Origin of the sequence: Caldibacillus sp. 210928-DFI.2.18 (genome assembly GCF_020554505.1) — a bacterium.
Taxonomy (GTDB): Bacteria; Bacillota; Bacilli; order Bacillales; family Caldibacillaceae; genus Caldifermentibacillus; species Caldifermentibacillus hisashii.
Genome location: NZ_JAJCHL010000018.1, coordinates 1 through 47126, shown reverse-complemented (window position 1 = coordinate 47126; position 47126 = coordinate 1). Strand labels below are relative to the sequence as shown.

Annotated in this window: 51 protein-coding genes, 2 pseudogenes and 1 riboswitch; of the genes and pseudogenes, 9 read left to right on the top strand and 44 right to left on the bottom strand. The window is 36.9% G+C overall.

Annotated elements, in window-relative coordinates; all coding sequences use genetic code 11:
• Positions 1-100: 100 nt before the first annotated feature.
• The 5 genes from gcvH to LIZ98_RS06080 all read right to left on the bottom strand — a co-directional run bounded on the left by gcvH (position 101) and on the right by LIZ98_RS06080 (position 6931).
• Positions 101-487, bottom strand: a complete 387-nt coding sequence (gcvH, locus tag LIZ98_RS06100; RefSeq protein WP_227139191.1) for a glycine cleavage system protein GcvH — start codon at positions 485-487, stop codon at positions 101-103.
• Positions 488-695: 208 nt separating this feature from the next.
• The gene (locus tag LIZ98_RS06095; RefSeq protein WP_227139190.1) at positions 696-1058 is read right to left on the bottom strand and encodes an arsenate reductase family protein; all 363 of its coding nucleotides are present in this window, start codon (positions 1056-1058) and stop codon (positions 696-698) included.
• Positions 1059-1336: 278 nt separating this feature from the next.
• Positions 1337-3121: an acyl-CoA dehydrogenase family protein gene (locus LIZ98_RS06090; protein ID WP_227139189.1), complete on the bottom strand. Its 1785-nt coding sequence runs from the start codon at positions 3119-3121 to the stop codon at positions 1337-1339.
• A gap of 83 nt (positions 3122-3204) precedes the next feature.
• Positions 3205-4380, bottom strand: coding sequence for an acetyl-CoA C-acetyltransferase (locus tag LIZ98_RS06085; RefSeq protein ID WP_034772189.1), 1176 nt, complete (start codon positions 4378-4380; stop codon positions 3205-3207).
• Positions 4381-4501: 121 nt separating this feature from the next.
• On the bottom strand, positions 4502-6931 hold the full coding sequence (locus LIZ98_RS06080) for a 3-hydroxyacyl-CoA dehydrogenase/enoyl-CoA hydratase family protein (protein WP_227139188.1): 2430 nt from the start codon (positions 6929-6931) through the stop codon (positions 4502-4504).
• Between the two features lie 307 nt (positions 6932-7238).
• Here LIZ98_RS06080 and LIZ98_RS06075 point away from each other — a divergent pair, with 307 nt between their 5' ends.
• Both LIZ98_RS06075 and LIZ98_RS06070 read left to right on the top strand, forming a co-directional pair.
• A complete protein-coding gene (locus LIZ98_RS06075; protein WP_227139187.1) occupies positions 7239-8354 on the top strand; it encodes an AI-2E family transporter in 1116 nt (371 codons plus the stop codon).
• 170 nt (positions 8355-8524) lie between these two features.
• On the top strand, positions 8525-8779 hold the full coding sequence (locus LIZ98_RS06070) for a DUF1450 domain-containing protein (protein WP_034772197.1): 255 nt from the start codon (positions 8525-8527) through the stop codon (positions 8777-8779).
• Positions 8780-8842: 63 nt separating this feature from the next.
• Here the strand turns inward: LIZ98_RS06070 and LIZ98_RS06065 are convergent, their stop codons facing one another.
• A complete protein-coding gene (locus tag LIZ98_RS06065) occupies positions 8843-9295 on the bottom strand; it encodes a YwnF family protein (RefSeq protein WP_227139186.1) in 453 nt (150 codons plus the stop codon).
• 263 nt (positions 9296-9558) lie between these two features.
• Positions 9559-9666 (bottom strand): annotated as a pseudogene (locus LIZ98_RS18275) (ABC transporter permease); the annotation flags it as partial.
• A 94-nt stretch (positions 9667-9760) separates the two neighbouring features.
• On the opposite strand from LIZ98_RS18275, the gene LIZ98_RS06055 reads away from it, so the two are divergent.
• Both LIZ98_RS06055 and LIZ98_RS18270 read left to right on the top strand, forming a co-directional pair.
• Positions 9761-9925, top strand: a complete 165-nt coding sequence (locus LIZ98_RS06055) for a hypothetical protein (protein ID WP_156103241.1) — start codon at positions 9761-9763, stop codon at positions 9923-9925.
• Positions 9926-9962: 37 nt separating this feature from the next.
• Positions 9963-10166: pseudogene (locus tag LIZ98_RS18270) on the top strand (IS1634 family transposase); the annotation flags it as partial.
• A gap of 270 nt (positions 10167-10436) precedes the next feature.
• On the opposite strand, the gene LIZ98_RS06050 reads toward LIZ98_RS18270, so the two are convergent.
• Genes LIZ98_RS06050 through LIZ98_RS06040 form a run of 3 tightly spaced genes read right to left on the bottom strand, consistent with a single transcriptional unit; the run spans position 10437 to position 13583 of the window.
• Positions 10437-11432: an ABC transporter permease gene (locus LIZ98_RS06050; RefSeq protein WP_227139192.1), complete on the bottom strand. Its 996-nt coding sequence runs from the start codon at positions 11430-11432 to the stop codon at positions 10437-10439.
• A gap of 13 nt (positions 11433-11445) precedes the next feature.
• A complete protein-coding gene (locus LIZ98_RS06045) occupies positions 11446-12411 on the bottom strand; it encodes an ABC transporter ATP-binding protein (protein WP_041846858.1) in 966 nt (321 codons plus the stop codon).
• Positions 12412-12413: 2 nt separating this feature from the next.
• Positions 12414-13583, bottom strand: a complete 1170-nt coding sequence (locus LIZ98_RS06040; protein WP_375293570.1) for a COG1470 family protein — start codon at positions 13581-13583, stop codon at positions 12414-12416.
• Between the two features lie 217 nt (positions 13584-13800).
• Here LIZ98_RS06040 and LIZ98_RS06035 point away from each other — a divergent pair, with 217 nt between their 5' ends.
• The gene (locus LIZ98_RS06035; RefSeq protein WP_034772201.1) at positions 13801-14382 is read left to right on the top strand and encodes an RNA polymerase sigma factor; all 582 of its coding nucleotides are present in this window, start codon (positions 13801-13803) and stop codon (positions 14380-14382) included.
• On the top strand, positions 14379-15098 hold the full coding sequence (locus LIZ98_RS06030) for an anti-sigma factor (RefSeq protein ID WP_227202989.1): 720 nt from the start codon (positions 14379-14381) through the stop codon (positions 15096-15098). The genes LIZ98_RS06035 and LIZ98_RS06030 overlap by 4 nt, the downstream gene beginning before the upstream one ends.
• Before the next feature lie 155 nt (positions 15099-15253).
• On the opposite strand, the gene LIZ98_RS06025 is transcribed toward LIZ98_RS06030, so the two are convergent.
• From LIZ98_RS06025 to LIZ98_RS05955, 15 genes are all read right to left on the bottom strand, one after another.
• Entirely contained in the window at positions 15254-15997 is a 744-nt protein-coding gene (locus tag LIZ98_RS06025) for an amino acid ABC transporter ATP-binding protein (protein WP_041846854.1), read from the bottom strand.
• 14 nt (positions 15998-16011) lie between these two features.
• The gene (locus LIZ98_RS06020; protein WP_227091634.1) at positions 16012-16671 is read right to left on the bottom strand and encodes an amino acid ABC transporter permease; all 660 of its coding nucleotides are present in this window, start codon (positions 16669-16671) and stop codon (positions 16012-16014) included.
• A 153-nt stretch (positions 16672-16824) separates the two neighbouring features.
• Positions 16825-17610 carry an amino acid ABC transporter substrate-binding protein gene (locus tag LIZ98_RS06015; protein ID WP_043988467.1) on the bottom strand — a complete coding sequence of 262 codons (786 nt, stop codon included), beginning with the start codon at positions 17608-17610 and terminating at the stop codon, positions 16825-16827.
• A 280-nt stretch (positions 17611-17890) separates the two neighbouring features.
• Positions 17891-18127 (bottom strand): ferredoxin family protein, encoded by a 237-nt coding sequence (locus tag LIZ98_RS06010; RefSeq protein WP_034772207.1) that lies wholly within the window; start codon positions 18125-18127, stop codon positions 17891-17893.
• 187 nt (positions 18128-18314) lie between these two features.
• Complete coding sequence (locus tag LIZ98_RS06005) at positions 18315-19028, bottom strand: hypothetical protein (RefSeq protein ID WP_041846852.1); 714 nt, start codon at positions 19026-19028, stop codon at positions 18315-18317.
• Between the two features lie 12 nt (positions 19029-19040).
• Positions 19041-19520: an ECF transporter S component gene (locus LIZ98_RS06000; RefSeq protein ID WP_034772209.1), complete on the bottom strand. Its 480-nt coding sequence runs from the start codon at positions 19518-19520 to the stop codon at positions 19041-19043.
• Entirely contained in the window at positions 19517-20104 is a 588-nt protein-coding gene (locus LIZ98_RS05995; protein ID WP_227139184.1) for a cob(I)yrinic acid a,c-diamide adenosyltransferase, read from the bottom strand. Before LIZ98_RS05995 ends, LIZ98_RS06000 begins: the two co-directional genes overlap by 4 nt.
• 16 nt (positions 20105-20120) lie before the next feature.
• Positions 20121-20546, bottom strand: coding sequence for a bifunctional adenosylcobinamide kinase/adenosylcobinamide-phosphate guanylyltransferase (locus tag LIZ98_RS05990; RefSeq protein WP_034772211.1), 426 nt, complete (start codon positions 20544-20546; stop codon positions 20121-20123).
• Between the two features lie 105 nt (positions 20547-20651).
• Positions 20652-21443 carry an adenosylcobinamide-GDP ribazoletransferase gene (gene cobS / locus LIZ98_RS05985; protein WP_227139183.1) on the bottom strand — a complete coding sequence of 264 codons (792 nt, stop codon included), beginning with the start codon at positions 21441-21443 and terminating at the stop codon, positions 20652-20654.
• A 66-nt stretch (positions 21444-21509) separates the two neighbouring features.
• The gene (locus tag LIZ98_RS05980) at positions 21510-22094 is read right to left on the bottom strand and encodes a bifunctional adenosylcobinamide kinase/adenosylcobinamide-phosphate guanylyltransferase (protein WP_041848342.1); all 585 of its coding nucleotides are present in this window, start codon (positions 22092-22094) and stop codon (positions 21510-21512) included.
• Positions 22064-23149 (bottom strand): threonine-phosphate decarboxylase CobD, encoded by a 1086-nt coding sequence (cobD, locus tag LIZ98_RS05975; RefSeq protein ID WP_227139182.1) that lies wholly within the window; start codon positions 23147-23149, stop codon positions 22064-22066. Before cobD ends, LIZ98_RS05980 begins: the two co-directional genes overlap by 31 nt.
• Positions 23106-24089: an adenosylcobinamide-phosphate synthase CbiB gene (gene cbiB / locus LIZ98_RS05970; RefSeq protein ID WP_034772219.1), complete on the bottom strand. Its 984-nt coding sequence runs from the start codon at positions 24087-24089 to the stop codon at positions 23106-23108. The genes cobD and cbiB overlap by 44 nt, the downstream gene beginning before the upstream one ends.
• On the bottom strand, positions 24086-25564 hold the full coding sequence (locus LIZ98_RS05965) for an adenosylcobinamide amidohydrolase (protein ID WP_227139181.1): 1479 nt from the start codon (positions 25562-25564) through the stop codon (positions 24086-24088). The genes cbiB and LIZ98_RS05965 overlap by 4 nt, the downstream gene beginning before the upstream one ends.
• Positions 25561-26619, bottom strand: a complete 1059-nt coding sequence (locus LIZ98_RS05960) for a FecCD family ABC transporter permease (RefSeq protein WP_034772223.1) — start codon at positions 26617-26619, stop codon at positions 25561-25563. Before LIZ98_RS05960 ends, LIZ98_RS05965 begins: the two co-directional genes overlap by 4 nt.
• Entirely contained in the window at positions 26585-27550 is a 966-nt protein-coding gene (locus tag LIZ98_RS05955; RefSeq protein WP_227139180.1) for an ABC transporter substrate-binding protein, read from the bottom strand. The genes LIZ98_RS05960 and LIZ98_RS05955 overlap by 35 nt, the downstream gene beginning before the upstream one ends.
• A gap of 155 nt (positions 27551-27705) precedes the next feature.
• Positions 27706-27890, bottom strand: a riboswitch (cobalamin riboswitch).
• 231 nt (positions 27891-28121) lie between these two features.
• Here LIZ98_RS05955 and LIZ98_RS05950 point away from each other — a divergent pair.
• Together LIZ98_RS05950 and LIZ98_RS05945 are read left to right on the top strand one after the other, a co-directional pair.
• Entirely contained in the window at positions 28122-28403 is a 282-nt protein-coding gene (locus LIZ98_RS05950) for a GNAT family N-acetyltransferase (protein ID WP_255602052.1), read from the top strand.
• A 105-nt stretch (positions 28404-28508) separates the two neighbouring features.
• Positions 28509-29459: a DMT family transporter gene (locus LIZ98_RS05945; RefSeq protein ID WP_227139178.1), complete on the top strand. Its 951-nt coding sequence runs from the start codon at positions 28509-28511 to the stop codon at positions 29457-29459.
• A 522-nt stretch (positions 29460-29981) separates the two neighbouring features.
• Here LIZ98_RS05945 and LIZ98_RS05940 read toward each other — a convergent pair.
• From LIZ98_RS05940 to LIZ98_RS05930, 4 genes are all read right to left on the bottom strand, one after another.
• Positions 29982-30545 carry a hypothetical protein gene (locus tag LIZ98_RS05940; RefSeq protein ID WP_041846845.1) on the bottom strand — a complete coding sequence of 188 codons (564 nt, stop codon included), beginning with the start codon at positions 30543-30545 and terminating at the stop codon, positions 29982-29984.
• A gap of 1117 nt (positions 30546-31662) precedes the next feature.
• Entirely contained in the window at positions 31663-31791 is a 129-nt protein-coding gene (locus LIZ98_RS17940; protein WP_255602051.1) for a hypothetical protein, read from the bottom strand.
• Positions 31792-31795: 4 nt separating this feature from the next.
• Positions 31796-33058 (bottom strand): helix-turn-helix domain-containing protein, encoded by a 1263-nt coding sequence (locus LIZ98_RS05935; protein WP_041846843.1) that lies wholly within the window; start codon positions 33056-33058, stop codon positions 31796-31798.
• 747 nt (positions 33059-33805) lie between these two features.
• On the bottom strand, positions 33806-34153 hold the full coding sequence (locus LIZ98_RS05930; protein WP_041846842.1) for a hypothetical protein: 348 nt from the start codon (positions 34151-34153) through the stop codon (positions 33806-33808).
• A gap of 231 nt (positions 34154-34384) precedes the next feature.
• On the opposite strand from LIZ98_RS05930, the gene LIZ98_RS05925 reads away from it, so the two are divergent.
• The gene (locus tag LIZ98_RS05925; RefSeq protein WP_227139177.1) at positions 34385-34987 is read left to right on the top strand and encodes an MFS transporter; all 603 of its coding nucleotides are present in this window, start codon (positions 34385-34387) and stop codon (positions 34985-34987) included.
• Here LIZ98_RS05925 and LIZ98_RS05920 read toward each other — a convergent pair.
• The 15 genes from LIZ98_RS05920 to LIZ98_RS05850 form a co-directional block, all read right to left on the bottom strand.
• Positions 34925-35734: a helix-turn-helix domain-containing protein gene (locus tag LIZ98_RS05920; RefSeq protein ID WP_227139176.1), complete on the bottom strand. Its 810-nt coding sequence runs from the start codon at positions 35732-35734 to the stop codon at positions 34925-34927. The genes LIZ98_RS05925 and LIZ98_RS05920 overlap by 63 nt on opposite strands.
• A gap of 273 nt (positions 35735-36007) precedes the next feature.
• The gene (locus tag LIZ98_RS05915; protein WP_041846841.1) at positions 36008-36700 is read right to left on the bottom strand and encodes an AIM24 family protein; all 693 of its coding nucleotides are present in this window, start codon (positions 36698-36700) and stop codon (positions 36008-36010) included.
• Positions 36701-37181: 481 nt separating this feature from the next.
• Entirely contained in the window at positions 37182-37886 is a 705-nt protein-coding gene (locus tag LIZ98_RS05910) for a YciC family protein (protein WP_227139175.1), read from the bottom strand.
• A 27-nt stretch (positions 37887-37913) separates the two neighbouring features.
• Positions 37914-38492: a hypothetical protein gene (locus tag LIZ98_RS05905; RefSeq protein WP_227202985.1), complete on the bottom strand. Its 579-nt coding sequence runs from the start codon at positions 38490-38492 to the stop codon at positions 37914-37916.
• Positions 38489-38761 carry a hypothetical protein gene (locus LIZ98_RS05900; protein ID WP_041848720.1) on the bottom strand — a complete coding sequence of 91 codons (273 nt, stop codon included), beginning with the start codon at positions 38759-38761 and terminating at the stop codon, positions 38489-38491. Before LIZ98_RS05900 ends, LIZ98_RS05905 begins: the two co-directional genes overlap by 4 nt.
• A 172-nt stretch (positions 38762-38933) precedes the next feature.
• Entirely contained in the window at positions 38934-39782 is an 849-nt protein-coding gene (locus LIZ98_RS05895) for a hypothetical protein (protein ID WP_227139173.1), read from the bottom strand.
• A gap of 158 nt (positions 39783-39940) precedes the next feature.
• The gene (locus tag LIZ98_RS05890) at positions 39941-40795 is read right to left on the bottom strand and encodes a hypothetical protein (protein ID WP_227139172.1); all 855 of its coding nucleotides are present in this window, start codon (positions 40793-40795) and stop codon (positions 39941-39943) included.
• 104 nt (positions 40796-40899) lie between these two features.
• Positions 40900-42165 carry a hypothetical protein gene (locus LIZ98_RS05885; RefSeq protein ID WP_227139171.1) on the bottom strand — a complete coding sequence of 422 codons (1266 nt, stop codon included), beginning with the start codon at positions 42163-42165 and terminating at the stop codon, positions 40900-40902.
• Positions 42166-42397: 232 nt separating this feature from the next.
• The gene (locus LIZ98_RS05880; RefSeq protein WP_227202983.1) at positions 42398-42994 is read right to left on the bottom strand and encodes a hypothetical protein; all 597 of its coding nucleotides are present in this window, start codon (positions 42992-42994) and stop codon (positions 42398-42400) included.
• Between the two features lie 264 nt (positions 42995-43258).
• Positions 43259-44284, bottom strand: a complete 1026-nt coding sequence (locus LIZ98_RS05875) for a vWA domain-containing protein (RefSeq protein ID WP_227139169.1) — start codon at positions 44282-44284, stop codon at positions 43259-43261.
• Entirely contained in the window at positions 44239-44640 is a 402-nt protein-coding gene (locus LIZ98_RS05870) for a hypothetical protein (protein WP_227139168.1), read from the bottom strand. The genes LIZ98_RS05875 and LIZ98_RS05870 overlap by 46 nt, the downstream gene beginning before the upstream one ends.
• 61 nt (positions 44641-44701) lie before the next feature.
• The gene (locus LIZ98_RS05865) at positions 44702-45373 is read right to left on the bottom strand and encodes a pilus assembly protein TadG-related protein (protein WP_227139167.1); all 672 of its coding nucleotides are present in this window, start codon (positions 45371-45373) and stop codon (positions 44702-44704) included.
• Positions 45370-45780, bottom strand: a complete 411-nt coding sequence (locus LIZ98_RS05860; protein WP_041846190.1) for a pilus assembly protein — start codon at positions 45778-45780, stop codon at positions 45370-45372. The genes LIZ98_RS05865 and LIZ98_RS05860 overlap by 4 nt, the downstream gene beginning before the upstream one ends.
• Complete coding sequence (locus tag LIZ98_RS05855) at positions 45780-46049, bottom strand: hypothetical protein (RefSeq protein ID WP_227139166.1); 270 nt, start codon at positions 46047-46049, stop codon at positions 45780-45782. The genes LIZ98_RS05860 and LIZ98_RS05855 overlap by 1 nt, the downstream gene beginning before the upstream one ends.
• 179 nt (positions 46050-46228) lie before the next feature.
• The gene (locus LIZ98_RS05850) at positions 46229-46894 is read right to left on the bottom strand and encodes a hypothetical protein (RefSeq protein WP_227139165.1); all 666 of its coding nucleotides are present in this window, start codon (positions 46892-46894) and stop codon (positions 46229-46231) included.
• Positions 46895-47126 lie beyond the last annotated feature (232 nt).

The window sequence follows — 47126 nt, the reverse complement described above, 5'->3', positions numbered from 1 at the left end:
GCTACGCCCTGCACATTCCTTGAGGATGGGAGACTTCTTTCGGAAATCCGTTAAAAAAAGGACATCTAAACTCAGATGCCCTCCAAAATATGTATCTCATTTATTTTGCTTCATTAATCATTTGATCGTATTCGTCGGCGCTCATTAATGTTTCTAATTCAGAAAGGTCTTTCGGTTCAATGACAACCATCCAAGCTTGTTCATATGGAGATTCGTTAACTAATTCCGGACTGTCGGTTAATTGTTCATTAACTTCAACAATTGTCCCGCTGATCGGTGCATACAATTCAGAAACTGTTTTTACCGATTCCACACTTCCAAATGGCTCATTCACCTGTAATTTTTTTCCAACTTCAGGAAGTTCCACGAAAACAATATCACCGAGTTCTGATTGAGCAAAATCACTGATACCGACCCGGACTTTATCCCCTTCTACTTTTACCCACTCATGCTCCTTGGAAAAACGAAAATCTTTTGGTGTTCCCATGCTAATCCCTCCAAAAATGATGTATAGAACAAATTTATCATACAAAAGCGATTGTTAAAAGTACAAGTAAACGACTATTTATTTACCCGTTCTTTTTGGAACTTGTTATCACTTATTGCGAATTAACTCGTACAATAAACGACTATTTATCTTAAGATTCTTATTAAAACTTGTTCACGCACACATCGCGAATTAACGCGAACAATAACTATTTATTTAACCATTCCTTTTCGAACTCTTCTTCTTTAAAACCGACAGTCACTTTCTCACCATTTGTTACAATCGGCCTTTTTAAAAGCATGCCATCAGAAGCTAAAAGATCAAGTAGCTCCCCTTCTTCTAAAGTGTTTATTTTATCTTTTAGGCCCAATTCACGATATTTTTGACCACTCGTATTAAAAAACCTTTTTAATTCCAACCCGCTTTTTTTATATAATTGCTCCATTTCATCACGATTGGGGGGATTTTCCACAATATGGACAGCATGATAGGAAACCCCGTGTGCATCTAACCAGTTTTTGGCTTTACGACATGTCCCGCAGTTCGGATACCAATAAAATGTTATCGACATTTTAACACCACCTTATCATTTACAATCCTTCTTTTTCTATTATAGCACGTAGCGTTAGTTTGAAAAGAATCAGCCTTTTACCGATTCGTAAATCTCCTGTTTAGGAAAAATAGTTTGTGTAATAGTAGCCGGAAAGAAAAAACAGTTCATGTGAGTGGATCCTTTCAAGTAAATCTTGCAAAAATAGTTACAAGACCTGACCTTTGAATCCGTCCCATCATGAACTGTTTTACATGTAAGAGAATGAATTTTGTTAATTATGATTGTTTAATATCACATTATACAATATATTTTTCTGCTTCAATTAATTTATCTGCAGCTTCCCGTTTTTTCGGAATCACATTAATTGGTGTGTAACGGGTTAATTTGCGTAATGAAGATAATAACATCCGCTGAGTATCACCGCCGGATACAGCAATTAATGTTTCTTTTGCATCCGATTCGATTCGGTTGAAGGCGGCTTGAGCAAAAATTTCTGTATAAAGCAGTTTTTGTTTGCTCTTTTCTAAACCGTCACGGGCAATCGCCTTTTCCGTGCGTAATACTGCAGATTCCATCGCATAGGTGAAGGAAACGATATCAGCAATATTTACAAGGATTTCTTGCTCCTCTTCCAGTTTTTCTCCAAATTTTTGAACTGCAAGACCGGCTGCCATTAATGCGATTTTCTTTGCGTTACGGACTAAATATTTTTGCAATGCTAATGGTTCATCACCCGGTTCTTCCGGCATCAGCATCATAAGTTCTTCTTGTAAGCTTTGTGCTTTTTCAAATAAAGGCAGTTCACCTTTCATTGCTTTTTTCACATAGGTGCCCGGGACGAGTAAACGGTTAATTTCATTGGTTCCTTCAAAAATACGATTGATTCGAGAATCACGGTAAGCCCGTTCGATTTCATATTCTTGCATGAATCCATAACCGCCATGGATTTGTACCCCTTCGTCAACAACATGGTCTAATACCTCTGTGGAGAAGAATTTATTTAAGGAGCACTCAATGGCATATTCCGCAATGGAAGCGGCAATTGCTTTTCCGTCTCTTGCTTCTTCTTCACTAAAACTGCCCATTCTTTCATCAAATAGGCCGACTGTGCGATAAACAGAACTTTCTGCGGCATAAATTTCAGAAGCTAATGTCGCTAATTTTTCTTTGGTTAAGTTGAAGCTGGCAATTGTACGGTTAAATTGTTTCCGTTCTTTGGCATACTTTACTGTTAGTTCAAATGCAGATTTGGAACCGCCGACTGCTCCAACACCTAATTTATAGCGGCCAATATTCAAAATATTAAAGGCAATCACGTGACCGCGACCAACTTCACCTAAAACATTTTCAACAGGGACCGGAACATCTTCTAAAATTAATGTACGAGTGGACGAACTCTTAATTCCCATCTTCTTTTCTTCTGCACCGGTAGATACGCCCGGGAATGTGCGTTCAACAATAAATGCAGTGAATTTTTCACCGTCGACTTTAGCATAAACGACAAATACATCAGCGAAGCCGGCATTGGTAATCCATTGTTTTTCACCGTTTAAAATATAGTGGGTACCTGCTTCATTTAATTTTGCCGTTGTTTTTGCACCTAATGCGTCCGATCCGGATCCGGGTTCTGTCAATGCATAAGCGGCAAGCAGTTCCCCGGATGCAAGTTTCGGTAAATATTTTTGTTTTTGTTCTTCATTACCGAATAGAACAATCGGCAATGATCCGATTCCGACATGGGCTCCGTGAGAAATCGAGAAACCACCGGCACGAGACATTTTTTCAGCAATTAGTGCAGAAGTAATTTTATCTAAACCAAGACCACCGTATTCTTCCGGTACGTCTGTCCCAAGTAAACCAAGTTCCCCGGCATGCTTTAACAGTTTCACAGAGTATTCGAACTCATGATTTTCCAATTTTTCTACGACAGGCATGACTTCATTTGCAACATAGTCTTCTGTTGTTTTTGCAATCATTAAATGTTCTTCTGTAAAATCTTCCGGTGTAAATACTTGATCCGGACCGATTTCTTCAATTATAAAACTACCACCTTTTACAATTTCATCAACAGATTTTGCCATGAAAAATTCCTCCCTAAAAGTTATATTTAGTTGAAAAGAATATGAAAGGAGCAACTCTCATATTCTTATTGTTTCCAATTTCCTTACAGCAGTTCAAACACACCTGCTGCACCCATTCCGCCTCCGATACACATTGTAACGACACCAAATTGAACATCTCTTCTTCGCATTTCATGGATAAGAGAAAGCGTTAATTTTGCACCGGTGCAACCAAGTGGATGACCTAAAGCGATTGCTCCGCCATTGACATTGACAATCTCTTCATCTAAGCCTAATTCCCGAATCACTTGAATCGATTGAGAAGCAAAGGCCTCATTTAACTCAATTAATCCGATATCAGACAATTCTAACCCGGCCAGTTTCAGTGCTTTTGGAACTGCGACGACAGGACCAATTCCCATAATTTCCGGCGGCACACCTCCCACTGCAAAAGAACGGAATTTGGCAAGCGGCTTTAACCCTTCTGCCTCTGCTTTTTCCCGATCCATTAAGAGAACCGCTGCCGCACCGTCACTTGTTTGTGAAGCATTACCGGCCGTAACCGTACCTTTGACATTGAAAGCCGGGCGTAATTTCGCCAAAACTTCCAAGGTGGTATCCGGTCTAACACCTTCATCAGTCGTAAATTGAACAGTTTTTTCAACGAGTTTATTGTTTTCATCGACGGAGCGAAAAGTGACATCAACAGGGACAATTTCCTCATTGAATTTCCCTTCTGCAATCGCTTTTGCCGCTCTTTGATGGCTTCTCACGGCAAAAGCATCTTGTTCTTCCCGAGTAATGCCGTATTTTTCCGCAACTTGCTCAGCTGTATGACCCATGCCCATATAATATTCCGGTGCCGTTTCAGCTAATTTTGCATTCGGGCGAACCACATGTCCCATCATTGGCACCATGCTCATGGATTCAGCACCACCGGCTAAGACAGCTTCTGCCCCACCAAGCATGATTTTTTCCGCGCCATAGGCAATTGCTTGCAATCCCGATGAACAATAGCGATTAATGGTAATTGCCGGTACTGTATATGGGAGACCTGCCAATGCACCAATATTTCTTGCCATATTTAATCCTTGTTCGGCTTCCGGCATTGCACAGCCGATAATTAAATCATCAATCGGGCCTTCATAATGGTTTGCTCTTTTTAATGTTTCTTTTACAACCAGTGCACCTAAGTCATCCGGTCGCGTATGACGAAGTGTTCCTTTTTTTGCCCTTCCCACAGGTGTCCGCGCACCGGCGACAATTACTGCTTCTCTCACATCGTTTCCCCCTTTGTACTCGAATAAAAAAGTATAGTAATTGGATTAAACCTTTGACAAGTTTTCCTGCCTGGCTCCACTATGAAAGCTTCGACAGCAATCCTTCTTCTCTTCTATTCTATTAATTCCGTAACGGTTTTCCCTTTACCAACATGTGTTGCATCCGCATTTGCGTTTTCGGTTCTGCTATTAAACTTAAAAATGCTTCTCTTTCCAAGTCAAGAATATATTCTTCATCTACTTCTGTTCCGAACGGCACTTTACCGCCAGCCAATACGTATGCAAGCTTTTTGGCTATTTTTAAATCATGCTCGGAAATATAACCGGATAAATGCATCCCTTGTGCACCAAGGAGTAATGTTGCATAACCGGTTTCACCGACGACCGGTACTTTTTTACGCACAGGTGGCTGATAACCGCTTTCATAAAGTTCGATAACAACTTGTTTGGCATCATAAATGACATGATCCGGATTTTTGCTAATTCCGTCAAGATTATTTAAGAACCCAAATTCTCTTGCCTCTTCAGCTGAGGTGGATACTTTTGCAGTCGCAACTGTTTCAAATACTTTGTTTGCAACTTCTTGTAAGTCGAATTTGACTCCTTTAGGCATGCTGTTTAAATGTTTGATATATAACTCTTTTGTTCCGCCACCGCCCGGGATTAATCCAACACCGACTTCCACAAGGCCGATATAGCTTTCAGGTGATGCTTGAATTCGTGCAGCCGGCAGAATTACTTCAGCTCCTCCACCGAGAGCCATTTGATGTGGTGCGGCCACAACCGGTTTTTTACTGTATTTAATATTTAACATCGCTTTATGGAATTGGCGAATCACAAAATCTAGCTCAAAAATATTATCGTCTTGTGCTTCCATTAGCATCATTGCAATATTCGCACCGACACAGAAGTTTTTCCCTTGGTTTGCGATGACAAGACCTTTATAGTTTTTCTCCACTTCTTCAATGGATTTGTTAATCATTTGAATGATATCAAGTCCAATGGCGTTGTTTGGTGAGTGGAATTCAAGTAATGCTACACCATCACCGATATCGATCAAGCTTGCCCCGGAGTTTTTCATAATCACGCCTTTTTGCTTTTTCAATAGTTTAAGATTGATAGATTTCTCGTTTTGTTTAACCGGTTTATATTCTCCGCGGTCATAATACAGGATTGCACCGTTATCTTCTTTATAGAAAGATGTTGCACCGTTTGCGATCATTTCTTTAATCCAGCTTGGAACAGTCAACCCTTCACTTTCCATACGCTGAACTGATTTTTCAAGACCAATAGCGTCCCAAGATTCAAACGGACCTTGTTCCCAACCGAAGCCCCATTTCATTGCATTATCAACAGCAACTATATCATCGGCAATTTCATAAAGTAATTCTGAAGAGTAAACCAAAGTTTTGGAGAATACACTCCATAATAGTTTCCCAGCACGGTCATCGGCATAAACCAATGCTTGGAGTTTTGCCTTTGTACCCTTTTGTTGTTTTGCCAGTTCGGTTGAAGGCGTTCTCAGTTTTTTGACCGGTTCATATTCTAACGTGTTTGGGTTTAACTCAAGAATTTCCTTCCCTTTTTTCAAGAAAAATCCTTGACCTGTTTTCGCACCTAACCATTTTCTTTCTAACATCTTTTCAAGTAGCGGTGGAACGGTAAATACTTCTTTCTCTTCTCCTTCTACTTGATCTTTCACATTGTTGGCAACGTGAACAAATGTATCCAGTCCGACAACATCGAGGGTACGGAATGTGGCACTTTTTGGTCTGCCAATCATCGGTCCAGTAATGGAATCGACTTCACCGATGGAATAACCATTGTTTAATACTTCCTGTAATGTGATTAATAACCCGTATGTTCCAATGCGGTTGGCAATAAAGTTCGGTGTATCTTTGGCAATGACTACCCCTTTGCCAAGGACATCTTCACCGAATTTTTCCATGAAATGAACGACTTCCGGATCGGTATCTTTTGTCGGAATGACTTCCAATAGTTTTAAATAACGCGGCGGATTGAAAAAATGCGTGCCGAGAAAATGTTTTCTAAAATCTTCTGAGCGACCTTCCGCCATTGCATTGACGGAAATTCCGGATGTGTTTGAGCTTACAATTGTTCCCGGTTTCCGATATTGGTCAACTTTTTCAAAAACGGATTTCTTAATATCCAATCTTTCGACAACGACTTCAATTATCCAATCAACTTCACTAAGTCGCTCTAAGTCATCTTCTAAGTTTCCTGCTTCAATCAGGGATAGATTATCTTTTGTAGTCAACGGTGCCGGTTTTTGTTTAAGTAATTTTTGTTTACCTGCTTCTGCAATTCGATTACGGACGACTTTATCATTTAATGTCAGTCCTTTTGCAGCTTCTTCTTTTGTTAATTCATTTGGTACAATATCGAGCAATAATGTCGGGATCCCAACATTTGCCAAATGTGCTGCGATGCCGGAACCCATGACACCGGAACCTAGTACGGCGGCTTTTTTAATTTGTTTAACCAAAACTTCTTTCCCCCTTTGTTCAGTCTTGAATGAACACTCATTCATTTTTAGTCGAAAAAAATTTCTAAAATAATTTTCCATCCATGTTTTTAATATACATAATTTTTCCCAACATTGCAATATATAATCATCTAGAATCACGAAATTTTATATAAATGTAGTAAATTTCAATCAGCTGAGGCAGCAATATCCCAAATAATTCTTTATTGAACTAGGTAAAGCATGTGTGCATCCCCTCTCTTGCCTGTCTTGAACAATTTAAAATTTTCTACATGAATATTTGAAACCTATGGAAATTTCCATCCGTATTCTATAATATTAACTTATACATAAACGGAAGGAGTTTGTTCGGTTGTATAAAACTAAATTACATTTTTGGACATTAGAGATTCTGCTTATCGTCGGAATTATTTACATATGTACCAAAATTTCGTTTCTGTTTAATCCGATTGTCGTCTTTTTATCCACTTTGTTTTTCCCGATATTAATAACGGGTTTCCTTTATTTTCTCTTTAATCCGATCGTTTCTTTATTGGAAAAAATAAAAATTCCGCGAACTTTGGCCATTTTTATTTTGTATGTATTATTTATCGGGCTCGTCGTTCTTATCGTAGCATTAGTAATCCCAATTTTATCACAACAATTTCGCGAGCTTTTTGCAAATATTCCAAAATATATCGATAAGCTTCCAGAGATCATCAATGATATATCCAAGTCAGACGCGTTCCATTGGTTTCAAAATCAAGAGTATGTAGATCTTGATCAAATTCAACATAATTTAATGAGTTATCTTTCGGATATTCCAACAGCTGTCACAAATAGTCTATCCGGCTTAATTGGTGCGGTTGCGAATATTACTTTAGTCATTGTGACGGTACCATTTTTACTTTTTTATTTATTAAAAGATGGGCATAAACTGCCGAATGCAATCTTACGGTTTTTGCCGAAATCGTATCGTAAAGAAGGCTTAGTTATTTTAAAAGATACAACAAACACTTTAGCAACCTATATTCAAGGACAGATAATCGTTTCACTATGTGTAGGTACATTGTCATTTATCGGTTACATGATCATTGGCTTACCTTATGCATTATTATTAGGATTAGCAGTTGCGGTGACCAATATTATTCCATATGTCGGACCGTTTTTAGGGGCAGCTCCTGCTTTTATCGTCGGGCTATTTATTTCCCCATGGACGGCTATATTGGTCGTTGTCGTTGCCGTAGTCGCTCAGCAGTTCGAGAGCAATTTTATCTCACCGCTAGTCATTGGGCGAGCTCTGGATACCCATCCGGCGACGATCATTATTATTTTATTGGTAGCCGGAAACATTGCGGGGATTTTGGGTATGATTTTAGGTGTTCCGGTCTATGCCGTTTTAAAAACGATTGTTTTAAACATCGTTCGACTTGTCCGGCTACACCGCGAGCATAGAAAAGAGGCTACTATCGGATTAAACAAAGAATAACAAATGCTCCCTATCCTAAAAATAGGGAGTTCTTTATTACTAAACAACCCCGACTGAAAAATAATGCCCCTCATCCATAAGTGAAACACATTCCATAAAGCATGTTGCTATTAAATTTAGTAAAACATTTGTATAATAAGGACAAAACGGAACGAATGGGGAAATCGGTTATGGGGCTTTTTAAAAAAAAGAAAAAGGTTATATTGGAGTTCTGTACCAATAATTTAAACCAATTTTATGATGATGATCTGTTTGACGAATTAGAGGAATTGGTCAATGAACAAGACTATCAAGTGAAAGAGATGGATTGCTTAAGTTATTGTGATGAATGTACATGTTCTCCCTATGTTTTAGTTAATTCGACTTTTGTTGAAGCGGAAACACCGCGGGAATTAATCATGAAGCTGAAGGAAAAGAATACATAAGCTGTGGATAATCTTTTATTTTAACAAAAAAGGACAGACCCCTATGGATCCGTCCTGTATATGCTAATCTTCATCATCTGTTGTCAATCTTTTCAAACGATCTTCTTCTTGAAGAAACTTAATAAAATTCTCCATAGCCATAACCGGTTTCTCATTAACAAGATGAATATACTGATTTTTTCTTTCACTTGTTAAATAGCGGCTTTTTTTCATCCGTTCAATAATATAGCGAACGCCGATACGTTCTATTTCCTTTTTGGTTAGTTTTGTTTCCCGTAAAAGAGCAAATCCAAATGCACCGATGACCGCATAAATAATTACCGGTATATAATAATCTCCGTCTCTTGTTGTAAAAAACAATAAATAGATAAGATTAATCATCGCAATACCAATAAGTGGAAATGTCCAAAACATATATTTCGAAGTTTTCCTCGCCAATGGTAAAATAAGCTTTTGAATCTGTTCTATTTCTTTCTTAATATTCTCTGGAAAACTATTCATTAAAAAGTTGTCCATATAATCACCTTTTATAATTATATTCCTAACATACCTATTCAATCACACGGTTAAACATGCAAAAAAGAAATAAAGAGACCTACCTTCATTCAATAATGGAGGTAAGGTCTCGCTAACAATCAATATTGCCAACAAAGCCGAGAGAACAAATCTCCGTAATGACGACCTCGCTGTAGAAGCTACTCCCCTTATCAAAAACAGATAAATTATTGATTACAGTTATGATACTATATAAATTACATACTGTCAAAACATACGCAAAATTAGTTCGCGCGTATTTCTTGCCGCCTGAATAAAATGTAGGCAATGACAAAACAAATCAATGTTGCGGCAATCATTCCGGTTAGCTGCGGCCAAATTAATAATAGACTAAATATTTATTTTATTACAGAAATACATTATCATAATACTAGAAATACTGTAATACTATTCATGGTTTTTTTTAAAATTTGGAGGTCTTTGTCAATGAGGAAATTTTTTGGTATTATTTTAGGTTATTTAATTGGATTCGGTGTTTTACTGCTTATTGGAATCGATATTACTTTGGATACTTTGAAAATATTTTTATTTGCAACTATTATTGGTCTTGTCATTGGTGCAGTCGTAAATAGATTATGTAAAAAAAGGTAATATACAAGTATGGTGTTAAATTATAAAAGCAAGCACCCTACAGATAGGGCTATTTATGGACACCGGCGGGATTCCGATTACTTACGGCCTCTATCTCGGGAATATGTTGGATAAGCAAACCCTGATCCCAATGCTTGGAAACATTCAGCGCAACTTTTCTCTCGGGCGCATCATTGTGGTGGCGGATAAGGGGATGACCGCGGGAGATAACATTTGGTATACCCTTTCGTCCAAAAATGGTTAAACTATTATCTGCTTGAGTATTTAGATGAGGTGCTTGTCGACATCTGCAAGGAATTGGGAATCGATTTTGGGAAGAAATACATGTCACTCGGAGAAATCAAAAAATTTTAGGAGACGTGAAAAAGGAATAATTTTCCTTACAACACTGTGGCAGACAAAACCAGCCCTAAACATTTGTTACTACTAGGTTTAGGGCTGGTTTTTTACCATATAAGGTGCAGAAGTCAGAATACTATCTAATTTACATACTGTCAAAACATACGCAAAATTAGTTTGCGCGTATTTCTTGCCGCATGAATAAAATGTAGGCAATGACAAAACAAATCATTGTTGCAGCAATCATTCCGGTTAGCTGCGGCCAAATTAATAATAGACTTTGAGATAACGGCAACGGACTCGCTACTGCCCCAACCGTTTGCTCCATGGTTAGCGGCCCCAAGCTTCTCACGGTTGGCGAGAGCAAGGTTGTCGTTGCTTCACTAAATAAATAGTTTGGCGATAGTCTGAGCAAGTTAAGTACGAATTCTTGCCTGCCGACTGCCTGTTCAACTGTTGTAATGGAATCATTGTTTAAAAGCGGCTTTGCAATCAGATTGATAATCATCGTATAAAATACACTAAAAAATAACCAAACAGCAATTGAAGAAAGAGCCGATGTTGCCGCCTGACGAAAAATGACTGAAAACAATATACTTAAGTTTAACCAAAAGGCAATATATACGATACATGAAATAAGAAAAAACACGATCCGGAAGAATTCTTCTAAAGTTGGCGGTATACCCAAAATTAACATGCCCATAGACATAACTAATAATCCTAAAGTGAAAAATAATAAACTACTTAGTAATAAGGCAGCGACAAATTTGCCGTTAATGACATAATCTCTTGGAATCGGTTGGGCCATTAACCGACTCAATGTTCCCTTATTTCGTTCTGAGTTAATCGCATCAAAACCAAGAGCAATTCCTAACAATGGGCCTAAAAATCCAACAAAAGTGATAAACGAAGGTAAAGTTCCATCACTCGTTGTAAATAATTGCAAAAATAAATAAGAACTCCGCCCAATTTCCTCGGCCGATTCATTGGCGTCAATAGCATCTTGAATAGTTGTAACAGCAGTATAAAGGGAACCAACGCATGTTAAAAGAATAATCGCCAATAAAATAATAATTCGCCAGCTTGATATAAAATCGCTGAATTCTTTTTGGACAATGACCCAAAATGTGCTGTTGTTCCTATGCTTTTCCGTATGTTCCTTATTCATAAGTAACGACCATTTATTTTTTAGTGAGGCCAATTCCATCCGGATTACCTCCTTCAAAATAACGATGGTAAATTTCATCAAGTCCAAAATTTTTCTTTTGTAATTGATAAAGGGAAGCGCCTGACTCGATAATCGCTCTACTTATTGCGGCAGAAACATCTTCTTTACAATAGATTTCTATACCACTAGGAACGGTTTCTACTTTATTGACATTCGGGATGGTCTGCAATCGTTCTATTAATTCCTTATGAATAGGTTGGGCTTTAATTTCAATCACAAATGTATCTTCAACAAACAATTGCTTTGCCAGGCTTTCCATATCTCCCGCAGCCAATAATTCTCCATTGACAAAAATTCCGACTCGATCACAGATTTGTTGGACCTGATGTAAATGGTGGGAGGATAGAAGAACGGTCATTTGTTCCTCTTCGTTTAATTCCCGAATTAATTTTAAAAAATCACGAACGCCCTCAGGATCAATCCCTAAAGTCGGCTCGTCCAAAATAATGACTTCCGGTTTTTTCATGAGTACATCGGCGAGTCCGAGTCTTTGCCTCATCCCCCGTGAATATTTTCCTGTTTTTTTATCGGCGGCATCCAGTAAATCGACTTTTTGTAATAAATGATGGGCCCTTTTTTTCGCTTCATCTAAAGGAATTCCGTTCAATTGCGCTGTATACAATAAATTTTCCAAACCGGTCATATGTTGATAAAAACCGACATCGTCCGGAAGATACCCAACTTTTTTCTTAACTGCAATCGGATTTCGGGTCGGGTTTATTCCACAGACCGTAATATTTCCTGAAGTTGGTTCACTTAATCCCAACATCATTAATATCGTTGTCGTTTTGCCTGCACCGTTTGGTCCCAGTAACCCAAAGATTTCACCTTTATGAATGGAAAGAGATAAGTTATTAACCGCAAGTTGTTCTTCATATTTTTTCGTGAGTTTGTCCAATTGGATAATTGGGGTTGTCACAGCTATCTCCTCCCATATTTTTTAACAATGTAGTATAATCCCGCTACTACTCCTGCAATGATGAGGACAGCAACAATTCCCCAAAGTGTTGATGTTTTAACCGAAATTCTGAAGGTGGCATCCGCCGATTTTTCTGCCGCTGTAGCAGTAAATGTTGTTACATAGTCACCGGCAATCGCATCATCAGAGGCTTTTATTTTTGCCTTTACAGTTGCCGATTTTCCGGGTTCGATTTCGGGAATCGTGCTTCTGTCAAATTCCGACTCCCAGTTTGGAGGAGTTTTCGCTGTAATACTGACATCTGTCAATGGTGCAGTACCGGTATTTTTAATAACTAAATCAACTATTTTTTCTTTACCGGCAGTTATATCTGTACTCAATTTTCCTGAAGGTGTGGTTAATTCTAATTCGTAAGTACCGGTAATAACTGCCTCCAGTTCCAGTTCTGCTGACGTATTACCGCTCGTTGCCTTGATTGGGATTTTATAGGTTCCGGCTTTCACTTTTTCCGGCGGTGTCACCTCGACAGTAATATCTTGTGTATCATTCGGCTCTAATTTTACAGATGTAACTGAATCACTGCCTGTTTTAAAGCTTACCCCCCATCCTTTCTCGGCAGAAGAACTTAATGCATAATTTTGAGTATCGGCTGTTCGGTTTCGCAATGTGACCGTATAGGTGAATTTAGAATCAGCATTCCCTTGTAAATTTGCCTGGTCGCTTGTCAATGCTGATGCCAGTGCTCCTTGTTCACTGATTGAGATTAAAAATGGTAGTTTTGAATTGCTGTTTCCGTCCGATGCAAGCAAGGAAAAACGATAATCTGCTTTTTGGACATCGAGCGGTGAAGTAATGTCCAAAGATATTTTTTCTTCACTGTTTCCCCGGACGGACAGCTCCTTAATTTCTCTACCGTCTGCTGTTATTTTATACTGCCAGCCGTCGGGTAAACCTTCAACGGAAAAAGACATATTTTTTATACTCGGGCTACTGTTGATAACGGTAATAGAGTAATTGATTGTTTCACCTGGCGTTGCAGATAATCCTGTATACGGTGTAAATAATGATACACCTTCTACAGCCAAAACTTGTCCGGGCTTGATAAAAGTAAGAAGGATGAAGCCAACTGCGATAATCGAAATCATCTTTTTCAATTTACCTGTCATTTTCATTCCCTCCTTTTACATTTTCATATTTAATACGCAAAAATATCAATTTTAGATTTGTCATTTTAAAAATTTGGTGGTAAATTTTTTATGAAAGTTGTGATCGAACTAGTAAAATAGTTACTTCCAATTTGAAACACAGCAAAAGGTGGTTAAACCTTTTAGGGCTAATTAGCAAATGAACCTTTCTACAACGTTTTAGCTTTTAAGGGGGGCGTTTCTGATGAGTAATGATCAGGAAAATATCCAATTATTAAAGGATATTGCAGCCGGCTCCCGACAAGCTTTTGATATTTTTTATGAAAAATATATTTCCTTTGTTTACCAAATTGCTTTTTCCATCGTTCATAATCACGCAGAGGCTGAAGATATTTGTCACGATGTATTTTTGGAAGTTTATCAAAAAGCAAGGCAGTATTCAGAGGAAAAAGGAAGTATCAAAGCTTGGCTTGCCGTGAAAACAAAGAGCCGTTCACTGGATCGGTTACGGAAAAATAAACCTCTTCTTATTCATCGTCTTGAAAATTTATCGGGGAGCAAAAAAATGGAACCGGGAGCAGATTTACAATTTTTACATTCATTAGAAAAGCATTTAATTGTTGAAGCATTAAAGGCAATCCCGATTGAACAGCGGGAAGCAATTATTCGCTCCTATTATAATGGGGAAACACATAATGAGATTGCAATGACTATGAAAAAACCGTTAGGCTCAGTAAAATCACTGATCCGATATGGACTGAATAATTTACGAAAGCAAAAAGCACTGATGCAATGGGTAGGTATTGATCGAGGTGAGAAAAAATGATGAAATCTAAGCACATCCCTGAAGAACAACTGGTTGACTATCTATTGGGAAACATTGGGGAATGGGATGCGAAACAAATAAAAGCTCATCTGAACCATTGTAAAAAATGTCAATATTTATTGAGCGATTGGCAGTTTTTATTAAGTCAAGATCATAAGAAATTTCAACCTTCTCAGTCAATGAAAGATCGTATTCAACATAGTATCAATCAGATGGAAGGAAAATCATTTAAACGAAGAACCGTGATTGGGAAACCCGGTCTCCTTTTTGCAACAATTGCATGTGTATTCCTAATTTTTTATAGTGTTCACAGTTATTATCAAGATATCAACACGAGGAATTATGAAATTGCCGAAAATGATGAAATACCACCGGAAACAATTCAAAGCGCACCTCATACCCAACAAATAAAAGTCACTCCGGTATCTGAATTTAATCAAATAAACGGTTATGTCTGGGTAAATCGTAATCGAAATGAAATGTTGTTGGAGGTAGACGGGCTTGAAGAGTTAATCAATCAGGATTATCAATTATGGATCATTTACATGGATAACTCGATCGATCATGAAATCCTACCGACTCAAAACGGAATGACAAGAATGTTATTTAGAGATATTGATGTAGATGAATTTAAAAAATTGAAAGCAAGTGTCGAACCTAGAGGCGGAAGCATTGAACAGACAGGGCCCGATACGTTCATTGTTGAATTTCAATAAACAGGCCTTCTTTTTGCAAATCAAAATAAGCATTATGCCCCGATACATTCATTGTTGAATTTCCATAAGGTGTCAGATTTCGTTTACGGGTTCTGACACCGATTTATTTAAGAAGACTAACCCATTTAATACTAATCGCCCGCTCTGAAACTGATTTATTCAAGCAGACCTAAGAAAGCTTTTGTCCGTTCATTTTTCGGGTTTTTAAAAATTTGAGCAGGAGAATCGGATTCAATAATTTCCCCTTTATCCATAAAAATAACCCGGTCGGCAACTTCTTTAGCAAAGGCCATCTCATGGGTTACGACGACCATGGTCATTTGTTCATCGGCCAAATCTTTCATAACCTTTAATACTTCACCGGTTAATTCAGGATCAAGTGCTGACGTCGGTTCATCGAAAAGCAAAATTTCCGGGTTCATCATTAATGCCCGGGCAATGGCAACCCGCTGTTTTTGACCGCCGGATAGCTTTGCCGGAAATGCGTCTGCCCGATCAGCTAAACCGACTTTTTCCAACAATGCGCTACTTCTTTTTTCCAAGTCACCGCTTGCTTCCTTTCTCACAAGTTTCGGAGCCAATTCTAAATTTTGTTTTACCGTTAAATGAGGAAACAGGTTAAAATGTTGAAAAACCATTCCCATTTTCGCAGTTATTTCTTTGATTTCTTTTGGTTTTGCATACACACCATTCTTTACTAAGTTGCTGCCATCTACCGTAATGGTTCCGTTATCGATAGTTTCTAAATGAACGAGACTTCTTAATAATGTACTTTTTCCCGAACCCGATGGACCGATAATCGCAACAACCTCATTCCGTTCAACGGTAAAACTAATCTGTTTCAATACATCCAGGCGATCGTATGACTTTATCAAATTAGTAACTTCTATAAGCGCCACAATATCACACTCTCTTATTCAAATTGATATTTTCTCTCGATTTTCTTTAAAATTATTGTCAAAAGCAAGGTGATGACCAGATAAATAACTGCTGCGACAAAATATGGGACGATTGTAAAATCCCGGTTAACAGCCGTTTGTGCATAATGGAGCAATTCCGGTACTGCAACAGCATACAATAAAGAGGTGTCTTTAACTAGCGTAATCGATTCATTAGCCACGGTGGGTAAAGCAACACGAAACATTTGCGGTAAAATGATTCGGGTCATCGTTTGCCATTTATTAAAACCAAGCACCTGGGCAGCTTCATATTGACCTCGATCGATTGCGAGTAACCCGCCGCGGAAAATTTCCGCAAAATAAGCCGCATAGTTTAATACGAAACCAAGACATGCCGCAACAAACCGGTCAAGAACTAAATAATCACCGATCACCGGTAACAGAGGCAGTCCAAAAACAATAAACAATAATTGCAACAATAGTGGAGTCCCGCGCATGACATAAATATAGGCATGGACAATTAATGATAATGGTTTGAACCTACTTCGAACAGCTAATGTCAATAAAAAACCAAGAGGAATGGAAAAAATGATAACGATCAAAAAAAGCAAAAGCGTTACCTTCGTTCCATCAAGCATCGGTTTCAAAACCATATTGATGTAATCAAATGACATAAGGTCCTCCTAAGTTTGGAATGTTTATTTATATTGTAGAAGAAAGCAAGGGAAAAATGCATATGAAATCGGTTATTGCTCTTCCGCTTTGATAGGGTACATACATGGAAGAGCAATCAGCCGAAACGTATTACTGCAACTATTAAACTTTTTTTATTTTAATACTTTATCTTCACCAAACCATTTTTCCGAGATTTTAGCTGCGGTCCCGTCAGCAATCAGTTCATCCAGTGCCTTTTGAACTTCTTTTAATAAGGCGTCATTCCCTTTTTTCACACCAACCGCATATTCTTCAGGTGCAAGGGATTCTTTTAAAATTTTATACGTATCCGGTTCTTTCGTCATGTAATAATCGATAACAACTTCATCAATCACAACCGCATCGACACGACCATTTTTTAAATCACTTAAAGCAAGGACATTATCTTTATATTCTGTAACCTGCTTGATATCTGAAGCAATTGGAGCGGATTTCAGTGCATCGCTTGCGGAAGATTGCGCTTGAAGACCGACATTTTTCCCTTTTAAATCATCCAGTTTTTCAATTGTGGAATCTTTCAATGTGACAATCACTTGGGCATTAGCCAAATATGGTTTCGTGAATAATACCTTTTCTTTTCTTTCATCTGTAACCGTATAACCGTTCCAAATTAAGTCAATGCGACCGCTGTTCAATTCCGATTCTTTCGCACTCCAGTCAATCGGTTGAATAACGACATCCTTCCCCATTTTTTCACCTGCCGCTTTTGCTAAATCAATATCAAAACCGACTATCTCATTGTTTTCATCACGGAATCCCATTGGGGCAAATGCATCATCAATCCCGATCACTAATTGATTATCTTCTTTACTTGTATTTTTAGATGAGGCATCGGATGAGCATGCAGCTAATAGAGATACGAATAACATAAAGAATATTATTTTTCCCAGACGTTTCATAAAAGCCCTCTCCCATTCAAATTTATTTATCTTATTAGCAATTTAATTCTTTAATATACTAAAATATGAATTTGATAAACATATCATATCATCGGAAAGAAGAGTTGTCAATAAAAATATTTTATTTCATTAGCAGACTAAAGAATTCTTTGATAAAAACGACCTCTCCTTTATGTCAGGGAAAGATCGTTTTTCATTCTTATTCTTCACATTTTTTCCATCCGTTTCCAATAAAAAAGCAGTAGCGAATTGCACCACTACCACTTACCCAAAATTGATATTATCTGTCAAAAAATTTCTTGGCTTTTTCAAAATAAACTTGTTCTTCAGGTGTTAAGTCCTCTTCATAAAAGATTGCCTCCACCGGGCAAACAGCTTGACATGCTCCGCAATCAATACAAATGGACGGATCAATATAAAATTGATCTTCTCCTTCTTCTATACAATCAACAGGACAAACCTCCACACATTCGGCAGCTTTTTCGTCCTTACATGGTGCTGTTATAACAAAAGCCATCAAAACCCCTCCATTTATCTTATTAAATATTCAGCCAATCATAACCTTTTGATTAAATCAATTATATCCTTTCTTTCTATATCAAATTTAATTCTAAATTCAATAAAAGTCAATTTTCATTTTTCTTTTTTTCAGTCAGCTTTGAGTTAAATTCCTCTTGGATCCAGCCACTTTATCCCTACTCGATTCACTTCACTAAAATCTGATGAAATAAATGTCCGCATTTATTCTGAAGAAGTTGTTCCAAAGAGGAATCATAAGCAACTAGACAACAGGTAGCCGGTCCCGAAGATTTATCCAAATCGACGTCACAATTGATTTGATGAATAGGGAATTCATAGTTAAGCAGGACTCGAAGTTCATGCAAAATTCCTTTTGATCCGACAGGTAAAAGAACGACATCCTGCAATTGGCATAGTTCCTGAAATAACGAAAGAGACAGTACTTCATGTTCCCGCTCCAAAACTTCATTTCCGACTAAAGGAGAGCCGATTACCGCCAATTTCATATTGTCTACAGAAAGAATGGTGTCATGAGCTAATCGGTCTTTTTTCCCCATCACAATAATACCAATTGCTGATTGAACGAGAGAAAAATTACTCTCTGTACTACCTGTAATGGGAATATCTGCTAAACCGAGTTCTTCCAAGCCCCTCTCTATACCTTTCATGAGCGACGGCCAGACATCATCCCCGGAAAAATTATGAAGCACGACAGCTAACGGTGTTCCTCCAGCTGCCATACATTCCATCACAGCTACACGGAACCCGTAATAAGAAACAACTTCATAGGGTGTCTGAACGATATCATGCGCCTTTAATCCGATGCCTCCGCTATTATCAGCAGCAATCACAAGAGACTTCTTGTCATTTAACGGAATTTCTGTAATATCTCTTTTCATCGCTGTTCTCCTTTATACATGCAATCGTTTTGCAAAATACGTTGATAAACTTGGTGTCAGAAGTATGGCTAAGATTGTATTTAATAGGGAACCGATACACAATGACGGAATCATCCCGACGTAAAATCCGGTGCCAATGATAAAAAGGAATGGGAGGCTGGCTAAAAAAGTATTTCCCACAACAAATAACACACCGCCCAACACCCGTTTTCCCTTTTGATAAAAATAACCAAATACCCAAACAAGAACAGCCATTTCAACAGCGATTAACACATGAAACGGACCCAGTGGCATCCCGCCAATCAATGCCGATAACAGATGACCAAAAAAAGCAATACATCCCCCGGCACGCCCGCCTAAAACGACTGCCCCGATAAGCGCGGGAACCATATCCAATGCAACACTGGCAATGACGGCCGGAATTTTGATGGAAGCACCGACAACAGCCAATGCTAAAAAGATACCGAACAAACTGATTTTCTTCGCATTCATTCCGTCTGCTCCTTCCTCTTTCCATTTCGAAAAACACGGCCACTCCGAACATATTCAACATCATTTACTTCGAGCCGAAAATTGACTAATCTTGCGGCTACGAAAAAATAATCAGACAATCGATTTAAAAATTTCAATGGGTAAGGTGTTATTACTGAGTGTTCCTTCATTAATTTGACGACGAATCTTTCTGCTCTTCTTGTCACCGTCCGGGCAATATGTAATGTTGCTGCTGCACTCGTTCCTCCGGGCAAAATAAACCGTTCAATTTCAGGCAATTCTTCATTGATTTGATCAATCCGGTTTTCTAAATAGATTATCGCTTCTTCGGTTAATTTCGGTTCCCGTTTCTTTGTTACATTTGCCAAATCCCCACCACAATCAAATAACTCATGTTGAATTTTTTCCAAATCTTCCAGTAGATCCTGAAATAAAACCGGATCCAGTTCTGTCATTGCTTTGCCGACAAAACAATTCGCCTCATCAACCGTTCCGTAAGCTTCCACCCGAATATTATCTTTATCTACTCGACCGCCAATGATACTGGTTTGTCCTTGATCCCCCGTACGTGTATAAATTCGCACTTCACCCATCTCCTCTTTATTTGATTTGGATATTTATGCCATACCAAATGACATCAACCCGGTCACAAATTTTTGCCGTATCTTGAAAAATTCTTCCTGTGACATCCCGCCATAGTCGTTCTTCATGACTTGCCGGAACAATCCCTTTTGAAATATCGGAACCAATGAGAATCATCGTTTGATCCCCATCTAAGCAGCTCCATTCCGTTAATTTACCCAGCCATTTTTCCCGAACAGCTTTTTCATCACAAGCAATGAGCCAGTCCTTAACATATTGCTCAATTCCGCTCACAATCCAATATTCAGTTGCAGGCAGGAGGGAATCCGGTATCTGTTCGCCGGCATAACCGGAAACCCAAGTACTATTTTGATCATTGATAGGATAAGTTTTCCTTACCCAATTCGATTTTCCGTTAAAAGCACCACCCGTAACAAAGTGCATTGGTCCTCCCTCCTATATCAATCACGTTCTGTGAAATGATTTTATCGCCACTATTCCAATCGCAAACTTCCTTTAAGTTGGGAAATTCCACTTTAACTAACGGCTTCAGGCCATACCAACATAGGGTAACAACCACAGGATCAGCCATAATAACGTTTCCCCTCCTTCAACAGCTGCCCCCAGTACGTCACCGGTTATCCCGCCAAACCAGCGGATTATCTTCTTTCTTGCAATCAGTATGAATAAACTCGACCCTATTATGAATGAAGCCAGTCCCCAAAAGGATTCAGGCCAAATGAACATAATCATTCCGAGCAATACAATAAGATAAACGGGATACCGCCAAAGAGTCCCTTTTGATGCAGCCTGTTGAAACATGGCCCCAAGACCATCCGCTTTTGCTGATTTGACTTTAATCAACAAGACGCCCATCATTATTTTTCCAAAAAATGGTATCAACAAAATAAGCGGGTAAATCCATGATGACATCCGGGAAATCGTTTCATAGATAAATAGAAACCGAGCACTTAATAAGACAAGCACTGAGAGAACGCCAAAAGCACCGATTCGTGAATCTTTCATAATCTCTAATCGTTTTTCCGGGTTACGAAACGAGAAATAACCGTCACTGACATCCATCCAGCCATCAAGATGCAAACCACCGGTCACAATGATCCATGATAACCAGAGAAAAAAAGCTACGGCAACAGTTGATAACGGCGTCCATTCCAGAAGAGCAAATGTAATAAATATATAGATAATCCCTTGTAAAATGCCCAATATCGGGAAAACGCGAATCGCCCGTTCCATATGCTCCCGATCCATCGGTACTTCATAAGGAACCGGAATACTTGTAAAAAATTGGATACACATGATCAGTGCCTTAATCGTCTTCATGGTGGTTCTCCCATGTTAAGACAATGTTTTTCACCTTTTTCCAATCAAGGATGTTCATGACACCCTTCATCTTTCCTCGCCTTCTTTCATAAAAATCGGAATCCCGGCTTCTATAAGAATAGCTTGATATGCATTTGTCACAATTTGCCGGTGCAAAAGACCGAGTATCCTGCTGTAAGCAAGCACAAGTTCATTATTGGCTAACGGTTCATGTAACACTTCATTACTGACAATAATTAATTTATTGACATGGGAACGGATTCTGTCAATTCCATACCACATCTTGTCAAACAACTCATCATGAAATTGAGCATCCTTCCAGTCGTTCGAAGCAAAGAAAAATTCATTGTTAAGCCAAGTCGTCAAACAATCAAGTAAAACAATATCCTCTTGACGAAAATGATAGGCTAAATCACCGACAGATACCGGTTTCTCCCATGCCCGCCAAGGCAAGCCTCCTTTGGTCCGATCCTTTTTGTGACGGTCAATCCTTTTTTCCATTTCTGAATCTGTTGCCTGCATCGTGGCAATATAATGCAGTGTCCCGGTTGGTGATTGTTGCCACCATGTTGCAGCTGTTTTTTCGGCAAAACGGCTTTTTCCGCTCCGAACCCCGCCTGTTATAAAGATGATTGATGAATCGCTCGCCATTTTTCCATCACCTCAAGCAGGATATCGTTCTCTTTTTCACTGCGTATGGCAAAACGCAACCACTTGCCTTCTATTCCCGGGAAATTATATGTATGTCTCGGAACAATTCCCTCCTTTAATAAAAAATGGAAGAAAATAGATTGATCCTTCATGCTTGAATCTCTTAGCAAATAAAAATTGACCGCCGATGGAAGAAAATCAAACCGGTGTTTTCGAAAATTACGAAACAGTCTTTCCCGCTCTTTTCTTACAAATAGTCTTGTTTGTTCAACATAATGTTTTTCATCAAGGCATCGTTCGCCCGCTTTTAAGGCTATCCCGTTCACGCTCCAATGGGATTGCTGATTTTGGAGGGCTTGAACGATTTCCGCATCAGCCATCATATAACCTAATCTTACCCCCGGTATGGCATACATCTTTGTCATTGACCGAATCAAGATCAAATTCGGAAACTGATTTAACAAAGGAACGAGGGGTTGATATGCATCAACAAAATCATAAAAGGCTTCATCAACAATCAAATAACATTTCTTCTCGGAACAGGTCGTCAAAATCTGTTCAATCACTTGTTTTTCAAAATAAATTCCGGTTGGATTATTCGGGTTACAAAGAAATAAAGCATCTTGATCAGTCAGTGCTTCAGATAGGTGAGGCACATCAATTTTTCCGTTATGATCGATAAAAAAATAAGAAATCGAACATTCATTTACTCGGCATGCCTGTTCATATTCCGAAAAGGATGGTTCAATAATCATAACTCGTTTTCCTGTAAGCCATTTTCCAATCAGCGAAATGATTTCCGCTCCACCATTGCCAATGAATACTTGGTCTTTATGAAGCCCTTCCCGTTCAGCAAGCTTTTTTCTTAAAGATGTTGCTTTTGGATCAGGATAGTGAATAACTTCTTGAAAAAAATCATCCCAATCTTCCCGAAGCGACTTCGGTGGACCAAGGGGATTAATATTTGCACTAAAATCATATATCTGTACCGGTTGCCGGATTCCTGCCGCTTTATATAAATAATGCGGATTGGAACCATGTGTTGGCCAGTTCAATGAAAACACCTCCAACCCATAATAGGATTAAAAACGCAAGGGAAGTTCTTTTTAAAATTTTTATCGTTTCAATAATATCGTTACTTGTTAGTGGACGAAGCGGGTTCCCTATGAGCGCACGCCGGGAAACAACACCTTTATATGTATTCCGTCCGCCGAGTTGCACGCCAAGAAGTGCCGCAGCCGCTGCTTCACACCATCCACTATTCGGACTTGGATGGTTTCCGGCATCCCGAAATAAAAGTTGCCATGCTTCTTTCTTACTCCCTTGCAAAGTTTTATTGACCAATATCATAAGCATTCCGGTTAATCGGGCCGGAATCCAATTCATCAGATCATCAAGTTTGGCTGAAGCAAACCCAAACTCATGGTAGCGATCATTTTTATACCCAACCATTGAATCACATGTATTAACAGCACGATAAACAAAAGCAAGCGGGGCACCCCCAACAAAAGCCCAAAACATCGGTGCTGTTACCCCATCACTAGTATTTTCTGCGACCGTTTCCACCGCACCCCGGGTAATTTCACGTTCATCCAACTGATTCGTATCCCGGCCGACAATATAGGAAAGTTTTTTCCGTGCTTCATCCAATTGATGATCTTGTAACGGCCGGTACACTTCTAAAGCCGCATCTTGTAATCCTTTTTGAGCAATTGTTGTTGAGATTAAAACAGCTTCCATCAAAACTCCCGCCACGATATGGATGCGGTAGGCAATAAAGGTAATACAGGATGTAACAAGAAGCACAAGAAATAGAATAAGAACCACCATTGCGAAACCTTTCCATTTCCGGGCCTTACCTCGGTTCCAATGTTTATCCAACAAGGAAATGAGCGAGCCCATCCATTTGACCGGATGCGGCCAGCTAGGTGGATCACCGACGATACGATCAATAATATAAGCGAGTGTGATTGCAGATACATGCTGGATAATCATAGGTCGGGACTCCGTTTTAGGCTTTTTTGGATTGCTTCAAGTGTACACTCATATACACCTTTTCCAATCAACTTTCCGAGGGGGGTAATCGTCCCGGCAAACTCTTGGTATTTTCCCTTTTGTGTCGCGGCAATTAAAATACTGTCGGTTGAGGTCCCGGTCGCAATGGTTCCTGTCTCTTGGTCGGGAATTTGCAATTCAGCCAGCGCCTTTACCTTTGCTTCTGTTGCCGTTATGATGGATTGGATAAATGCCTCTTCAGATAATCTGCCATTGACAATGATCCACGTATTGATTGTTCCCGGTCGATAAACAAAAGGATGTTCGACACTTCTCGATACATCCACTGCATTGCCGACCCCGGCTGTGACAACCACTAGTATGGAAAAGTCCTTGTCGCGGTATTGTTTGTATTGAACATTTTCCATCTTCACCGCCGTCATCATCCCAACCGTATTTGACGGGTCCAAACCTTTTTCAACAACAAAACGTTTTAATTCTTCACGATAGTTTCTTGAATGATATGATTTATCAACATACCGATTGATAAAAGTATTGTACCATCCAATACCAGAGCCAATAACGCCGGAGGACATTGTTTTTAACATCATAGGGGATTGGAGCAAAATGTAGTCATCGAAAACACCGATATGATCCTCCGTTACTTCTTCCGTCCCACCATTTTCTAAAGCATCATCCGGCAGTAAAACCATCAACGGGGCCGGCACTTTAGGATGCTGGTGCATTTCAATTTTCGTTTTAAACACTTGTTGAATCGTATTTTCCGTCAAAACCTCTTTTGGTGTATCGTTTTTGATCACCTTTCCGTCTTCCAAAAGCAATATACGGTCACAATACAGGCCCGCTAAATTAATATCGTGAAAAATCGAAATAATCGTTAATCCTTTTTCCCTCGTCCACTTGTGCAACAAGTCCAATAAATCCTTTTGATAGGATAAATCCAAATGGTTTGTCGGTTCATCCAACAGCAAAATTTCCGGTTCTTGAGCAAGTGCTTGTGCCAAAAAAACCCGCTGTTTTTCTCCGCCAGATAAAAACTCAAGTGATTGCTCTTGAAATTTTTCAATACCGGTCCATTGCATCACTTCCTGAACCACTTCTTCATCTTTTTGACTCCATGTTTGAAATAAGCCTTTTTTATGCGCATATCTGCCAAGTTCGACCGTCTCCTTGACCGTATAAGAAAAAGCCTGTGAAGAATGTTGCGACAGAACAGCAATAACTTGGGCAAGCTCTTTTGCTGAAAATGATTGGATAGATCGGTCCCCTACAAAAATACTTCCTTTTAAAAATGGCAAAACTCCACTGATCATTTTTAATAATGTCGTTTTCCCACTGCCATTTGAACCTAATATCCCGAAAAATTCTCCCTGTTCAACAGTAAATGAAACATCTGTTAAAACAGGTTCGCCACTATACCCGCCGAATAGATTTTCAACCTTTATGGACGTCATCTTTCCCCTCCTTTCCTTTTGTTTCGGATTAAAATGGCAGCAAATACCGGAGCGCCGATTAAAGATGTAATCACACCAATGGGAAGCTCTGTCGGTGAAATGACGGTTCTTGCCGTAAGATCCGCTAATATTAAAAAGGCACTTCCGGTTAACATCGATAATGGTAATAAATGCTTATGATCAGGTCCCCACAGTAATCTTGTTAAATGGGGGATAACTAAACCAACAAAACCAATTGTTCCCGATACCGCAACAGCTGCCCCGGTTAAAATTGAGCCCGCTGTTAATACAAGCATTTTCCGCCTTTTTACATTTACCCCTAAATGCTGCGCCCTCTCTTCACCAAAGGACATCGCATTTAGTTCATTTCCATTCATAAGTAATAGAAACGAGCCGATAAGAAAAAACGGTAAAATAATCTGAATATATTCCCAACCTCTCATCGAAACGCTTCCCATTAGCCAGCTGACAATTTGCCGAAGTTCATCCCCTGTCAAAGCAATCATCAAGGATATAAAAGCACTTAAAAAGGAGCTAAAAATCACACCTGTTAAAATTATCGTTTCAACTTTCATTGAGCGATCAATTCTTTTTGCAAAAATAAGGACAGCAATAATGGTTATTAGGGCAAATAAAATACTTAGAAACGGCAGCGTATATGAACCGATGACAGGGATAGTGATATGCAAAAAGATAGTCAAAACAGCACCAACCGAAGCCCCGGATGAAACACCGAGCGTGTAAGGATCAGCTAACGGGTTTTTTAATAACCCTTGAAAGGCGGCTCCTGCAATGGCCAAGGACGCACCAACCAATCCCGCTAAAACGACACGGGGAAAGCGAATATTCCAAACGATTGTTGTATACATCGGATCGACATTTACATGCGATATATTAAAAAGACGTGATCCGATAATTTTGACAATATCACCAATCGGAACCGTTACAGTACCGATTGAAATACCGATGAGAATGGCAGCAACCAAAAGGATGGATGCTGCCATATACGCAAAAGGTTTCTTATTGGAAAATTTCCGGATAAACTGCTTTTGCAATTTCCTCTACCCCTTCAGCGAGACGTGGACCTGAACGAGTGACCATATCGGAATTAATATCGACTACTTGAGAATTTTTTACAGCATTCACCTGGTCCCAACCTTCTCGACTTAGCACTTGTTCAACTGCCCCTTCCGTATAGGATCCGTAAGTGATTATGATGACATCCGGATTGGCGGCAATGATCGCTTCCGGTTCAATTTTTGGCCATCCCTCTTCGGTCACCACATTTTCTGCATGAACGATTTTCAGCATTTCATCCATGAATGTATTTTTCCCTGCGGCGTAAATATCAGGGGCAGATATTTCTATATATACTTTCTTCTTATCTTGAATTTCCGCTGCCTTTTCACGAATTTTTTCAATTTTCGTCTTCATGTCATCGATAAGTGATTGTGCTTCAGCTTGTTCTCCTGTCGCTTTCCCAATCATTTTAATAGAATCATAGACGTCTTCAAAGTTTTTCGCATCATTCACAACAAGAACGGTTATGCCCGCATCTCGCAACTGTTGTAATCCGGCTTCAGAATTGTGAGCACCTGATGCATGTGCAAGCACTAAATCAGGTTTTAAGGAAATAATCTTTTCCACATTGAAATCCATTGAGCCTATTTTTTCTTTTTCTATTGCTTCTTCGGGATAATTATCAAAATCGGATACGCCGACAATTTCATCACCAAGTCCCAACGCAAAGGCAATCTCTGTATTGCTCGGAATTAAGGAAACAATTCTCTCCGGTTTTTTATCAATGACCACTTCCTGATCGACGGCATCTTTAATCGTAACCGGGAAGGCGGCTGTTGTACTTTCCGCTTGTTCTGTTTTAGTATTATCTCCGTTTTGATTTGCTTTCGATTCATCCTTTGCCCCGCACCCGGCAAGTAATCCGAAAGTAAGCAACAGGATTAGAAATATGTATCTTTTTTTCAAGGTGAATCTCTCCTCTATTTTGATAAACTAACTATCGATAAAATTCGATTGGTTTCGGCTTAAAAATGACCCTCATTAAAAGACAAAAAAACATCCTATCAATTCGAGGATGCAATGAACAAGTAAATTGCACACCTCCCTATCCGCGTAGGTTTTTTGGTGCAAAAGAATAGGCAGGTCTCCTGGCTCATGTTCATCACCCTCTTATGCCGCCTTCCCGTTCCGATGACAGTGGCTTGTATATAAGAGAGCTCCCATTTACAGTGGCGGGACCGCGTTGGATTTTCACCAACTTCCCTATTAAGTCTTTAAAAAAGACACCTAATCCTTATGGATATGAAATTTTTTCTTATGCAAGAATTATAACATGTAGAATTGCTTAGTCCAAGTAAATATGTTATCTATTTTTTAGACCTTTTTTCAGTCTTGCAGTTTTAGCAAAAAATATGGTTTTCGTTTAAAAATTTCTTGTCTATTTTTTAGACTTTTTTTCAGGTCATTCAATAAGTTTTTTGTTATACTAATGAAAACGTATTTATTAAATAAAGTGAGAACTAGGAGGCGGTTTAAGATGGCAGAAATAAAAGCAGGTACCAATCAATTTTACATGGAAGAAGACGGGGAAGTCATTGCAAGAATTGAGTACATTCCTTCCGATCTCGACGGTAAAAAACAAATCACTATTACCCATACGATTGTGAATGAAGGACATAATGGAAAAGGTTTAGGTAAACAGTTGGTAAATCAAGTGGCGGAATATGCAATAGCAAACCAACTGCATATTATCGCTGAATGTTCTTATGCCAAAAGAGTATTGGAAAACAGTGAGGAATATAAAGATTTACTTCTCTAAATTACTCGGGGGCAGTCGTTGTCCTCTTTTTTTATGGAATTATAGAAAAGCGGAAATATTTTTATTATGATAGTGGTATGACTATTTAATGGGCAGGAGTACATTATGAACACGTATTCAAGAAAATTAGGGTTATTGCTAGTCATCCTCGGCGCGGTATTTTGGGGAATCGGCGGCACTGTCTCACAAAAACTGTTTCAACAATTTGGTATCTCGGTCAATTGGCTAGTCACCATCCGATTATTGCTTGCCGGAATTGCATTGTTGACTATCCAATTTTTAAAAAAAGAACGGAGCCAAATCATTCGTGTATGGAAACAGAAACGGTCATCCGTACAATTAATTATCTTCGGGTTGCTCGGTATGTTGGCAGTCCAATATACATATATGGCATCCATCAGCCATGGTAATGCAGCAGTGGCTACACTTTTACAATATTTGGCACCTGTCATGATTATTATTTATACCGTTTTCCGCAGACAGGCAGTTCTCACCGGGCAAGACGTTATCACGGTTTGCTTAGCCCTTATCGGAAGTTTTTTATTATTGACAAACGGTTCGATATCTAAGCTTTCCGTACCGATGCCGGCCATTATTTGGGGCGTTTTATCCGGTGTGGCACTCGCCTTTTATACATTGTATGCCGTCCCGCTTATCAAGCAATTCGGTTCCCTTGTTATCGTTGGTTGGGCCATGATCATCGGCGGTGTTGCTCTCAGTTTTATCCATCCGCCTTGGAGAATACATATAGCAACTTTCAACTTTGAAATCGTAATGTATCTCAGTTTTGTCATACTGTTTGGAACAATGTTAGCCTTCTGGTTTTATATTGAGAGTTTGCAAAGCTTAGAACCAAAGGAAACTAGTTTACTAGGTAGCCTTGAACCATTAGCCGCCGTGTTGACCACCGTCTTCTGGTTGAAAGTACCGTTTGGATTTTTTCAATGGCTCGGTTCTCTGTGCATAATCGGCATGATTTTATTATTAGCATTAGTGAAAAAACCAGTTTTAAAAGAAAACAGCTCAAACTATGATGAAAAAGCATTCCACAATTAATAGTTTGCATCGTGGAGGACTTTTTTCCGTGCATATAATGAAAAGACAAGTGGAGAATGTTGTTGTAGGCGTGAACCAAATCGTTTAACAAGCTAATTTCATAGGTGAACTCTGATGTATTATAGTCCTTAAACAAGGCAGAATCATCGAACGCGGCAACCATGAGAAGCTGATTGAGGAAAAAGGCAAGTACTATCAGCTTTATACCGGGGCGTTTGAGTTGGAATAGAGAAATTTTATGAATTTGACATAAACCATCGGAGATCCAATGGTTTTTTGTCACGCGAGCTATTTGATTCATCTTAACTATTTTCTATCTCACTAGAGTGAACGCTCATTGGCCCCACATCCTCATCACTAGTTACTTGAAAATCACACCAATGATAAAACGACCCTCTACAACTGATAATGTGGAGGGTTTGCTTCACCTTTTATTTGAATATGGAATCTACATATCGGCGCAAATTTATTATACCCTGTACTTCTAAACTATTTTAATACTTATTTCTTAAATTGTATAAATTAATGTTCAGCATTATATTTGTCGATACCTTTTTGACCAGCAGTCAGATGCTTTGTGTGAAAAGCAGCATTATTATATACAGATTTTAGTGTTTTCGCATGATTTCGAGTTGTTCCCATTATTGCAATGGAATTTGCCATTGGTCTCATCACAAATGTAGGCTTAACATTAGTAACAAACCTAAACAAAAGATTTTCATTTATTGAAATTGCTTGATTGTTAACTAACGAGTTAATCCTATCAACAAAATTCTTTAAAAAAATACAATCACTGGCTGATAAGTTTTCTCTATTAGCAATTTTATCAAAGTTGACTTTTAACGTGTTATTCCCAGCAAGTAAAACGAACTCCCTATTTTGAAGTAAAGCTGCATATGCTTCTTCATCAGACTGAATACTATTTATAACCAAATCTTTTGCATAGTTGTAAGTTCTTAGGAAATAAGCATTCAAATCTTCAATTTCACTATTTATAGATTCTGCATCCACCCCTTCAACTTTTCTATTAATAGATTCGTTATTTGATTCTGCAGCAAAAGCAAAGTTAGGAGTAAGAATAGTCAAAGATAAAACTAATATGAAAATTTTGCAAAACTACTTCTAGGACTCATATAATATTTCCCCTTTTTTAGTCATATAAAGGCATAAAAGCATACAAAATAAATAAAGTGTAAAACATAAAAACAATAGAAATGATATATCCTATAAACACAGCATAATTTAAAGGTTTAAATTTTTTTAATATAATACAATTTTTTTGTAAAGAATATAAATGCTATTATACAAGAAATTAATGTGATTAAATTCACAATACCTATAGGATAATATCCTAAATAAACTCGGCTGGTAATATAAATGAAAAATATGGCCAGATAAAAAAAGTCAATTATGCCTAACCAAATAATCCCTTTTTTTACATTCATAGTATTCCCCTTCCTTTATTCGGTTAAAAACAAATTATTAAAAATAATTAAGGTATTTAGCACCCTATACTGATATTATAAACATAGGTTATGAAAAGTAAATTTAACAATTAGTGAGTAAAATGATTCCTAAAATACATCAAATGCTGTCAACTTACACAAACGGAATGAATTTTCGGACCAATAAAAGTTATTAAAGGAATCGTAGTATTACATAATAATTCCTGATGATATGATTGTTTTAGGGAAAACGTAATTCTATACTTTAGCCAGTCTTTAGTTATATGCTTTTTTCCAATATACGTGAAATAATGACTATTAATCTGATTAAATCCTTCAACAGAATGCAAAATCCACTTGATTTACATCTATACTTCACTATTTTCAATCACTTCTAATATCTCATTCGCCCTCAAAAAAACTTTAAACAAATCCGGATTATCGAACTTGCCAAACACGAAAAAGTAATCTAGGAAAAAGGCAAGGATTATCTGCTTAAATCGCACCTTAACAGACAGTAAGTTCCCCTCCTCAAGATTTTCGATTATACAATAAAGATAGTTGGGGAATAAACTGCCAGTAAAGGCCTGATTGGTTCAACATAAAGGACTTCCACTGATGAAAGTTTCACTTTATATACCAGGGGGTATGAACTTAACTAGATCGCGTGTGGCCAAAAAACCATCAAACTTCAGATTGTTCGACGGTTTTCGTAACTTTGGACTAATTATTAATCAAAACGATAAACGATGATTTTCTTATAACTTAACCTCTTCTCCTTTAACGCTCATTGGTCCGATGTCTAAATCATCTGCTACATGAATTCCACCAGACACGAAGAAATTAACTCCCAATAATAGTAATACGATAATTAATAACTTTTTCATTCCCTTATTCCCTCCTGTTTTGATTTGTTTGTAAGGCTAACTTATATAATAAATTAGCTTGTTTATAATGACTATAAGATTCATAAATATTGGCAAACAATTCACTATATCTGACTGTAAGTTTCCAGTCTTTTATCGATAAAAAATAATTGATGCTTGACTTTTGTATATTTATAATGTTATCAATCGTAAGGTTATCATCGGTAATTGTTTCAAATATTTTTAATTGAATCTGATATTTTTCAGACAACCGACTATCTTCCTCTGCCTGCTTCGTCTTCAACCAAAGTCTGGCAGATTCAATATCCCCTTTCAAATAATAAGTTCGAATTAAATTTAACTGGATTTTGCTTTTGTTATCGTCATTTACATATTTTATCGCTTCTAAATAATAATTGATTGCTTCATTGTACTTCCCTTGATATTCATAACAATTGCCCAAGTTATTACTAATTATATATAAATATTTATTCTGATCTTCCTTTGGCAGATAAATGAGGATTCGTTCCGCTAAGCGAAATGTTGCAATGGCATCGTCCCATTTTCTTGAATTATTGTAGCAGGTACCAAGAATAATATGGCATGCCAAGGCTCTTTCCAATAAATACTCGTCTTTAAAAATTTTCAATGCTTTTTCTATGTAAATGAGCGCCTCTTCGTAACAGTAAATATTTTTCAGACTAAGAGAAAAATTATAGTAAAAGATTCCTAATTCAAATCGATTTGCCAAATTTTCGTAACCGACAAGTTGTAATAATTCCACCCCTGCTTCTACAGCTTCAGAAAATTTATTAGTTTTAATATAATATAGTAATAATACATTGGTATATAGGAAAAAGGTTCGGTTATTTGCAACTTTGATAATTTGTTTTAAATTTTTAAGAACTTTACTGACTTCAGTTAAATCATCATGTTCCAAAAGATAACGGCAATAAACGATTTCAAATTTGATTGAAGTACTACCACCGCCTATGATAGATAGACCCTTAAGTTCTTCAATATTTACTTCATACTCTTCTTTATTCAGTAAACTATCATACCATTTTTCAATTTTTTCATCGATGTGCTCAATACTTTCGAATAGCTGATCATAAGCAATGCCTAATCTTTCAAATAGTAATATGTAAATTTCTTCATCGGCAACCACATGATTATTCTCGATTCTACTTAAATAAGAAGGAGTGCAAATTCCGCGGCATAAATCGTCTTGCCTAATATTTTTTTCTATTCGCTTTAATTTTAAAAAACTACCCAAATTATTATTCATATGGATCACCTGAACCTAATTTACCAAAATTTCAAACATGCATATCTCAAAATGATTATATCATATTGTTTCATATAAATTAATTGTGTAAGTTGATAGTTTTTATTGTTATTATTGACAATTCTTACCCGCTAATTGTTAAATTTACTCTTTATAAAATTCCACTTATAATTAATGTAAGGGCTGCTGAATGTTTATACGGGTTTGTTCGTTAGGCGAAGGAATGGCAACGACTAAATTCACTAGAGTATCAGTAATGAATATTAGTCTATCAAACCCATCGATTTTTATATTTCTTCTCTCAATAAAATTAGTCAATTTTCAAATGCATTTCATTTACAGACTTAATTAAAATCCTGTATATAGTGTTCGTTCTATAATCTTAATACTTTATCCAAATTCCATCCAAAAAATAGAATTCTAATACTTCAGCAGCTCTTAACTTTTTTATTTTGTCAGAAGAAAAAGTATCTGCCATATGAACGATTTACACGTAAAAACTGGCAACTATTTCTTTTGCAAGCACCGATAATCCTTCATATGAACATCAAGAGATAATTGTATTAACGGTTCACCAACAATCTATCAGTTTAGACTTCAACCAAATAAGGTTAATCCCCCCTGCTCATATTTATGAAAAGAAACTCTTTCAAGAATAACATGTAATCGATTAAGGTGATCGATATATAATACATCCATACACTCATATGCACAAATTTTTAAAACCGTTAAGTCTCATTTTCCAAACTATTTGTCATCTATTGTTTTTTTCTTATAATAGGAAAAAATTTGGATAGTGAATAATGCTAGTATTATCCAGAAACCGCCCTGAGAAGTAGACAAACCATTTTTTGATTTACCAAAAATTATCGTTAATAAGACTAATAAAATAATTAGGTATCCAGAAAATATTATTTGACTTAATTCATTATGGGAATTGGAACTGCTACTAATGGTAACAAACACACCCAATATTATTAACATTAGCCAATAAAGCCATCCATTAAAATCGAAAAATAAATTTGGGATAAAATCCAGTATTAAAATAATTGTAATTAAAATGATGCTAATGATTTCAAATAATCTTCTTTTCATTTTGTGTTCTCCTTATATATCCTTAGTTTGGTGATCATTCTAATATGACGTACGCCATAGATTTGCTTGTAAACCACACATCCCTTTCAAATAATTAGGAACTTAGGGAAATTATGCCTAATTTTTATTAATTTGTATATTTAACAATTACATTAAATTTTTTGACTTATTTGTTTTTAGAAACCTAACTTTAAAAAAATAAAAGCGGCTTTGTTTGCAATCTTTGAATTTGTGCATTGGGTTCGCAAGCAAGTTACTATAAAAAAATTATTTCTATTTACCTTTATCACAGTCTTTTTTAATACATGGGTATGGGAAGTTGGCATGCTACTGGCTTTATCCAAGATGAGTTCTGCAAGTGAACAACTCTATAGTATTTTACAAGGGTTGTTTGGGGGTATAGTTATTGTTACCAATATCATCATCCTATATTTTATAAAAAAAATGACACTGCGCCATTACTTCATTGGTTCGATTATCTGGGCTACCGGAATTACCTACTATGGTCTCCTTTATGATATTCCGCATTTTTTCATCGGGGCCGCCATTGTTGGTATTGGAATGCCGCTCGCCAGTTTAACACGGGTGTATATTGTTCAATCACTGGTACCGGAAGATAAAATGGGCAGAGCATTTAGCTTTAATGCTGTTTTATTATATTTTTCGAACACCATCTCACTTGCACTTTATGGTATTTTCTCCCTACATGTGTCCATCCAATTTTTAATGTGTGTGAGTGGTATCTTCATGTTGCTTGTCAGCTTGATAGGACTACTTTCTTCTATATATTTTACGAAATTCGGTCGGCGTTTTCCGATACATTTTCATAAATAGACGATTATAGGAAGAAATATTTTTAAACCCGAGTTCTAGTGCAATTGATAAAATGGATTCATCTGTATTGATTAATGAGTGCTGACTTTTAAACAAACGATATAATTGCAGCCAAGAGTATGGAGAAATCCCCTTCTCTTCCTTGAACTGATGGGCAAATTGATATTTATTTAATCCCGAAATGTTGGCCATCTGATCGAGTGACCAATCTTCTGTATAGTTTTCTTTTAGGGCATTGATTACTATATCAATATTTGTTTTCGTTTGAATCGTTGGCAGTTCCTTTTGATGAGATCCTAAGCCAAATTGTAAGAGCAAGATAGTAAGCTGTGCTACACTATTATCCAAAAACAAATCATTCGCCGGTAGTTCTTCGGCTTCTTGTTGAATGAAATTATTATGGATAAAGGACGCCCACTGGCTAATCAGCGGGTGTCTAAATGCCTGTGCAGAAAACTCCGGCTCCGGTTGTTCAATACCTAATTGAACAGCTGCCTCCTTCACTACTTCCGGCTCAATTTCAATAAGAAACTTTTCCTGTGTAACTTTTAGTTGTTTATGTGGTTCATTTGGGTTAAAAAAAAAAAACTCTCCAGCATGAATGGTGAGATCCTCATAATGGGTCTGATATACACTTTTTCCAAAGAATGAAAAAATAAATTTATAACTTGTATCATCTCGCCAATTACGTTCTTCTAAATGATTGCGTCGAAATAAGATTAAACCATTATTATTTGCTACGATCATCATCGATACTTCCAATCACGTTAATTTTATCTAGTACGACTGCCTTAAATTTTCTGTTTCATCTACTACCATAGCTCAATTCAGAAAATGGATTAATCACTTTCCATCCAATTCCTTCAAATAATTTCCTTAGCATCCACAAATGGACTCCGCCTATCAAGAGGAGCATGCGCTCATTCGTTTTACTTTCCACTTGCAGGATGTTTTTAAAAAATGAAAAGACCCTACCAGTATAATCTCTTTAATGTTACTCATCTTCTTCCCACATAAACTTTAATGACTTTCTTGAAAATACACTTCTTCATACGGTTGGACAATGACAAAGCCGTCCCCTTGGAAGCGCATTTGGATGGACTCGCCGCTTCCTCTTCCAATAAAGGTTTTAAAGGAAACATCCGTTTGAAACTCCGGCTGCAGATTTCCTGACCAGGCAACTGTTGCATTTGGATCAGTTATAATTGGTTTGCCCGGTGTGACACGCAATGTTAACGGCTCATAATGGCTGGTAATCGCAATTAACCCGGTACCGGAACAACGGATATTAAACAATCCGCCCGCCAACATGCCGCTAACCCGCTTCATAAGCTTAATATCGTGTTTAATTGTTGTTTCCAATGCGAGTAAATCATTGCCATTCACATAGATGGACTCATTTTGTAAGTGAAGGATAATAATCTTTTTTCCGTCATCCGCCAAATACAATGTTCCTTGACCATTCGCCTTCATTAAAGAGGCTCCTTCTCCTGAAATCGCCTTTTTAAACATGCTACCTAGGCCTTGTTCCAATATTCCTTCACGTTCAAATTTAATTTTTCCGTGATAGGCAACCATGGAACCTGCTTTTGCCCAAATCTGTCCATTCAAATTAACTTCAAGAAGATGCGGAGTTTCCAGTTCAAATAATCCTTCCCCTTTATCCTCTTGTTCTGTTTGGCTCAAAAATTCGTCTAGTGAGTATTTACTCATGGCAAACACATCCTTTCATCATACATATATTTACGGATAACGGTTCGGATGTGTTTCAGATTTTTTTGCTAAGCGAAAAAATGATGAAGAACCGACCGTTTATCGAACTTGGAGCAGTCAATCTCCACCACCGCCTCCTCCATCTCCACCGCTATCCCCTCCGTCAGAGGAATCCCAACCGCCAAAACTAAAGAACCCCCCTGAATCATAGGAAGAGGAAGATTTGGATTTACTTGATTTCTTTCTTTGAGAGGAAGTTTTATATTTGCTCCGTCTTCTTTTTCTTGATAAAAGCAACCGAAAGAAAAGAAAATAAAGAATCACAGCACATCCTAAGCTAAATAAGGCCGCGTCTACATCATCTGTCCGTAAAAAGTCGATTATTAGAAAAAACCAAAAAAAGATAAAAAGATATAAAAATATTATTCTAAAAAAATGATATATTTTTCTCATGACTGCCCCTTTCGATATGTTCATAATTTTAATGCAATTTTTTCACCGGCACATGTTCCTCCAATTCTTCAAACCAATCATGAAAACGGCAGGTGGTATAAATCGTTAGTAACGGGAAAAAGATTAAATTTAACAGCAACTGTCCGAAAAAAATAGATAAATAGTCTGAAGATACACCTGAAATGGCAAGCAATAATATTGAGCTGAATAAATTGTCGATAAGTCCCATGGCAAGTATAATCAATAGGATTTTAAAAAAGTGCCTTTTAGCTAACCTGAAAGCCGTGCCCAGAGAGCGAAACGGATTTTGTTTTTTATAAATCATAACGTAAGGAGTAAAATAAAACAATATAAGAACAATTATTCCGGGTAGCACAAATAAAGTTATCCCAATAACAATAAGTGAAATATACAGGATGGCAAATAAAAACGCCATAAATCCATATTTGAAAAATATATGGTAACTCGAACTGAGCTGATTTTCCTCCCCGTTCAACTCCATCTGTATGAACTTGATCAACGGAATTTGAACAAGTACAAAAAAGACCATACTCAAAAATAAATTCGTATAATCCCCAAAAATTTCAGCAGGTGTATAACTTACATAATAATAAACGACATTCGAAGTAAAACCATGTACAAGCAAAAAAGGCAAGCATATCGTTAATGCTAATAACGTGATTTTCCAAAAATTATTCACATACAGACTAAAGGTCTCTTTTACATATTCCATCCTCTTCACTCCAATACATTGACATAATTAAGGATTCCGGCAATCTCTTAATAAGTTTCTTTTATAATCGTTTTCAGCCATTTGATGAATAAACTGAACGTATTCATCTGTACTAAGTTCTCCTATCGTTTTCGTGAAAAAGTTTCCTTGAAAATCTTTTTCAAATCCTTCCAGGGATTTTATTAAATTTGCCTTTGCTTCCTTACCAAATATTTTTTCAAGCTTTTTCGCCATTCTTTTGGCTTTAAACCTTTCAAATAATATAAAATTCCCTTCATCATTTAGATAAGTGATTATTTTTTCCGCATGATGCAAGTTATTAAAAACGTAATTAAATTCACTATATATTAATCCATCATATTTTTTGATTAAACTTCTTCCCCTTAACCACAGTTCTTTTGTTAATGTCTTTGATCGGTCATAGATTTCGTTATCAATTTCCAAAATAGATTGGTATATATCATTGAAAAGAATCGTATTTTTTGCCTGTATTGTTAATGTATTTATTATAATGTTTACTGAACTTTGTACAGGAAATAACATACTTTTATTTTGCTGAAGGAGCTGAATTAGTTCTTCAACATATTTTTTGCTTCTTTTCATCACTTTTTTATCACGTTTGTAGCAGCAATTGCAGTTCCATTATGTGTCAAAAAGAAATAAGCAATTTCCACACCTTCCTGTTTATTTAAGAGACCTCGTTTGGAGGACAAGACAAGCATCCCTTTCCCCTCTTGATACTTTTTATATAAAATATAGTAATAAAATTCTTCATCTGTTTCGGTATATTTAAAAACGTAAGGGTAAACCTCATATTTTTCATTTTCCCGTTTATATTTTTCGGCTATTTCTTGAAATTGCTGATTTAATTGCATTTACTGACACCTTCTTCTCTTAAAACCGAGCAATGATTTAAGTCACTCGCCTATTTCTCTAAACTGCGTCAACATCAATTAAAAATAGAAAGGCATTACATAAAAATTCCCATTACTTTTCGGATTTTGCATTTAGCGTCCGTATACACTTTATTAACATTGAATATCTTATTCAAGGATTTCGGCAAATTTCTAATAAATTTTTCTTATATTCATATTCAGCCATTTGATGAATAAATTGAACGTATTCATCAGTACTAAGTTCACCTCTTGTTTTCGTGAAAAAGTTTCCTTGAAAATCTTTTTCAAATCCTTCCAAAGAATTTTGTAAATCTTGTTTGGCCTCTGCACCATAAAGCCTTTCCATTTTCCTTAAAATTTTTCTAGCTTTGAATCCGTCAATGAATGAAAAGTGACTTCTCTCATTTAAATATGACATTATTTTTTCTGCCTCGGGAATATTGTTAATTACTTCCTTCACTTCACTGTACACTAAAGCATCATAATCCTTTATTAAATTCCTTCCCTTTTGCCATAATTTTTCCGTTAATACTTTTGTACCCGTGTGAATTCTTTGATCTAATTCCAGTAAATCTTGATAAATTTGATTTATACGTTCTGTATTTTTTGCTTGTAATGTTAATATATCAATAACGATATCTATTGAACTCTGTAACGGCTTTAGCAAATGTCTATTTTTCAAAAGTAGTTCAATAAGTTCTTCCACATACTCTTTACTTCTTTTTCTATTTTTATTTATTACATGATTTGCCGCTTTTGCAGTTCCATTATGTGTTAAAAAAAAGTAAGCTATTTTCACTGCCTCTTGTTTATCAATAAGTCCACGTTTAGAAGAAAGGACCATATTTCCTTTTCCCTGTTGATATTTCTTATAAAGAATATAATAATAAAATTCTTCATCTGTTTCGACATATTTAAAAACGTAAGAATATACCTCGAATTTTTCATTGTCCTGTTTATATTTCTCGGCTATTTCTTGAAATTGCTGATTTAGTTGCAATTACGGACACCTTCTTCTCTGAAAATCCAAACAAATTTAAGTCCACAGCCTATTTTACTGCCAAACTTTTTTCATCTTTTGTTGACCTTTTTTATTGTTTCAACTTCTCTTTAATCTTCTTTTTGCTGTTTTACCAACTTTGAGTAGAGCTCGAGAAATTAAGAATTTCGGCAATCCCGTAATAAATTTCTTTTATAATCTTCTTCCATCATTCGATTAGTGACTTGAATATATTCCTCAGTGTTCAGTTCTCCTCTTTGATTGGTAAAAAAATTACCTTGGAAATCTTTTTCAAAGTCTTCTAATGATTTATTTACCTTTTCCTTTGCTTGTTCATTAAACATTATTTGAAGTTGTTTTACTACATTTCTTGCCTTATATTTTTCAGGGAAACCTAGGTTCAATCGGTTTAGATAATCTATTATTTTTTCGGCACTCTCCCAACTTTTCAATAGGGTTTTCAATTCTTCATACATTGTTACATTATATTCATGAAGTAAATTTCTTCCTTTTTGCCAAGCCTCTTTCGTTAACACATGTGTTTTTCTCTGAATATGTAAGTCGAGTTCTTTAATTTGATTATAAATATCATTTACTTTTCTCGTATTCCCTATTTGCAATTCTAACGTATTATTAATCATGTGATAGGAATCAGCTAAGTGTCTATTTGTTAAAATTAAATCCTCTCCTTCTAATAATTTTGATTTGATTTTTTGAACGGTTTCAACCTTCCTTTTCCGAACCTCTGACATTGGCCCCAGAGCAGCAGAAACTGTACCATTATGGGTTAAAAAGTAGTAAGCAATTTCCACTGCTTCATTTTTTGGAATCAATTTTCGGGAAGAAGACAGGATGATATACCCTCTCCCCTCTTGGTAATATTTATAAACAATATAATAAAAAAATTCGCTATCTGACTCATGAAATTTATATACGTGTTGATAAATTTCATATTTCTCTTTTTCTTTTTGTCTGTCTTCTATTAGCTTCAAAAATTCATGACTAATTTTCATCTGCACTTCCACCTTAATCATAAATAAGTAGGTATTACATGAAAATCCCCATTTGTTTTCGGCTCATTAATCTGAATTTCTTAATCATGTGCTTGTTTTCTTACTTAAAATCCGAACAATGATTTAAGTCCATCGCCTATTTTACTACCAAGATCACTTACTTTTTTACCAACCTTTTTAAATGTTTCAACAGTGCCTTTAATGATTTTCCTTCCTGTTTTTGACTTATTAAGCCATTGTAAACCGGTTCCTGCAGCCCACAGGACGGCACCTGTCACCAATAAAACTCCTCCAACTACTTCTGTTGCCGGTGTCGGTATCGATGCACTTATAACCCCTGCGCCCATTAACGTCTCACCAAAACTGGAAAAAGTTTTTCCAGCTAAATCGGTTTTCATTTCAAAATTTGTTTCATTTTGCCATGCATGGAAATTTGTACCTGTTTCATATGCAGAAAAACCAAGGCCTACGGTAGCTGTTGCAATATTAAATTTGGAAAGGGTGGTCATGGGGCCTGTGGCAGTAAATAAGTTTCCAAGCTTTGACGAGTTACCTATAACTGTTTCACTAGATAAAATTTGTTGAAGATTTCCTATAGTATTTTGGTATGTTCTAAACCCCTGAACAGCATCTGTCCCCTTTAATATCCCATCCAACGCATCACCGGATAGCTGAACATAGCCATTTCCCGTTCCTTGCCCGACCAATTTATACCCGGAGACTAGGAAGCTTTTCCATGTGCCTGATTTTCCAAACTGATAATTTCCATTTGAATCCAAAACCTCTCCTACTAATTTAACTTGTTGTCCAATTGCATCATTGACAACGTATTTTATTCCTTCATAAAAACCCGGATCTTCAGCATTTGGATTATATCCGTAATTCTGGTTATTTTTTCCAGATTGTGTAGATATGCTATTCTTATATTTAGTATACTGATTAATTATCGATTGGCTATCCTTTGAGTGAGGCGAAATTTCTGAATAAGTTCCATCTTTATCAGGTTTATAGATTAAATAAGTCCCATCCTCATTGGACACAACAATCGTTCCATCCGGCATCATAACGGGAGCGGCAGTACCGTCAATTGGTGCGCCATTTTGTTTATTATTTCCGTTGATACCTTGATTTCCATCACCCCACTGATTATCTCCAGTATTTGGGTTCCCCGGTTCAATGGGGTCTCCCGGCTGAAGTGGATCGCCCGGCAGAATAGGCTTCCCAGAATCAATAGGCTGACCCGGGGAAAGCGGAATCCCCGGTGTGATCGGTTTCCCCGCGGTAAATGCCATTGTAGAAAAAGGTGTGGTGAAAAACATTGTGGACAGTGCAATTACAATAAATAAAAATATTCTAACATATCTTCCCATATTTTCCCTCCCCTTTGAGTTTTCATCTCTTCCGGCGAAATAAAGAATGATGACATGGCTGACAACTCAATTTTAATGTAACTCCGATCCATATTTCGTTTAATTTCTTCCTTAGGAAACTCCCTTTCTATACTAAGAAAAAAGGCTTCCATTAAAATTTAGAACGTGAAACATACAATTCTAGCTTTTAGGTATGGCGGTAACAGATTAAGAACCGCCTACTTTCATTTCATTAAAGGGAATCCATCTCTTCCGGCTTGATGAGAAAAGCCGGCAACATAAACAAACAGAAAAGAGAAATAATATAAGCAACTGCCCCCATTGCCATAAATTCAATGTACTGTTCTGCTATTGTCGTCCCCTCTTGACTAGTAAATGTCATAATGAAGGGAAGAATGATGATAACAATAAGAAATAATATATGGAAAATCCTCCCACCCTTGGAATCAAATGGATCTTTAAACATTTTGCCAATTTTCCATTTAGATAGGTGGGTGATAATAAATAATAATAACCAAGTGACCACAAAAAGAATCCATAAATGACTTTCCCCAATCCAAAGTAATCGGATAATCGGTTGTGTGGGAACAAAAGCCGCCATAAAAATCATACCGTAGCTCATTATCGAGAAATATCTTTTACTGTCAGTCATTGTCAACCAAGCATAAGCAGTTCGAATGATAAAGAACATAGCAACAGTTGTATTAATTAGCCAAAATTTTGTACTCCACTCCGGTAATGCACTAAATAATAAAGCAAAAAATAAATTAAATCCAATTGCTGAAACTAATTTACTTTCTTTAAATGAAAGTCGTCGATTATTATCCAAAGATACCACCTATTTTCTAAATACAGATTTAAAATTGAGAGCCTAGAATTACTCGGTTCATATACTTTGCCTGGAATAATAAAGGTACCTCCCTGAATCGGCGTACCCGGGGTAATTGGTTTCCCCGGGACAATGGGTGTTCCCGGAGTAATATATGCGAAGGCACTTACAGCCGGAAACAGCGTCCAAAAGATTAGCATGGAGGCTAGCATTAAATATAAAATTCTTTCAAGTTTCCTTCCTCTCAAATAATCTCACCCCAACCTATTGGGTATTCGTACTAGAAATATATTTACTCTCAAGTTTATTTATTGCTTCAGAATAACTTGCTTCATTTAACGCTTTTAATTCTTTTTCAAATTTTTTTATTTCTTTTCTTATCCATCGGTGATATTCAATACGTTTAGTTTCTAGATATTGATATGATTCGTCATTCATACGTCCTGCTTCATGTAAATAGGATAAAATAAGCTCTATTTTTGTACTCTCAGTAGTCGCTTTTATTTCTTCCTTTGTAATGTACGAAAAAATGGCCAAGTCGTTTTGCAGTTTTTTAGATTCTATTTTTTGCTTTCCCTGCTCCAACCATTCTTTCCATTTCTCAGTCAAATTACTTAAATTATCTAATTCCTTTTGCAATTCCCCTTCATTTGTAACGGTACCGTAAATTCCTTCAGTTGCAGCGGCAATTTCTCTCAATTGGTTCTGTCCCTCACTGTCCACATCAAATCCGATAACATTTATGATTGGGGATATATTTGATGAATACAAATCTTTAGCCGCTTCAATCGGCTGATCTTCACATGTATCAATTCCATCACTGACTAAATAAACGATATTTGTATTATTGGCTCCATCAAAGGAGGCTAAGTCATTTTTCGCCTCCCGCAAGGCTAAACCAATCGGCGTCCAGCCGCTTGGTGAAAATTTGTTAAGTGCTGCTTGGAACTCGCCTGCATTATAATTCGATATTGGATAGACAAGTTCACTGCTGCTACATGACAATGCTTTGTCAGCGTCTGAACCTGTTCCCTTATGACCATAAACCCTGATTCCAACTTTGGCGTCTTTCGGAAGTTTATTTACAAAATTGAGAATCGAATCTTTCGCTGATGCCATTTTTTCTTTTCCATTAATTTTTTGTGCCATACTACCTGAAGCATCAATAATAAATACGATATTTAAGTTATCTTTAAATTGATAACGGCTATCCGTATTTTCCGGACTTCCCAGTGACTCAAATTTTAATCGGTTAATGAGATTTTCCGGACCTTCAAAATCCTGTTGCATTTTTTTAACAGTTCTCTATAAAAATAATCTAATTCTTTTTCACTTGGGTTTCCGGAAATATCAGGTAAATCACTAAAGACCTTTAAGATTTCTTCTTTTGAATTTTCCCCGGATGTGTCCATATTGTAATACTTACCAATTGGCAATTCCGCCAGCTCCTGATATGTTGTTGGTAATGGTTCCACCTTTACATTGTCATTAACCGCTTTCTCCTTCCTTTCCTTTTTTACCGTCTGTTCATTTCCCGGTGTAGATTTATCTTCTGTTTCGTTACTTTCCTTGGCGCTATCATTACTGCATGCACTTAGTAAAAATAGAAGTAGTGCGGAAACAAGAATACTTTTAAAAATTTTCATACCTAGGCACCTCCCTTTTAAAAATTTTTTAAGTAGAATTATTTATCTAGCTAAACTGACACTAATCTAGTGGATATGTTGCCTCTCCCCACCCTAAGCGATGAACAAAATCCACTTTTGGTCCACTCCCCTTTTGCGGAATATCACTGACTATTTTTCGTAAAAACTTTTCCTGTTCTTGCCCTTCGAAGTGAACTACGGCTTTTACTTGGACACGTTCACCTTTAAAAACAGTTACTTCGGATTTACTGCTATCCCCGTTATTTCTTTGGATTACATCTGCTGCTACTTGCCTTATGTCTGTTAATTTCATACGAATTTTATCTGTAATATATGTTTCAAGCATTTCGTCTAAGCCGGGTAATTCCGCTTCAACCACCTGGTCAATCGCTTGGATGGCCGCCTCATTTCGAGAGTAGCCCACTGCCAATAAGTTAGTTTCTTGTTGATCAATTTTATAGGACAGCTTTTGATCTTCAGGAAAGACTCCTAATGGGTCTGTTTCTAAGAACTTCTCAATTTGATATTGGTCATAATCACTTACGGCTTCCCGAATCCCATCGTATAACACATCCGTTGCCGCAATACTCGCCTGTTCCGCTGCATTGGAAGCTTGTTGCTTGGTGACAAACACACCACTGATATTAATAATTAAAACCAGCATGAGTCCCATGATAAAAACAATCCAGATAATATAAAAACTTGCATTTCCCCGTTCATCTAAATTCTTCATCTCATCACCCGGCTCGCCGTTTCTTCTTTAAAGTCAATGGCCGTCGTCTTTTTCCACTCTTTAGGAACAAAAACAAGTTGATGCTTTAAATCCATCTTCACTTTAAAGTCCTCCCCTACTGGCATCGTAGGATCACCACTAACCGGTACCACTTCAAATTTCTCCAATAATAAGACAGAACTTTTTCCAATAACCTCTTTCGCTTTATTTTCCGCTTTAAGTTCATCTTCTTCCAAAGCAAATACTTTTGCCGCCTCATTTGCAGCTGTTTTTGCGGTCATAAGTGCATACCCCGATGCAACAACCTGCCAAAGCAACAAGAAAAGCATAAAATAAAACGGAAGAATCCCGAGAAATTCAAAACTTATTGCACCTTCTTCATTTTTTAACCGTTTTTCCCTTTTCATCATAAATTTCCCCCGGCATCAACTAAACGATTAATTTTATATTGGAGATACCAAATATTGAAGACAGCAAGCAGCCATGATTGAAAAATTTCTTCTTCAAAATAATCTTCTATCATTTCTCTTGCTCGAAAAGCCGAGTAATTTAAACAGCCGACAAAATAAAATGCCAAAATGATATCAATGCTATCTAAAACAGCAATACCATATTCTGTAAAAAAAACCGGGCCAAATAATGAATACAATAAGGAAAGAATTAAATATATTAACATAATAATCCACCATTTATATGGTATAACATTTTTTGTATTTAGATTTCTAAAGTATTTTTTTCTGCTAAGAAACCAATATGCATTGTAAGTACCAATTGTTACTATTGATAAAATGATCATAAGAAATATATTTGTTTTTTTAAATTCAAATGTTGAACGTGTTGCCAATTCCGATTGCATCAAAAGGTCACCCACTTTCTATCCTCGTGTAATTGTCCATACTTTCTCGCTAAGTAAATATAAAAAAGCGGATATAAAAATGTATTGACTAGGGCTCTCAGAACAAGAAAAAAGAAAAAACTATTTTCCAAATCTTTAATAATATAGGTTAAAATAGTCCAAAGTAATATTTGAACAGAAGAAATAATTACAATATCCCCTAAAACAGCTATATTCTCTGACTTCAGTGTTAACCATGCTTTCCGAAAATGATTTTTCATTGATGTTTCATCTACAAACACAGGCAAAAGGAATATTATTGAGAATCCAATAATTGTCGGCATTAGTATCAAAAATGAGCCAAAAACCGAGATGGCATAAACAATAACGGAAAATAATAATAAATAAAAGAAATAGCTAAAAAAGACCGCGTACAATTCTTTCAAGCTTACTGTTTCATCACTTAAATCTTTATGTGTTAAAAAACTAAATGGAGAAAACAATACAATAAAGTTAATGATTAATAGACACAGAGAAATAATTGAAGGAAATAAAACTGTACTGCTTTCATAAACATAGACAACTACTAATTGGATAAAAAAGGTAACCGGAAATACAAGTGTAATACTTAAAACTAATATGGACGGTAAATGTTTATTATAAATATCTAATACATCTTTAAACATTTTTTAACACCTTTCGCTTTTTAGTAAACAGAAAAATACTTGTCGTAATGATTGAGACTGATGTACTTAATACCAAACTTCTGTTTACTCTGTCAGGATCTGCCAACGTTTCTAGTTCAATAAAGAAATGGCCAAAAAAGATATTTAAAACACTAAGTGACAAACTTCCGATAAAACGTAAGCCCGAAATAAAAAAATAAACGTACCTTCACGGTACGTACTACAAATAACC

Bases quoted from the DNA above. Each gene is read 5' to 3' on its own strand.
- gcvH (WP_227139191.1), bottom strand. From the start codon at position 487: ATGGGAACACCAAAAGATTTTCGTTTTTCCAAGGAGCATGAGTGGGTA.
- LIZ98_RS06095 (WP_227139190.1), bottom strand. From the start codon at position 1,058: ATGTCGATAACATTTTATTGGTATCCGAACTGCGGGACATGTCGTAAA.
- LIZ98_RS06090 (WP_227139189.1), bottom strand. From the start codon at position 3,121: ATGGCAAAATCTGTTGATGAAATTGTAAAAGGTGGTAGTTTTATAATT.
- LIZ98_RS06080 (WP_227139188.1), bottom strand. From the start codon at position 6,931: ATGAATGAGTGTTCATTCAAGACTGAACAAAGGGGGAAAGAAGTTTTG.
- LIZ98_RS06070 (WP_034772197.1), top strand. From the start codon at position 8,525: ATGGGGCTTTTTAAAAAAAAGAAAAAGGTTATATTGGAGTTCTGTACC.
- LIZ98_RS06065 (WP_227139186.1), bottom strand. From the start codon at position 9,295: ATGGACAACTTTTTAATGAATAGTTTTCCAGAGAATATTAAGAAAGAA.
- LIZ98_RS06055 (WP_156103241.1), top strand. From the start codon at position 9,761: ATGAGGAAATTTTTTGGTATTATTTTAGGTTATTTAATTGGATTCGGT.
- LIZ98_RS06050 (WP_227139192.1), bottom strand. From the start codon at position 11,432: ATGAATAAGGAACATACGGAAAAGCATAGGAACAACAGCACATTTTGG.
- LIZ98_RS06040 (WP_375293570.1), bottom strand. From the start codon at position 13,583: ATGAAAATGACAGGTAAATTGAAAAAGATGATTTCGATTATCGCAGTT.
- LIZ98_RS06035 (WP_034772201.1), top strand. From the start codon at position 13,801: ATGAGTAATGATCAGGAAAATATCCAATTATTAAAGGATATTGCAGCC.
- LIZ98_RS06030 (WP_227202989.1), top strand. From the start codon at position 14,379: ATGATGAAATCTAAGCACATCCCTGAAGAACAACTGGTTGACTATCTA.
- LIZ98_RS06020 (WP_227091634.1), bottom strand. From the start codon at position 16,671: ATGTCATTTGATTACATCAATATGGTTTTGAAACCGATGCTTGATGGA.
- LIZ98_RS06015 (WP_043988467.1), bottom strand. From the start codon at position 17,610: ATGAAACGTCTGGGAAAAATAATATTCTTTATGTTATTCGTATCTCTA.
- LIZ98_RS06010 (WP_034772207.1), bottom strand. From the start codon at position 18,127: ATGGCTTTTGTTATAACAGCACCATGTAAGGACGAAAAAGCTGCCGAA.
- LIZ98_RS06005 (WP_041846852.1), bottom strand. From the start codon at position 19,028: ATGAAAAGAGATATTACAGAAATTCCGTTAAATGACAAGAAGTCTCTT.
- LIZ98_RS06000 (WP_034772209.1), bottom strand. From the start codon at position 19,520: ATGAATGCGAAGAAAATCAGTTTGTTCGGTATCTTTTTAGCATTGGCT.
- LIZ98_RS05990 (WP_034772211.1), bottom strand. From the start codon at position 20,546: ATGCACTTTGTTACGGGTGGTGCTTTTAACGGAAAATCGAATTGGGTA.
- cobS (WP_227139183.1), bottom strand. From the start codon at position 21,443: ATGAAGACGATTAAGGCACTGATCATGTGTATCCAATTTTTTACAAGT.
- LIZ98_RS05980 (WP_041848342.1), bottom strand. From the start codon at position 22,094: ATGGCGAGCGATTCATCAATCATCTTTATAACAGGCGGGGTTCGGAGC.
- cbiB (WP_034772219.1), bottom strand. From the start codon at position 24,089: ATGATTATCCAGCATGTATCTGCAATCACACTCGCTTATATTATTGAT.
- LIZ98_RS05965 (WP_227139181.1), bottom strand. From the start codon at position 25,564: ATGACGTCCATAAAGGTTGAAAATCTATTCGGCGGGTATAGTGGCGAA.
- LIZ98_RS05950 (WP_255602052.1), top strand. From the start codon at position 28,122: ATGGCAGAAATAAAAGCAGGTACCAATCAATTTTACATGGAAGAAGAC.
- LIZ98_RS05945 (WP_227139178.1), top strand. From the start codon at position 28,509: ATGAACACGTATTCAAGAAAATTAGGGTTATTGCTAGTCATCCTCGGC.
- LIZ98_RS17940 (WP_255602051.1), bottom strand. From the start codon at position 31,791: ATGAAAAAGTTATTAATTATCGTATTACTATTATTGGGAGTTAATTTC.
- LIZ98_RS05935 (WP_041846843.1), bottom strand. From the start codon at position 33,058: ATGAATAATAATTTGGGTAGTTTTTTAAAATTAAAGCGAATAGAAAAA.
- LIZ98_RS05930 (WP_041846842.1), bottom strand. From the start codon at position 34,153: ATGAAAAGAAGATTATTTGAAATCATTAGCATCATTTTAATTACAATT.
- LIZ98_RS05920 (WP_227139176.1), bottom strand. From the start codon at position 35,734: ATGATCGTAGCAAATAATAATGGTTTAATCTTATTTCGACGCAATCAT.
- LIZ98_RS05915 (WP_041846841.1), bottom strand. From the start codon at position 36,700: ATGAGTAAATACTCACTAGACGAATTTTTGAGCCAAACAGAACAAGAG.
- LIZ98_RS05910 (WP_227139175.1), bottom strand. From the start codon at position 37,886: ATGGAATATGTAAAAGAGACCTTTAGTCTGTATGTGAATAATTTTTGG.
- LIZ98_RS05900 (WP_041848720.1), bottom strand. From the start codon at position 38,761: ATGCAATTAAATCAGCAATTTCAAGAAATAGCCGAAAAATATAAACGG.
- LIZ98_RS05890 (WP_227139172.1), bottom strand. From the start codon at position 40,795: ATGAAAATTAGTCATGAATTTTTGAAGCTAATAGAAGACAGACAAAAA.
- LIZ98_RS05885 (WP_227139171.1), bottom strand. From the start codon at position 42,165: ATGGGAAGATATGTTAGAATATTTTTATTTATTGTAATTGCACTGTCC.
- LIZ98_RS05875 (WP_227139169.1), bottom strand. From the start codon at position 44,284: ATGCAACAGGATTTTGAAGGTCCGGAAAATCTCATTAACCGATTAAAA.
- LIZ98_RS05870 (WP_227139168.1), bottom strand. From the start codon at position 44,640: ATGAAAATTTTTAAAAGTATTCTTGTTTCCGCACTACTTCTATTTTTA.
- LIZ98_RS05865 (WP_227139167.1), bottom strand. From the start codon at position 45,373: ATGAAGAATTTAGATGAACGGGGAAATGCAAGTTTTTATATTATCTGG.
- LIZ98_RS05860 (WP_041846190.1), bottom strand. From the start codon at position 45,780: ATGAAAAGGGAAAAACGGTTAAAAAATGAAGAAGGTGCAATAAGTTTT.
- LIZ98_RS05855 (WP_227139166.1), bottom strand. From the start codon at position 46,049: ATGTTAATATATTTAATTCTTTCCTTATTGTATTCATTATTTGGCCCG.
- LIZ98_RS05850 (WP_227139165.1), bottom strand. From the start codon at position 46,894: ATGTTTAAAGATGTATTAGATATTTATAATAAACATTTACCGTCCATA.